The organism is Methylomonas sp. ZR1 (assembly GCF_013141865.1).
In the GTDB taxonomy this organism is placed as follows: Bacteria; Pseudomonadota; Gammaproteobacteria; order Methylococcales; family Methylomonadaceae; genus Methylomonas.
The window spans coordinates 1,552,654-1,610,324 of record NZ_RCST01000001.1 but is presented as its reverse complement, the minus strand read 5'-3'; the positions used below and the strand labels follow the sequence as shown (position 1 = coordinate 1,610,324).

Sequence of the window (57,671 nt, the reverse complement as noted above, 5' to 3'; positions counted from 1 at the left end):
GGCCAATCAGCTGCTGGCCGGTGTAGCGGAAGCGGACGCCGGTGGTGGCATTCGGTTCGCCGTAAGGGCCGTAGCTCAAGGTGGCGGTACTGGTGCCGGCACTGTTGGCGGTGGCGACAATGCTGCCTTGGTGGTCGCTGTATAGCCAGGTTTTGTTGGTGGTGACGGCGCCTTCGTACCAGACTAAGGGTTGGTCAACGCCAGGGCCGTGTACGTAACGTCTCAGCAGGGTGCCGGTGCTGTTGTATTCAGCCACCAGGTCGCTGCCGTCGTAGCTCAGGTTGGTGACGACGCCCGCCAGGGTGGTTTGACTCAAGCGGCCGGCGCCATCATAAGCCAGGCTGTTGGCCGAGCCGGTTTTGTTGGCGCTGGTCAGTTGGTTGTCGAGGTTACCTTTGCCGTAGTATGGCTTTAAGCCACTACAAAGGTTCTGGCTGTATTGGGATTTGGGCTTTTTAACAAGGAATATGCGTCTAACATGTGATAATCAACCATTATCGCATATCATAAAGCATAAATTATTCGCGTAGACTTTCGTTAAAATAGCATGTAACATCGTATTACGTAATACGGTATGAAATACTCGGAGTGACTATTATGGCGAGAGGCGGTATTTATAAAACCGAGGTAGTGAGGGCAAGAAACAATTTGCTGGCACTAGGCCGAAATCCTTCTATTGACGCGATTCGTAGCGAGCTTGGCAATACAGGCTCAAAGACTACGATTCATCGCTATCTCAAGGAAATCGAGGAAGAGGAAGGGATTCATAACGGCAAGAAGGTTGCGGCGAGTGACGCCATTTTGGATTTATCGTCCAGACTGGCGGAACGCCTGCACCAAGAAGCTGATGAACGAATTGCCACCTTAACGGATAAGCATAAAGAGGACTTGGCCAAACTGAACGATATTATTGCGGCGTTGAGAAACGAAGTGGATTCATTTCGGGGACAATCAGAGCGGTTGACCCTTGAGCTTACTGCTGAAAAAAAAGCCCACGCAGATACACGGACTAAGCTCCAAGAAGAGAAACTTGCGAATGCTCAGTTGATTCAGCACCTCCGTGATTTGGAATCACAACAAACTAAGGCAGAGGAACATCGCCAGTCATTGGAAGAAAAACACCGGCATGCCCGCGAAGCCCTGGAGCATTTCCGCACAGCGGCGAAGGAACAACGTGAACAGGATTGCCGCCAATACGAACAACAAATTCAATTTTTGCAAGGCGAATTGCGCATCGCTAAAGATTCGATAACGAGCAAACAGCAAGAACTTATGGTCAGTCACGAAAATAACGCCAGATTATCCAGTGAACTGATTCATGTAAGAAATGATTTCAATAACCTGGATCAAGAGGTTCGAATGCTGCGTCATTCAAAAGAACGGCTTGGAGTGGCTGAGCTCAAAAACGAGCAACTCATGTTGCAATTGGCGAAAGCCAGTGAGCGGGAAACAGTGCTGATCGCAGAAAATAAAAATAGCGCTGAAAGACTTCAGGAAAGGATAGCGGTAGGTCAACAGCTTGAAACGGAATTACTGACTGCCAGAGCTGTTATCGCCACGCATGAGCGAATTTTGCAAACACTAGCTCCACCGCAGACTGTTACTGAAAAATAACTCTTGACAACCTGAATTAGTATTTTAATTCAAATAGATAAGCAATCTTTTTGGCAGTTTTACATGAATCCCGGCCGTCCCTCATCATTAGCCAGGTTGAAGGTACCAGGCCGGCCATCGACAAAATGGCCGAGGACGAGGCCTTGCGCGCCGCGTTTGTCGATAGCCACATTCAAAGCTTGCTGGAGGATGAACGTTATCGCTCGCGGCTGCTGACCTATTTTTTGCGCTTTGCCTATCCCTATAAAAGCCAATTCAATTTCAAGAGTTTGGGTGACTACAACGCCTACATCCTCGAAAACGATATTCGTACGCTACAGGGCGAGCTGGTCAAAAGCTACGAGGAGTGCGAGATTGCCAATTTCTTGTATCGCCAAGGGATAGCCTATCAATACGAGGCCAATTACCAGGTCAATACCTCCGGCCCGGACTACCGCGTCTACCAACCGGACTTCTTTCTGCCGGCTTACGGCATTTACATCGAACACTTTGCGGTCAACGAGCTGAAGCAAACGCCGCCGTTTATCAATCAAGAAAACTACTTGGCCGGCATGGCCTGGAAGCGGGCGTTACATGCAAAATATCAAACCCCGCTAATCGAAACCTATAGCTACCTGAAACAACAAGGGCGATTGACCGAAGTACTCAGCGAAAAATTACTGGCTGCCGGTGTTCAGTTCCAACCCTTGCCACAAAATGAATTACTCAACCAACTCAATCAGCTAGGCCGGGTATCGGAATTCAGCAAACTGATGGCGCAAATCCTCAGCTTGTTCAAAGCCGCTTACCTCAGCATCAAACAACTGGTCGAAAAGGCCGACAAGCATGAAGACCAGGAACGCATGCGCGCCGCCGCGCATTTATTCGAACCGATCTACCAAGCTTACCAACAACAGTTGCGCGACAACGCCACCATCGACTTTGATGACATGATCGGCAGAGCCATCGAGTACGTCGAATCCGGACGCTTTATGTCTCCGTACCAATACTTATTGGTGGACGAGTTTCAGGATATTTCGGCTAGCCGGGCGCGCTTACTGAAAGCCTTGATGTCCCAGCAACCGGAAGCCAGCTTATTTGGTGTTGGCGACGACTGGCAATCCATCTACCGTTTTACCGGCAGCGACGTTGCGCTGACCAAGGAGTTTCAAACCCACTTTGGCGATACGGCGACCAGCGTGCTGGATCAAACCTTTCGCTTCAATAACAAAATCGGTGAAGTAGCGTCGCGCTTCGTCATCCAAAACCCCAGCCAGATCAACAAACAGATTCGTAGCCTGCGACTTGTCGAGCAGGCCGCCGTGTCGCTAATCAAAACCGATCAGGATTTGACCGGCATACAGGCGGCACTCGACGCTATCGCCGGGAAAGCTAAGCCATCCGCCAGTGTACTGCTGTTAGCGCGCTTCAACTTCAAACGCCCCGATGTCGCCGTCTTAAAGCGTCGTTATCCGCAGCTGTCACTGCAATTCATGACGGTACATGCCTCCAAGGGTAAAGAAGCCGATTATGTCGTCGTGTTCGGCTTGGACAAAGGCGAACATGGCTTTCCGTCGGAAAAAGCCACCCATCCTTTGCTGGAGTTGTTGTTGCCTCAGGCCGAGGCCTTCGCACATGCCGAAGAACGTCGCCTGTTCTACGTGGCACTGACGCGGGCAAGGCATCACGTCTATTTGGTCACCAACGGCCTTAACCCGTCGCCGTTTGTCAGAGAATTAATTGACGGCGACTATGCCGTTACGGTCGACGAATTTACCGGTCCCGGCTTTCAAGAGCAGATGGCCGATATTCCCTGTCCAGCCTGCAAAACCGGCTGGATGGTACCCCGAGATAGCCAGTACGGCAGCTTTTTTGGCTGCAATCAATATCCACTCTGCAATCACACCCAACGGGCTTGTCAATGGTGCGGCGGCGGCTTGAAAACCCAAGGCCGCTTTCGTGTGTGTAAAAACCGCCGTTGCGACTTTGTCGAACCCATTTGCCCGCGTTGCCAAGGCGCCATGGTGTTGCGCAAAGGACCGCATGGCCAATTTTGGGGCTGCTCGCATTACCGAAAAAACGCAGCGTTTTCCTGTTCGCATACAGAGCAATTTATCGATCTACAGGCAGCCAAGAGTAAATCAACAGTGAACGCAGGCTGAGGGCAGCCAGCATAATCTAAACTATGTCGGTCTAACTAGAGAACTACAGCAATGAGTGAAGATAAACGCCTATCCACCACCCAACTGGCCAAATTGCGCGGGGTGTCCCAAGAGCAAATGTTCGGGCAGTTGACTGCACTGGGCCTAATCGAAAAGCAAGACGACAAATGGCAGTTAACCGACGCAGGCAGTGCCGCCGGCGGTGTCTATCTAACCGGTAAATACGGCCAATACGTCGCCTGGCCCGAGGATTTTCAAGTGCCAACCGCGGCTGCCAAACCGGAAGCAGCTAAGTTGCTGACCGCCACCGTGTTGGGGCAACACTTTGAGCTGTCCGCCAACAAAATGAACTATATCCTTTCAGAACTCGGCTGGATCAAAAAGGGCTTGAAAGGCTGGTTGGTCACCGAGCAGGGATTGGCGATGGGTGCCGAGCAAGGCGAAGACAGCCGTTCCGGCATTCCTTACGTGCGCTGGCCGGAAAAAATCACCCGCAATCGGGCATTGAAAGACAACGTCGATAACATCAAGGGCGTCGATAAGCCCAAGACCGATACCGACAAGATGGACAGCTTCCGTCACAAATTCGAAGCCACCCACCGAACCACCGATGGTCATTTCGTCCGCTCCAAGGCGGAAATGCTGATCGACAACTGGCTGTACATGGCGGAAATCGTTCACGCCTACGAGCGCAAACTGCCGATTGAGGAAGAAATGTACTGCGACTTTTACATCCCCACCGGCAAGGTGTATATCGAGTTCTGGGGCTACGAAAACGACGCCAAATATCTAGCCCGCAAACAGGAAAAACTCGCTATCTACCAGAAATATAATTTCAATCTGATTGAATTGACCGATAAGGACGTGCTGAATCTGGACGATATTTTGCCGAGGTTGTTGTTGAAGTTTGGGGTGCAGGCTTATTGATTAATCGACTGAGCCATGAGGTCGAAAATGACTTGCTTCGCGCCAATGACCAATATTAGGATTTATAAATTTATTTTTGGTTTAGCTTTCCTGGTTGGATGCACTACTTTACCCGCAAAGGATAACATTATATCAATTGATAGGGATGGTGAGTTAGAGATACCTGGCCACACGATTTTTGGAACTCAAAAAGTTAAAGAAATTGAAAACCATCAGTCAAATAAAGATCCTGAATTGGAGTATATCGAAAAAAGAATAGATGAAGCGTTAAAAGAAAATAATAAAATTGCTATATATATACATGGAGGCCTCAATTATCCAAGTGAGTCAGTAGATAAGGCAAATAAAATATCCAAGCAGATTCAAGAGACTGGATATACTCCGATTTTTATTGATTGGCGGTCTGGGTTCTGGACAACATACAAAGAGCATTTGCTACATAGTCGACAAGGTGAGTACTTAGAAGTCTGGGGGCCACTGACAGCCCCATTTACCTTTTTAGAGGATATTGGTAGAGGAGTTACCAGAGCTCCCATGAGGTTTTTTCAAGTAATGAATAATTATGGAAAATCAATTCTCTTTGGTGAGTACGGTGGTGAGAATAATGCTTCTGAACTAAGCAAACATTATCTTTCTGGTGACTTTGTCAACAATCAGTGCAAAACAAATACTCCTAGTATTGTTAACAATAAATACAATTTTGGAGAGTTGCCAAAACTTTGTGATGAGCGTTCCTTAACTAAAAAAGTTGGAGATGGCTTACTAAACTTTGGTCAAGCAACACTAGCGCTAACTACTGCCCCTATATTTGATACGTTGGCTACAAGTGCCTGGTCAACAATGAAAAGACGAACAGAAATAATGTTCTCAAAAAGAATCTGTTACGATGAAGATGATGGCTGTGATTACAGAAAAGATAGCATTGAAAATTATCAGGCAAGTAAAGAGGGGGCTGCGAGTAAATTTTTTAGAATACTGAAGGAAAAGCAAGACAAAAACAAAAACGTAAAGGTGTTACTGCTCTTAAAATAAGTTAAGCCATATTCATGCGATAATACGCGCATGAAATGTAAACGAGATTCCGATGGTCGAGAAATTGATCACCATACCCTGCAAGTAATGCGTCAGCAGGCGGTCAAAGCAGTGAAAAACGGGCAGACCGCTGCCAGCGTAGCGGCAGTCATGGGCGTCAACATCCGCACCGTGTTTCGCTGGCTATCAGACTTTGCGACCGGGGGGCAAAACGCCCTGCTGGCCAAGAAGATCACGGGGCGTCCACCGCTGGTGACGCCTGAAGAAATGCGCTGGATTGCCGAGATGGTGCGAGATAAAACGCCCTGGCAGATGAAACTGGAGTGTGGCTTGTGGACCTTGTCGTTGATCGGCGAAATCATTCACCGCCAGTTTGGTAAGCGCCTGACCGCACCGAGTGTGGGGCGGATCATGCGGATTCTCGGCTTTACCCCGCAAAAGCCCTTATATCGGGCTTGGCAGCAAGACCCGGTGCTGGTGGAAAAGTGGCAGGCTGACGAGTTTCCTGCCTTGAAGGCCGAAGCGAAACGCACCGGCGCGGTGATTTATTTTGCTGACGAAGCGGGCGTCCGTTCTGACTTTCATGCCGGCACTACCTGGGCGCCGGTCGGACGCACACCCATCGTGAAGGCAACCGGGCGCCGATATGGTTTGAATCTGATCTCGGCGGTCAGTGCGCGGGGCGATTTTCGCTTCATGGTGCAGGAAGGCAACGTCACCGCCGAGGTATTTGTTGAATTCTTGAAGCGCCTGCTGCGCGGTGCCGAACAGCCGATCATTCTGGTCGTCGACGGCCATCCGATTCACAAGACCAAGATCGTAAAAACCTTTGTGGACCAGCAGCAAGGCCGGTTGAAATTGGCCTTTTTGCCACCGTATGCGCCGCAATTGAATCCCGATGAACAGGTCTGGGGCTATATCAAGCCGCGTGTCGCCAAGCAAATGCCGGAAAATAAAATCGAATTAAAGAAACTCGTTCAATCGGCCATGCACCGATTACAGAAACTCCCGGATGTCGTGAAATCTTTCTTTAGGCATCCGGAATGTCGATATGCTGGCGAGTGACAATACTTTCTTTATGAGCAGTACTTGTAGGGCATAGTATGGGAACAATAATAGCCAATAATGTATTGACATACTTTCCGGACATCGAATTTGAAAAAATCGTTTATTTAGCATCTGCTGCTTCCTTCAAAGACTTTGAGGAATCTGTGGTGCCTTATATTAGAAAACATACTTTGACAAAGTTTTTCAATATAACACTTCATCCCATTGCCGAAAATGTCGAGTCTCAATATTTTGGTTTTGGGCAAACAGGAACTCTATTAACTCAAATAGACAACTTCTACGAGTCCCCTATATCTGAAAATAAACGAACTTTAGGTCGATGGGTGAACGTCGTAAATAACTTAACCTATATAGACGGATTAAATGGAATGAAGGATATTAAAAAGAATTTATATTTTAGGACTTTACCGTACGAGCATCATGGGGAATATCCTCAAACGCATGGGGAACTGGATGATAAGGAGTTTATAAAATCCGGAGCGTTTTGGTTGGGCGACCTAGGCCAAAACCGTTAATTTTTTATCGTTCCCACGCTCCGCGTGGGAACGCATCCTCGGACGCTCCAGCGTCCATTACCAGTTGGTAGCGTGCGATGAGGTCACGAACCGCACGGAACAAATGTAAAGCAATTCGCGGTCGGCGAAGCCTGATAGGCAATACCAAAGTGATCGGCCAGTTTCGCCAGCCACTTGTCCAACGTCCACAGCTTTGGCGCCGGGCATGATCAAAACCGAGGCCAGCAACTCAATCGTGTTTTTCATCGTCGTTTGGAGCCAAGCTTTCACTGCACTTATCTGGCTCCGGCTTCAAGCGAATGATCGATATTTTTAATGTTTGAACGGCGGACAATTTTGTTTATCGGCCGATAAGTGAAAAATCGACTGCGAATGGCAAGCTGGCAGCCCGTTGATTCGGCAAGGACCCAATGTGCAACTCTGGTATCATGGCCTCCCGCATGTCGGCAAGCGCGCCGCATCATATCGATTAGAGCCTTTGTGAATACACCCGAATTTTCGTCCCTGCCGTTAAAACCCGCCCTGCTGGAAAACATCGAATCGCTGGGTTACACCCACCTGACACCAATCCAGGCCGAAAGTCTGCCGCATATTCTGGAAGGCAAGGATGTGATCGCCCAAGCTAAGACCGGCAGCGGCAAGACGGCGGCGTTTGGCATTGGCTTGTTGTCGCGGCTGGATTTGAGCAGCTTTAAAGTGCAAGCCATGGTGATTTGCCCTACCCGCGAATTGGCCGATCAGGTCTGCAAAGAAATCCGCCAATTAGCCCGCTTCACGCAAAATATTAAAGTGCTGGCCTTGTGCGGCGGCACACCGTTCGCGCCGCAGCGCAGTTCGCTGGAACACGGCGTGCATGTGGTGGTGGGTACTCCGGGCCGATTGCAGGAACATCTGCAAAAAGCCAGCTTGCGCCTGGATCATTTAAAAGTATTGGTGCTGGACGAGGCCGACCGCATGCTGGACATGGGCTTTGCGGACATCATCTCCGACGTAATTGCCTACGCGCCGACACATCGGCAAACGCTGCTATTCTCCGCGACTTACGCCGAGCCGATTCGCGCCTTGAGCCAGAAATTTCAATTCAAACCGATCTCGGTCAGCGTCGAAACCAGCCATCTGGACAACCCTATCGAACAACGTTTTCATCAGCTAGACAAAGCCAAACGCCTGAATGCGCTCGGTTATTTGCTGGCTTATCATCGCCCGGAATCGACGGTGGTGTTTTGCAATACCAAGCGCGAATGCCAGGACGTGGCAGATACATTGACCAATTGCGGCTTTTCCGTGCAGGCCTTGCATGGCGATTTGGAACAAAAAGACCGCGATCAAGTGTTGGTGCGTTTTGCCAATAAAAGCTGTTCGATTCTGGTCGCTACCGATGTTGCCGCGCGCGGCCTGGACATCAAAGACATGCAAGCGGTGATCAATTACGAACTACCTTGGGACCCGGAAGTGTACGTGCACCGAATTGGCCGTACCGGCCGTGCCGGCGCGAAAGGCCTGGCACTGAGTTTAGTCAGCGAAGCGGAGTTAAACCGCGTGAAAGCCATCGAAGACTATATGGCAGGTTCCGTGAAATGGGACGAAATCGCGCCGTTTAAACTGAGCAGCGAACACCGCTTCGAGCCGCCGATGGTCACGCTATGGATAGACGGCGGCCGCAAGGACAAGATGCGGCCGGGCGATATTTTGGGCGCACTCACCGGCGCTAACGGCATAGCCGGCGGCGAAGTGGGCAAAATCGACATCTTCGATAAACACGCCTATGTAGCGGTGAAACGCGGCAGTGCGGATAAGGCTTTGACCTGCTTGCGGGCCGGCAAAATCAAGGGCCGCAATTTCAACGTGCGCAAATCGCAATGGAATTAGTTTAAAGCCTTGAGCAGCGGTTTTGCTTGGTTTTTCTGACGGCATTCCCGCATCCCTGCCGACGCGGGGATGACGACTGAAGACGGATGATCAGCAACTTAACAGCGTCTGCTTTCGCAACCCAGCAAATATAACAGCGCTCGATAGCCGAATCGCCAAAGCCTGCTATACCTATGCCAGCCGACACTGACTACTCCAAAATAAGATTCGCCTGTGGCACCTAAAACACATATCAGTTACCTGGACACCATTCGCGGCCTGGCGGCCTTGGCCGTTATCAGCGAACATTTCGTCATCGCCTATGGCCTACCCTGCGAAACGCCACTTTGCCAGCAATGGTTGGATTTCTCGCCGCTACACATTTGGTGGGACGGCTCGGCGGCAGTATCGATGTTTTTCGTGCTCAGTGGCGTGGTGCTGTCTTTGCGCTATTTTCGCACGGGACACATACCCGATCTGAGCGAGTTTCATTTGGCGCGTTTCTTGATCAATCGGATGTTTCGGATCTGGTTGCCGTACTTGTTGGTTTTGCTGATTAGCGCCTGCCTGTTTCTGAACACCTTCGACAGCGCGATACTAAAGACCAGTCTGCCGGCAACTGACTGGATAACCGGCATGTGGCATAAATTTCCGTTAACACCCTCTGACATGCTACGTGAGAGCTTTTTGTTGAAATTGCCCGCCTTGATCGTACTACTGCCGCAAGCTTGGACTTTAAGTATCGAATTGGTATTGTCTTTGCTGTTGCCAGTAGGCTTATTGCTGGCCGGACGCGGCAGTTCTTGGCTGGTATTTTTTGGCTTGCTGGCGACCAGCCTATTGGGTGTGTCGATTTTCTTGCTGCATTTTCTATTGGGCATGACCATTGCCAGACACTACACCGATCTTACCCATTACCTGTCCGGCCGACGCTGGCAACGGCGTTTGTTGCTATTGACCGGCTTAGCGTTTTATACCTGCGGCACTTTTGTGCCGTCCGACATTTTTGGCGATACCGCAGTCTGGCTGGGTTCCGGTTTGGGAGCCGGCTTGATTTTGATGTTCGTGCTAGGTTCTAAAGATGCACAGCAGGTGCTATCGCAACCGATGTTACGGCAAATCGGCAAAGTGTCTTACAGCGCCTATCTCAGCCACATGGCGATTCTGATTTGTCTAACGCCGCTGGTTTTAAAATTTTTGGAAGGGTTTACCGAAAATCGGCTGGCACTTTGGTTTGGCGGCTGGCTTATCACCATAGTCTGTGTACAAGGGGTTTCTTTGTTGTTTTATCATTGGCTGGAAATCCCCAGCATGAGTTTGGGGCGGAGGGTGACCGATGCCATAGCAAGCATCGGCAAGCCGACGCTATAATCCCAATAATCACTCCATTTTTAGCTACTTAATCATGCGATTTGCTGCCCTTTCGACAATATTATTAAGCGTTGCCGCGTTTAGCACCAGCTACGAGGTCAAGGCTGGTTCAACGGCTCAAGACTGGGCCAAGGTCACCACGCCGACCCAGGAACCCAGCGAAAGCATCGGCACTTATACCAGTGGCTGCATCAGCGGCGCGGCCGCCCTGCCCCTGGACGGCCAAGGTTATCAAGTGATGCGCTTATCGCGCCACCGCTATTATGGGCATCCTAACTTAATCGGTTTTATCCAGCATCTGGGCCAGTTCAGCGCCGAGCATAAATTGGGCTCGTTGTTGATCGGCGATTTAGGCCAACCACGCGGTGGCCCCACTTTAAGCGGACATCGCAGCCATCAGTCAGGCTTGGATGTGGATATATGGTTTTTATTATCGGAACCAGCCAGTAACCGGCAGCTAACGGCCAATGAACGCGAAACCTGGAGCGCACCGTCGGTCGTGAACATGCAAAACGATACTATGGATTACCGGCATTGGTCGCCGGATCTGGCAAAGGTACTGGAAGCAGCCGCACGCCAACCGGAGGTCGACAGGATTTTTGTGAACCCCAGCATCAAACAAGAATTGTGCACCACCAAAAGTCCCGGAGCCGGCGAGTGGTTGAGGAAGATTCGCCCATGGTGGAAACACGACGATCATTTTCATGTGCGCTTGAAATGCCCCGCGCATAGTCCGCATTGCGACTCGCAAGAGCCGTTACCTGCCGGCGACGGTTGCGACGCCAGTTTGGCGTGGTGGTTTTCCGCGGAAGCCAAAGCCCCGTCGAAAAGCGTGCCGTTGCCGCCACCGCCGTTACCGGCATTGTGCGAGCAGCTGTTGCATCGTCCCTGATGATATTGGCGTATCGGCCTTTACAGCATCAGTCGGCTAAATATTTTATTCTTCATTTGAGAGCACCATGCCCGATTTCGTACTTCATCAACAACTGGCGCAAGATTGTTTTAACGTAGGGAGCTTTGCGCTAACGGAATTGTTAATGATGAACGACAGCCAATACCCGTGGTTCATCCTGGTGCCCAGGCGCCACAATATCAGAGAAATTTATCAGCTTGGACAGGCGGATAGACAGGCTCTGCAAAGCGAGTCCTGCCTGCTTGCCGAGGCACTGGCGAGTATTTATCGCCCCGACAAACTGAATATTGCCGCAATCGGCAATCTCGTCCCGCAATTGCATCTGCACCATGTGGTGCGCTATCAAACCGATAAAGCCTGGCCGGCGCCGGTATGGGGAAAGTTCGCCAGCCTGCCCTATGCAGGCGACCAGGCCGAACAAAGGATCACCCAACTCCGTTCCGCTTTGCAGATGCATTTAATCAATTGAAAATTGAGTGAATCTTTAGCTAGGGATAGCAAACGAGAATAGGCAATAACTGAAATAACCCAATTATTGTGTGATTGACGCTCGGTGCAAAAGCACGTCACAATCAAAAAGGTCGCAACGTAAGGACAGGCGCTTGCAAATGTCGTGACTCCAGTTTGAGCCCGCATCAGAAGCTCAGGAAATTTCGAGCCAGGTAAGCCGCTTATATCGATTGCTCAAATCCGTCGAGCTTATGGCAGACTGTGTAAAACTTAAAAAAGCCATTGTTACTACCATGCCTATTTTCATCGTCTGCTGTCTAATCTTAACTCCCCTAACCTTAACCCAAAATGCATTTTTACCCTTACTCAATATAGAGGCCGTATGGGGTGCGGGAGCGTGCCTTGCGGTGCTTTTTCTATTGAGTGGTTGTTTGAAATTAGTACCCAGCAAAATATGGCACGATGGTTTTGCCTCCGCAGGCTTATGGACTTGGTACGGTTACTGGAGCCCGCAATTCAGCGACGGCTCGCCGCAATTCAGCGTGTTTCCAGTTTATTTTGCTTTGCTTAGCAGTTGGATGCTACTGGCTTTAATCAACAAAAGTCCGCAGTTTGATTGGGAATCCCAAGAATCCTTGCGCTATATGCAAAAATATTTGGCCCGCTTCGATTCCTGCGCCGTTGCGGTATTGGTGCTGATTTGTCTGGCACTACCTGAGCACTATCTATCCTACCCGCTTGCAATGACCTTTTTCATCGTCCGTAGTGCTTTTCAGCGCTGCCTGGAGATTATTGATAGCCTGTAATTTTTTTTCATTGCTTACCACTTCCGCGCCATATCTTCCCACCTGATGCGGCGCGGTAGCCCAACTAAAACCGGGTTACCGCGCCTGCTACGGCACGATGCCTAAAATACGCCGGGCTAAGCGACTTCCTTGGCCTTATCCTGATAACTATCAATTTGATCGAAGTTAAGATAACGATAGGTATCCGCGCTGGTTTGTTCGATGCTGGCGGCATATTGCATATACTCGGCAACCGTCGGAATCTTGCCCAATAGCGAGCACACCGCTGCCAATTCCGCTGAGGACAGATAGACGTTCGCACCATTGCCCAAACGGTTGGGGAAGTTGCGGGTCGATGTCGATACCACGGTCGAACCTTCCGCCACTCGCGCCTGGTTGCCCATGCACAAGGAGCAGCCCGGCATTTCGGTGCGCGCTCCGACCTTGCCGAAGGTGCCGTAATAGCCTTCTTCCACCAACTGGTTTTGATCCATTTTGGTCGGTGGTGCTACCCACAAGCGTGTGGGCAAGGCCCCGGCTTTTTCCAGCAACTTGCCGGCGGCGCGGAAGTGGCCGATGTTGGTCATGCAGGAACCGATGAACACCTCGTCGATCTTGGTGCCCGCCACTTCCGACAAAGGCTTGATGTCATCCGGGTCGTTCGGGCAAGCTAAAAGCGGCTCGGTGATTTCGTTCAAATCGATTTCTATAATTTCCGCATACTCGGCATCCTTATCCGCTTCCATCAAAACCGGATTCGCCAACCAATCTTGCATGGCTTTAATCCGGCGCTGGATGGTTCTGGCATCGCCGTAGCCTTCGGCGATCATCCATTTCAGCAAGGTGATGTTGGAGTTCAGATACTCGCGAATCGGCGCTTCGTTGAGTTTGATTGTGCAGCCGCCGGCGGATCGCTCTGCCGAGGCATCTGACAACTCGAACGCTTGCTCGACTTTTAAATCCGGCAAACCTTCGATTTCCAAAATCCGGCCGGAAAACACGTTCTTCTTACCTTGCTTGGCGACGGTCAATGAGCCGCTTTTCAATGCCGCATAAGGAATAGCGTTGACTAAATCGCGCAAGGTAATGCCAGGTTGCATCTGGCCCTTGAAGCGCACCAATACCGATTCCGGCATATCCAGGGGCATCACGCCGGTCGCCGCAGCGAAGGCCACCAGGCCGGAACCGGCCGGGAAGGAAATACCGATCGGGAAACGGGTATGTGAGTCGCCGCCGGTGCCGACGGTATCCGGCAATAGCATACGGTTCAACCAGGAGTGGATCACGCCGTCGCCAGGACGCAACGAGACGCCGCCGCGAGTCATGATGAAGTCCGGCAAGGTGTGCTGCATTTGCACGTCCACCGGCTTGGGATAAGCGGCGGTGTGGCAGAAGGACTGCATCACGAGATCGGCGGAAAAACCCAGGCAGGCCAGGTCTTTGAGTTCGTCGCGGGTCATCGGCCCGGTGGTGTCTTGCGAACCTACGGTGGTCATTTTCGGTTCGCAATAGCTGCCAGGCCGCACGCCGGCCACGCCGCAAGCCTTGCCGACGATTTTTTGCGCCAGGGTAAAACCTTTGCCGGTATCGGCGGCTTCGCCCAAACGGCGAAATACCGTAGAAGCTGGCAAGCCCAAGAATTGGCGGGCACGGTCGGTCAAGCCGCGGCCGATGATTAACGGAATCCGGCCACCGGCGCGGACTTCGTCGAAGATCACTTCGGTTTTTAGTGCAAATTCGCAAATCACTTCATCCGTACCGTGGCGTTTGACGAAGCCTTGATACGGATAAATGTCGATCACATCGCCCATCGCCATACCGGTGACGTCACACTCGATTGGCAGCGCGCCGGAGTCTTCCATGGTGTTGAAGAAAATCGGCGCGATCTTGCCGCCGATACAAACACCACCGCCGCGTTTATTGGGGATAAACGGAATGTCGTCGCCCATGAACCACAGCACCGAGTTGGTGGCGGATTTGCGCGAGGAACCGGTACCCACCACGTCGCCGACATAGGCCACCGGGAAGCCCTTGGCTTTCAGTTCGGTGATTTGTTGCTCTGCATTGGTGATGCCGTCGCGCGGCATTTTCAGCATAGCCTTGGCGTGCAACGGAATATCGGGTCTGGACCAGGCATCCGGTGCCGGTGACAGATCGTCGGTATTGGTTTCGCCTGTGACTTTAAACACCGTCACGGTGAGCTTTTCCGAAACTTCCGGCTTGGCGGTAAACCATTCGGCATCAGCCCAGGATTGCAGTACCTGTTTGGCATAAGCGTTGCCTGCTTCGGCTTTTTCCTGCACATCGTGGAAGGCGTCGAAGATCAGCAAAATTTGCGACAGTGCTTTCGCGGCAATGGGTGCCAACGTGGCGTTGTCCAGCAATTCGATCAACGGTGCGACGTTGTAACCACCCAGCATCGTGCCGAGCAATTCGGTGGCTTTTTCAGCTGTTAATAGTGGCGATGTCGCCTCGCCTTTGGCAACGGCGGTAAAGAAACCGGCTTTGACATATGCGGCTTCGTCTACCCCAGCTGGAATACGGTTTTCCAGCAAATCCAGCAGAAACGCTTCTTCGCCGGCAGGCGGCTGTTTCAATAATTCAACCAGCGCGGCAACTTGTTCGGCGTCCAGTGGTTTGGGAACGATGCCTTCGGCAGCGCGTTCGGCGACATGTTTTCGGTATTGTTCTAGCATGATGATTTCCGGTAAAAATTATTGACCTTGGGATGCGTTGGCTGCGGCGGCCTGTTCGGCTATAAAAGTGCGCATGTCGTCGTTATCAACCCGCTGATAAATCTCGGCAACGTCCAGCGTTAAATCCACTGACTCGAAGCGGGCTTGATCGCCGAGAAAGTAATGGTTGGACACCCAGCCTTCGCTACGCCGACAGACTTCGACATCGACGATGTCCTGCTCGATCAGCACATATTCCAGCAAGCTGGGAATGGTTTGGTATAAGCGGCGCTTGATGGTTTCGTCGCGGCGGCGAGTGGATTTGGACAGCACTTCGACAATCAAGACTGGCGCTTCGGCATAATAGTCGTGGGTCGAGGTATCCTCGCAAACCACCATCGCATCGGGGTAGAACAGATACTGGCCGATCTTGACTTTGACATCGGAACTGAAGGGTTCACAAGGCTTGCCTTGTAAATGATTACCCAACAGTCGAACCAAACTCATCTTGATGCGCTCATGATTCTTGCTGGCACCCGACATGGCCACCAGCTCGCCGGCGTCATACTCATGCTTTATGTCGCTGAGCAATTCCGCTGCCAGATAATCCTCAACAGACATCCAGGGCTTATCGAATTTAGGTTGCGCACTCATAACCGCCTCCGCCGCAGGTTAATCACTCCATCGCATCGACGATGGCTTGACCCATTTCCTGGGTGCCGTATTTGGTGTCCGGGTTCAAATCCGGGGTGACATAGACACCGCCGTTCACGACTTTTTCAATCGCGTTCAGCATCCGGGTAGCCGCTTCGTGTTCGCCCAAATGGTTCAGCATCATCACGCCCCCCATCATCACAGCCGTAGGGTTGGCGATATTTTTGCCGACGATGTCCGGCGCACTGCCGTGTACCGCTTCGAATAGCGCTGCATCGGCACCTATGTTCGCACCAGGGATCAAGCCCAAGCCACCTACCAAACCGGCAGTCAAATCCGACAAAATGTCACCAAACATATTGGTGGTGACCACCACGTCAAATTGTTCCGGTTTCATGACCATGTGCATGCAGGCCGCGTCGACGATTTTTTCGTCGAATTCGATGCCCGGATATTTGGCCGCCACTTCCCGTGCCGCTCTCAGGAACAAGCCCTGGGTGTATTTCAAAATATTGGCTTTATGACAAACCGTCACTTTCTTACGATTGTTATCGATAGCATATTTAAATGCATATTCCACGATGCGCTCGGAACCGGCCTTGGTGACCACGGCCAAGCTTTCGGCAATGTCTTTAGCCGGTGTCAGATAATGTTCCAAACCGACATAGAGGCCTTCGGTATTTTCGCGCACAATGACAATATCGACGTCGTCGTAACGGGTTTTTACGCCTTTCCAGCTTTTCGCCGGCCGTACGTTGGCGTAGAGATCGTATTGTTTACGCAGTTCCACGTTGATGCTTCTAAACCCTTCGCCCACCATCGTGGTCAATGGTCCTTTAAACGCCACCCGAGTCTGGGCGATAGATTCCATCGTCGCATCCGGCAGCGGCGTGCCGGTTCTTTCATAAGCCGACATGCCGGCGTCCGCCTCATGCCAATGAATTTTCGCACCCGAAGCGTTGATCACCGCCACGGCGGCGTCCATGATCGAAGGGCCAATACCATCACCTTTAATCAACGTGACGTTATGCATTCATTTCTCCTACTTGATGTTTAAAAATAACCAGTCTTTGCGTGCACTCATCTGTATCGCGATTGAGTCGTTACTCATTCGCCTGATAAAGCACCGTTATTGCGAGTAATAATACACAGTTTCGCGCCCCGCCGCATGGTCAAGCGGGATTGGTGTAGGCCTTAATTTCGGGCGTACTCGGAGTTTATCAGCCAAACTCACCCCAGAAATGCAGCAAAATTCATACCCAAGCAGCCTAAGCCGATAATCGGCGTCCGGCAAACCAAAAAGCGGTATCATCGAACCCGCATCATTTTTTACCCAAGCCTTCATCAAAGCTAAACATGATCTCCGTCGATAAACTGATTTTCGAATACCCTGGCCTGCGCGCATTGGACAATGTGTCGTTCGACATCGCTGCCGGCAGCATCACCGCGCTGGTCGGCCCCAACGGCGCAGGCAAAACCACGCTGCTGCGCTGCATGGCGGCGCTGGATCAACCGGTCAGCGGTGCGATCAATATCGCCGGCATCGATGTATTGGAACAACCGCGCGAGTGCCATCGCATCATCGGCTACTTATCGGATTTTTTTGGGCTTTATCAACGCTTGACGGTGCGGCAATGCCTGCATTTCGTGGCCCGCGCCCAGGGCATTTTTGCAACTGATTGCCCCGCCGCCATCGAAGCTGTCAGCCGGCGTTTGCATATTCAAGATAGATTGGAAAACAGCCCGGCCGAGCTATCGCGCGGCCTACGTCAACGGGTAGCCATCGCCCAAGCCATCATCCACAAACCGCCGGTAGTGTTGCTGGACGAACCGGCATCCGGCTTGGACCCGGAAGCCCGCCACGAACTGGCCGAGCTATTTTTAGACCTGCAAGCCCAAGGCATGACACTGCTGGTGTCCTCGCATATCCTCGCCGAACTGGAGGCTTATTGCACCGATATGCTGGTGCTGCGTCACGGCAAAATCGTCGAACAGGTTGCGGTGAAAGCGCCGTCCTTACTAAAACCGTTTAAATTACTGCTGGCACATCCAGTAGAAAACCTGCTGCAACGCCTGCAATCGCTACCCGATGTTAAGGTGTTGAATAGCGACGATAAACAACAAGCCTTACTGCAACTTAATGGCGAGGCGGCTCTACAACACCAAGTATTGAAAGCCCTCATCGCACTGGATTTACCGGTCTGCGAATTCGCCCCAGTTTCTAGCAATCTGCAAGACGCTTACCTACAAACCATCCGCCACAGCTCATGAATCTGAATCCCGAATTTGAACGCCAGCTGATTTTGGAATGCTCGCCAGCTCGGCTGGTAGGTGCGCCAATCGTGCTGGGTGCAGTGTTTACTTTAAGCTATTTTCTGGACGACTACCGGCTGGGCAGCATCACCGCGCAAGCCGCTTTGACGCTATTCATGCTGATTACCCTTTTATGGGGCACCCGGCAAAGCCTGGACAGCATTGTTGAAGAATACCGCGACCGCACCTGGGATACCCAACGCCTGTCGGCGCTCGGGCCTTGGCAAATGACCTGGGGCAAACTGCTGGGCAGTACCAGCATGGCCTGGTACTGCGCCGGCATTTGTTTACTGGTCCATGCGCTGGCGACCGACAATCCGGCCGCCCTACCCTTATTGTTTTTTTACGCCATTGGCACCGCATTATTGGTACAAAGCGCCGGGCTTTTGTTGGGTTTGCTGGCAGTGCAACGCGGCCAACTAAAAACCGGTTCGATACTCATTTTGGTATTGGTGGGTTTCCTCGTTTTCATGCCGTCTTTGACTGATTTAACCGAAACGGCCAATTATTTGCCCGGTCATTTTCAAAGCAACACCTGGTATAACCTGACCGTTAACCCACAGACTTTGCACCAAATAAGCCTGCTTTGCGCCTTATTCTGGTGCGTCATGGGCAATTATCGCTTGCTGGCGCAAGACTTGGGTTTGCGAAATTTGCCCTGGGCATGGTTGAGTTTTACGCTGTTTTTGATTGTCTATTTGGGCGGCTTTATTCCCAATACCCACTATTCCTTTTCCCTGGCTGCTTTAGCCGTTTGCAGCGCTTTAACTTACATTGGCGTCATCGTCGAACGGCACGAGCCAATGCGCATCAAACGCTTACTGGATTATCGGCGACAAGCGAATTGGCGCCGAGTGGGTGAGGAACTACCCTTGAGCGCATTGAGTTTTGCGCTAAGCCTGCCGTTTGCGATATTTCTGAGCTTCCAAGAGCAACGCTTTGCCTGGCTGGACATCTCCCTGAATGCCTACCCACTGGCTGTCGTACTATTAGTACTACGCGATTACGCCGTTTACCTGTTTTTTTGCTACGGCAAAAATCCGCAACGCGCGTTTAGCCTGAGTTTACTGTCCGCGGCGCTGCTTTACGGCATTCTCCCCGGCTTGTTCGGCGCGGTCGGCATGACCGGCGTTTCAGCCTTATTCTTTCCACTATGGGCGGATTCTGCATTCTCGGCGTTAGCTTTTGCCGCGCTGCAATGTGCGCTGATTTTAAGCCTACTTTATCAACGCTGGCGGCAAAGTGTTTAAGGCCGATAGAATTTGTTGGTGCGTTAGCTAACTTTTCTTGCTTAGGCCTACCGGAATAGAGAAAATAAAGCCCAGCTACAAAAACAACAATAACTTGGCTATCGGAAACACTGATGCGCTCTTTGCGCCGCATCGAGTACGATGGTTGCGACCAAGACCGGCGGCATGCGCATACCAAATCCATTCATCGAACATCTTGCCGGCAAGGCTTTTTTTCGCGCCCCCACCCACCGTCCGCTCGGACTTTTTCTCGATACCAAACTTTCGCTCAGCCTCACCAAACTGTTTGCCATCCCGCAGTTCGATGAAGATAGCGAACGGCAGTTTTGGGAAGAACGTTACCTAGTATTACTAAGCCCCCTCAAATGGGCGTTAGGCTTGGGAGCCGTCGCATTCCTGGTCTATATCCTGCTGGATCTGCATACTGGTAATACCTCAACCGCAGAAGCCATCTTAAGACTTCCCATAGTCCTGGTACTTTTGGGCTTATTCAGATACCTAAATGTCTGCGTAGAAGCGGCGGCAAAAATCAACACCATCGCCAAACTCAGCGCCGGACTGTCCGCAGCCAATTTAATCGCCATCTTGCTGTACGACGGTAATCCCCGCTATTACGCCGAAACCTGGCCGGCCCTATTGCCCATGTATTTTTTCAGTTACGGGCAAATGTTCATGTCGTTGCGGGCGACAATAAGTTTTGGCTGGAGTACTGCGCTGACCATGCCGCTGGCCGGCTATTGGCTTGGCCTGACCGTGATTGACTTGATCCAGTCTGTCCTTAATCTTTGCATCGTCAATATCTTCGGCGTCTGCACCCGCTGCCAACTAGAAGCTTACGCCCGCAAATCCTTCCGCGAGAAACGCAAAGCTCAACTCAGCGCCGACGACAAAACCCGCTTTTTGCAGCAAATGGGCCACAATCTGCGCCAACCCTTGCAAGCCTTAGCCTGCTATGCCGCAGTGTTAGACACCGCCCTAACAAACCCACCTAACAATGGCGCGGCGTTTATGCTCAATCGCATGGGCATGGTGATAGACGAATTGAACGCCGCCTTTAACCATGTCTTAGACATCGCCAACCTGGAAACCGGCCGGCAAATTCCACAACCGGCCAGTATCGATATTAATGCATTGCTGACCGGCTTGGAAAATCAATATGCCCCGCAAGCCGCCAAGCGCGGCATCCGGCTTAAAGTAGTGTTGCGCCGCCAAGAGCCTTATAACATATGCAGCGACAGCAACATCCTGCGGCAAATTCTCGGCAATGTGCTCGATAACGCCATCAAATATACCGAGAGCGGCTGGATATTGGTGTCGGCAGTCAAAACCGGCAAGCAGCATCTGACTTTACATGTCTGCGACAGTGGCCCAGGGATCGCGGAAGAGATGCGCGAAGAGGTATTCAAGGAATTTGTCCGTAACCAGCGTCGCGAGAACGACAACAACATACCCGGCTTGGGAATAGGTTTGGCTTACGTGGCCGCCGCCGTCAAATGTTTACCCGACCACAGTCTGAACTTGGTATGCGGTTCGCGTTTTGGCTGCGACTTTAAACTCCAAGTACCGGTTGCCGAGCCGATGCTGGCTGTATACAGCGGATTAGATCAAGACGGCGACTTCTCCGGCTACTTTGTGATGGTGGTTGATGACGATGCCGAGGTATTGCAAGCCATCGCCAAACAACTCAGAGCTTGGGGTTGCCTGGTACAGGAAGCAGCATCGCTCACGGAAACCGCGGCACTACTAGCCGAAAACGATAGAGATCCGGATTTATTAATCACCGACTTTTACCTGGGCAACCGCGAAACCGCCCATGACATCATCGCCGCAGTCCACACCGCTTGCGGGCCGGTACCGACCATGATTCTGTCCGCCCGCGCCATCTCGGATCACGAAAAAGCCCTGTTACCGGCACACACCGCCATTCTGCGCAAACCCGCCGGCGCCAAAGCGCTGATGGAAGCCATGGCTAAAACCATACAAATCGGCCATTCATTGAAAGACAGCCGTGAAGGAAAACCGTTTACTATTTAAGCGGAGCCCTAAATATCGTCGCTCCCGCGCAGGCGGGAGCCGCGTTGCCTCAATCGGTTTGCCGCGAGATCTAAAAGCTTCATTCCCACGTGTTCTCTGCACGCTGTCATCAATTCCCCACTCCCGGCCTCCCAAACACAATCCCCCGCTCAAAAATCTTCACCAACAACTCGGTACGTTTAGCAACACCGAATTTTTGGTAAATCGGCCGCAGATGATTGCGCACCGTTTGTTCTTCTATACCCAACTGCCGAGCAATCTGCTTATTGCCTATCCCCTGTGCTAACCAAGTCAGCACTTCGAACTCGCGCGCTGTCAGGCCTAAACTGGCCGAATCGGATACCTTAGGTATTTCTGTAACATGGCCGGCATATGAATCGACAGTTCGTTGCGGGCCCACCGCGGATGCCGGCAAATAAACCTTACCGGCCAACACGTCCCGCAACGCATCGACAAACGCCTGCCGAGATACAGTTTTGACGATAAATCCCATAGCTCCCGCCCTTAGCGCCTTAAATACCAACTCCCTATCGTCCAGCCCGGAAAACATCACCACGCACAAATCCGGAAATGCCGCCTTCAATTCCACCAGCCCTGCCAACCCATCCTTGCCGGGCAACTGCACATCCAACATAACCAGATTCAACGGCGTTTGCTGAGCCAAGGTCAACCCCTCGTCGAAGCTCTCCGCTTCAAACACCTGTAATTCCGGAATGATTTGTTTCAACAAACAAGCCACACCCTCGCGGGCGCAGAAATGGTCGTCGATCAGGAGAATATTCATGGATAGAGCCGTCCAAATGTAATTTCATCCGATTGTAAATGTTGGTTAGCTTTAATGTCGCGCAGTACATTTGTACTAGTACAAATACACCGTAGACAATATCTAAAAAAAAACAGATTATTACTGAAAATATCACAGGCCAATAAAATGAAAATAAAAATATTCCTATTTAGCCTTATATTCATAACAAATGGGTGCGCTTTTATTGATAAACACATATTCGATCCAGCAGCATCTCATGCGAGAGTAGCACCGCTATTTCGCAGTCCGGAATGTAAAAACTATAGTGCGCCAGATGGCAAACATTGGTTAAGCACTTTAAGCGAAGACACGTCAACAAAAAATTTTGGTAGCTTTATTGTTAAAGATGAATGTGAATATCAGACAATTTCTATAAACGACTCAAACAGTAAAAATACAAATGCAGATAGATTATATTTTGAGCAATGCGAAAATAAAAATCCTAATGAAAACGCATTGAAATACAAAGAAAATATTATAGAAGATAAAAAAATAATTGAAACATTAAAGAAAGATTTAGAGAAATCAAACAAAATTGCACAAGAGCATGAGAAGGAAGCTTTAAGTATTGAAAAACAGGCTAAAAAACAGATAAGTCTAGTGCCTATAGCTAACGAAAGTAGGATTTTAGCCAATGAATGGAAAGAAACAGCCGAAAACAAAAAATCCGAACTCGATTTGGCTATTGAAAAGTTAAAAATTAGCGAAGCACAACTCGCAAGCATTAATGCCTATTCATTGGGATGTCTTACTTATTTAATAAGTAGATCAGATGAAATTTGTGAAATACACAAATCACATATATACGGTAATAGAACCGCAATGAATACCATATTTCAAGTCATGGCAACTGGCGCAGGTATTGCTGGTAGTATGTCTGGCGTCGGCGCGGCACAAGCTCTTGCGGGTTCTGCTAGTTTCCTGACCGGCAGTCAGGCCATAATGAATGAAGAGGTTTTTCAAAATGTTGTTACACCAGCAATACTAATGGAAATCAATACTAACCGACAAAATTTTTTGAACGATAAACTAACAAGTTATAAAAACGCATCCCAAGCAATAGGACTCGGAGAAATACGTTTCGACGCAATGAATTATCACAATAAGTGCTCATTTTACGATGGACTCAGTTCACTTTTGGATAAAGCTGGAAAAAATCAGATAAAGCTAGAGACCTCCAATAAAGCAATAGAAAACCTGTTAAACCAGAAGAAGGCATTGGAAAATAAAATTAGCACACTACGCGAAACCTTAGATAACGAAAGAAAGGCATCAAATCGCGATGAGTCAAAAATTAAAGATATTGAAAAAGAACTGAAATATTTAGAAGCAAAACTAAATTCCACAGACGCGGCCATACTACAAATCAGTGTCGCAACTATTCCAGAAGAAAATTCAAAAGATAAGAAATAGCAACATATAAATATTAACTCGGAAGTTAATGATCGCCATGGACCATAATTCAAATTATTTATTCAATCTTATACGAAATAAGCATTTCTACGATAATAATCTTAACCCTTAACCTAACTAAATCGGTTTAACGCCACATAAATTCAAATCACTAAATTAACACATATAATGTATAACGATGATGAAAACCCTATAAAACTTAACGGGAATACTTACCCAATAAATTCCGACTCAATAAAAAAATGACACGGGAGTGCTAACATGCTGTCTTTGGCAAGCATCAAAAACCAAATTACAATTAGTTTGAATAATGACGAGCACAATCTTAAATATACAATTAATTGAATTTATTCAATAGAGGTTGTCATGGCAATAAACTTCAACGAAATATACAGTGTAATTGAACTGACAGTGACATTTATTCCATTTCATCAAGGTATCATCGAGTTGTGGAAGCTATTTGGATCCAGAACCAGAAGATATTGGGAAGCATTAAACTATATAGTGTATGGCACAGAAAACGGATTAGACGATAAAGAAGAACTGAAACGCTCTGCATCAGATATTCTTAAAGGATTTGTGGTTGGAATACCGACAACTTTCCCTAAAAGAATTCGTGATCATTATAAGAAATCTGGCAAGCAAGTGCGACTAATTCAGAGCTTTTTATTACGCTCAGTTGGAGACAGCCCAATTACAGAGGTGTCAGATGCCGATATTCGCAATGTTTCGGATATATCAAAATTAATGGCACCCTTGGGAGTCCAACAGACAGCTACGGCATTAGATGAACTGATTCGTTTGAATATACGCAATCCTAATGATGCACAAAATATATTAGATGCAGTTGTAACCAACTTAGACGACCATAAGGATCAAATCTTAAAAAATACCTTACGGAACTGGATTAATATCTTAAGTACTGAAGGACAAGATGTAAGCCCTGCTCTATTTTATGTATGGAGGGTTCAGTTTATCGAATCTTTCCTACCTGGAGTAATCCGCGCCGAACGTGAACTCGCAAATGCGCTGAAGTCGGCTGAATTCCGCTATCACAGGCAGCTTCGTTCTGTTTCGGCGTTTATTGCATTTGTCGAAGCTATTGCAATTAATTTTATTTTCATCACGTCAAATTCATTTGATACAAAAATTGTTGGTTTTCTATTCGGATTTGGCGCTCTCATGCTTGGATCTGAAGCAGGTAAAAGTCTACTTCAAACTATAGTAGGAATTGGCGCCAGATTTAGGAGATAAATATGGCAGATCTCAGGTTGTATCCAGGGGCGATTAACACTGAAGGCAATACATACTCGCTACGATTGCGAATTGATGGTTGGCCTTCCCACTTACCATGCAAAGCAAGTAATCACCTAGAAGTCACTCCAAATAGCAATAATGAAAATATAATTGGTCTTGACCCAATACCTGGTGCGTTAGGATTGGATAGCCACATCGCTCTAATCACCGGTCTTAAGCCAAATCAGAATTACGAGATAAAGCCAAAATTCCAAGCGAATAGAGATGAAGAAATTATCCGAATAAGAACCCCACCTATCTCTTTAAATCATCCGGAAGACGAGTTAGTTATCGCGCTATCATCATGCTATTTTCCTTCTGACCAATTTGTTGAATACCCCAGAAGAATGGAAAATTTAATTAAAAAAAACATCCCTCATCTGAAAATATTTTGTGGTGACCAGATATATGCGGATGTTCCAGCAGCATTCGCTTCAGTTACACCCAAAATGTTGTACCAAGAACGCTACCATAAGGCTTTTCAAGCGTCCAGACTTGGAAGCCTTCTAAAAAATGGAGCGAATGTGTTTACATGCGATGATCATGAATATTGGAACGGATATCCCGAAGCAATGCCCTATTTAACCAGGAGTTGGAGTGATAATAAATCAAATTGGGCAAAATGTGGACAAGAAGCGTTTTGGAGAAATCAAGGTGTAATGAATATGATAGGAGAGTCTCCGCTTGAATTTGAGCGTTGCTGGGCTTCCTACAAATTAGCAGGTATAGACTTATTTATTTCAGATACCCGCACTGACCGTACAAATAGAGATGCCAACAAACCTCACACATTATCTGCGCCGCAAAAGTCTGCATTAATATCATGGATTTATAATGTTGAACGAGTTGGCTTGTTGGTAATTGGTCAACCATTGATGCTAACGTCAACTAAATTTGATAATGCACTGGAAGACTATATTACAGAATATAATGAATTGCTTGCTATTCTCGTAGAAAACATTAATGAACGAGGGGTAAGCTTTATTATCCTCACAGGAGACATTCATTGGGGTCGTTTAGTTTACTGGGTCCCGCCAAAAAACAGCCAAGCCAAATTGATTGAATTTATATCATCTCCGCTTGCGAGAGTAGGTGGAATCAAAAGCTTGCTAAGCACCGAATATAATGTTGGGGTACCAGAAGATGTATCATTGAACTCTAGCGAATTCTATAAATTCACAAAGAAACTACCTGGCTTCATGGGCGTAAAAGCATTTTCTACAAACGCCAATAATTTTGGAATTTTGAAACTAAGAAAGCCTTATACAGATTTTATAACAGCTGGATTTGATTTGTTTAGCCTTGCCTTTCCCGAGCCCGAAACCGCAATTGACAATTGGTGTATATCTAAAAATCAAAATAGATGCAAAATTGAAGACCTGCCAATTTAAGAATCACATAAAAATAGCTTAATTTTGCTGATTTTACCAGGGAATGCCTCATATGAAAATAACATTCCAATGTATTGCAACAGCTTTAAATATTAGATCAACTCCACATGGAAACATTATTGGTGAGCTGAGGCTAGGAGATCAGTTTGAAATAGATACTCAGAAATCGGATTTAACATGGGTTTCTGGAAACGTTTTGAGCGGGATTAACACTGGAAAAGCCGGAGTAGTTAGGCGCAAATGGTTGATACAATATTTTCAAAACTCTCCTGTCCTTTCCTCAGTTAATAGAGAAAAAGCAGCCCAGATAATCGCAGATCGTACTCTTGAGTTCGATACCATTAAATATTCATTAGGGGACAAAGCAAAAACATGGAAAGATTTACAGCAAAAAGAATATGTTGACTGTTCTGGTTGGATTTACCTTTTATCTAAAGAAATATTAAATGCCTATAGCCTTACTACCAAGCCTAGTCAATTATATACTTATTCAGACGAGCAGATTACTAACGTAGGCAAGATCACTAGTCAAATAATTTCGGGAAATTGGTTGGCCGAGGATATGTTTAAACCGGGCTGTCTGGTAGGAATCGATTTTGCTGAATATTCATGGGATCGTGATCGTGCGCTGGACATTGATCATATTGTAATTGTTGGTGAAGATGCCAATGAACGGTTCATATCTCAAAGCTCGAGCAGCGGTGGCGGCGTAAATCGTGTTGCGCTTTCAAAATGGCTCGCTAGCAATAATGGATTGATAGCGCTTGGGCGAATGCACTTAGTTGACCTCCTGGCACTGCCCTAGCTTGCCTTTACTCGCCATAGCTATTGTGGATTTTCCACAATAGCTGCCTTTTACTTTCCGCCGCCAATCAACGCCACCATCTCCTCGCGCTGAATCACCTCCTTCTCTTGCAACAAGTCCGCCAACTTATCCAAATAACCGCGTTTCTCGCTTAATATCTTTTGCGCGCGGCGTTCTGCGTCTTCGATTAATGCCTTGATCTCGGCATCGACGACGCGAGCGGTTTCTTCGCTGTAGTTGCGTTGCTCTTTGACGTCGCCGGACAGGAATTGCAATTGCTGGCGTTGGCCGTAAATTTGTGGCCCCAGCTTTTTGCTCATACCCAGATAGCAAACCATGTTGCGGGCAATTTCGCTGGCCTTTTCCAGGTCGTTCTGGGCGCCGGTGGAGACGCTCTGCAGCGCCAATTGTTCGGCCACCCGGCCGCCGAGCAGGATGGCTAATTGGTCTTTCAGTTCGTTTTCAGTGGAAAGATATTTTTCCTCGACCGGCAACTGCAACGTAAAACCCAGCGCTGAGACACCGCGCGGGATGATGGAAATTTTATGTACCGGCTGGCCGGTGGGCACGTTTTCTGCGACGAGCGCGTGACCGGCTTCGTGATAAGCCACTCGGCGCTTTTCATCCGGGCCGAGAATGCGGTTTTTCTTTTCCGGGCCGGCCATCACTCTATCGATGGCGGCTTCGAAATCGGCCATGTTGACGGTGTCGCGGCCGCCGCGCGCAGCCAATATCGCCGCTTCGTTGGCGATGTTGGACAGATCGGCGCCGACGAAACCGGGTGTGCGTTTAGCAACCGTGTTTAAGTCGATATCTTTGTCCAATTGCATGGCTTTGCTGTGCAATTTCAGGATAGCCACCCGGTCGATCAGGTCGGGTTTATCCACCACAATTTGCCTGTCGAAGCGGCCGGCACGCAGCAAAGCTCTATCCAGGATTTCCGGCCTGTTGGTGGCAGCCATCACCACGACGCCGGAGGTGGCGTCGAAGCCGTCCATCTCAGTTAGCAATTGATTCAAGGTTTGTTCGCGTTCGTCATTGCCGCCCAGCATTGCCGGACCACCGCGTGAGCGGCCAATCGCATCCAGTTCGTCGATAAAGATGATGCACGGGGCTTTTTGCCGGGCCTGTTCGAATAAGTCCCGCACCCGCGCCGCGCCGATACCGACAAACATTTCGATAAACTCGGAGGCGCTGATGTTAAAAAACGGCACCCCGGCTTCACCGGACACCGCGCGGGCCAACAGGGTTTTGCCGGTACCCGGCGAGCCGACCAACAACACGCCTTTCGGCATGCGCCCACCCAGCTTTTGCAGTTTTTCCGGGGATTTTAAAAACTCAATGGTTTCTTTTAATTCCTGCTTCGCGCTTTCCGCGCCGGCCACGTCGTCGAACGTAGTTTTAGAGGTTTCCTGCTGGATACGGATTTTATTGCCCAAGTTCAAAAAGCCGCGCCCTGCTCCGCCGGTCATTTTCGGCAATAGCCACATCCAGATTCCGGCAAAAATCGCCAGTGGAATCACCCAGTTAAACAGCAAATTGCTCAACCAGTTGTCACCGCTTCTGACCACATATTCCACTTTATGCTCTTGCAGATTTTTAACCAGTGACTCGTCCCATAGCGGCACGGTGAAGAAATGCTTGCCGATTTTCTTATCTTCTTCTTTTAACGTGCCGTTGATGAAACGCTGGGTAACCACGGCATTTTCGACTTTATTGTCATTAACCAAAGTTAAGAACTGGCTATAGGGAATTTCCTGGCCCTGGATGCGTTCGCCGCCGGCGAATAGCGACATTACAAAAATCCCCAACAGCACGTATAACCATATCGGCGAACGCTTAGGCTCACTGCCGTCGGGCTGGTCGGTACCCGGTTTAGGTTTGGATAGGCTTTGCCACGTCGATTTGAGCCAAGCCCAAAACACGCATAACCATTTAACAAAAGTCTGATAAAGCTCGGTTAGTTTTTGCTGGTCTATCATGACGCACTCCCCTCTTGTAGTTATCGAGGCCATTGCAGGGTCCCTAATCCGCCATTCCAGCCAAAATGGGGAACCTGTTTTAGGCCTCTTTGTTCGTTCACTGTACGCCAGTTTTACCGGTTTTTAACGAGTAAGCAAATGTACTGAGCCGGAAATATTTTCTTGAATATACGGAAATCCGGTTATTAACTACCGATAGCCCCCAGCTTCAAGCGAACGCCGGCATTTACGCGCGGGTTAATGATTTAAGGTCCGATGCACTATTTTTTGCCGTTAGCAAAGTAAAAAATGCATCCAAAGCTTGGGTATTTACGTACATCCTCATACAAGCCAATGTCGGCATAATGGGTTCATCAATTGAGTTGCTGTTTCGCCGCGTTTGCTATCTAATGACCAACGGTCAAAGCAACCGGGCGCAGCGCGTCCCGCAACTCATTTTTCCCAACTTAGAAGGAGGGACAAAATGTCAAACCCGCTCAATACGCTGATCGGCAAACTTTTCACAGACCCGGTCGAACAAGTCGGCATCGCTTTGCCGTCCGCTACGTTGGTAGCAGTATTCTTTAACTACCGCGAACAAATTCACCCTGCATTGCAGCGTTTGCCTGACCCATTCGCCGCCAGCACGGCGGGCGCGTTGATTTTTCTGCTGTTGACACTGGCGGTCTCCCTTGTCGTCAAGCGCTTGTCGCACGACATACTCAATACCACTTACGATTATTTATATCGAAACCGCAAACGCCAGAAAACGGATAGTTGGTATCGGCGCGCGCAAAATCTGGCTTTAACCACCAACGACCCGTTGTTGAGTCAATATCACGAAGCCTTGGATAGACTTAGGGACAACGATAACCCCGTGGTGGCCAAGGTGGAGGCGTTGCAATTGCAATCCAAATTAGCGCGCAGCCTGACTTTGATATTGGCCATTTTTACTGTGGTCTTGTTTATTGAGAAGTTGCTATTACTGGGATGGGTATGCGCCGCCGTTTCAGGATTAATGCTTTCCAGTTTTTGCAAGGAACGTTGGGCCGCGTCCGAAATGGTTTATCAAGCACTTTACGAAACCTATTACCGTCAGGAGCGCCGTCATCCCATATGGACTTCCCCGGTCACTCGTATCAAAAAACCGGCGCAGCAATTACCCGAGACCGAGTCTATAGAATAAAAAATCGTCATTGACACATCAAAAAACGGCAAGAGGCGCATAGAACGAATCCTAGACCGGCGGATAGAGCGGGTATATCATCCGAGCGGCAAGCCTAATTAGAGACCTTAATCGATCAAGGAGATCGTTACCCAAAAGGCGGACTTATGCATAAACCGACATTTCGACACAAAGCCCTGGCTTACGCCGCGCTAAGCCTGCTCCCGCTCGCCGTTGCCGCGCAAACTGCGGCCGTTAACAGTGAGGAAAGACCCATCGCACTATCGATTCATTTTTTGATTACGCTGGGCATCTTGGCGGTGGTTGTGCTCGCTTTTTTACTGTATTTGCGGCATCTGCAAAAAACCTTTCTGGAAACCTGCACCCGCGAAAAACAACTGGCGCTGTTTTTTCAAAGTCCGGCCGGCCTGCCGGAGGGCACGATACGCGGTGTGATCGCGATGCTGATCGTCACGGCCTCAATGTTGTTTTTGGCCTTGCCGAACAATCAGTTTCCGGACGTATTGGGCGGCATCCTCGGCACCATCATCGGCTTTTACTTCGGCGCACGCGGCCAGAATCGCGATTCGGAAAGCGCCGCATTGCAGCAAGCCCATGAAGCAACCACGCAACGCGACGCAGCGGTCAGCCAACAACAGCAATCCAAAACCGGCTCCATGCTGGAAACCGTCAGCAGCGGCATCGACATGGCGCGCACCGTGGCCGGTTTGCTGCCCAAGGAAATTGGCGGCAAATACGTCGATCTGGCGAACAAAGTCGAAAAAGGCGTAAATGTCGCCAAGGGCCTGATGGGCGAAGGTAAAATCGAAGATGCTCTGCACGCGGTCACCGACACGCAAAACACGCTGGATCAGGACGGCCCGTTGACAGACATACTCGGTAGCGCGGTGAATACCTTCGGCGCTACGCTGGGTACCTTCATGCCGCCGGCTGCGTTGATCGCGGCCGTGGTGGCCGGCACCGTCAAACTGACCGGCATTTATTACCAAAAATGGAAAGCCCGGATTTTACACATGCCCTTCTCACCGGCGGCCGGTTTGACGCTGGAGCCGGTCGATGACAACACCGGCTTTATGTTGCTGCGACAAAGCCCGTTATTTCGTGCCGCGTTTCAGGCGCAGATGGAAAATCCCAAGTTTATGAAAGACGCGGTCAACGACTTTATCGGCAATGCTGATTCGGCGGCATTATTCGAAAAATATGCCGAACTGGGCGGCTTTACGACGTTGCAGCAATTTGAAGAAGGCCTGGACGAATTCCATCGCACCGCTGCCGACCGGGAATTGAAGTCTTTGATCCTAGCCCGCGACCCGGCGATGTTCGGCAGCACCGGCGGTTACGAATCGGTGTTGCAAGCCGTGGACAAACTGCACCAAAACCCCGATGCATTAAAGGACCTGGATAGCTTGATTGTGGTGACCGAGAAGCTGCAAGCGGAGGACAAACCGGTCTCCGGCATGATTAACAAAATCCTCGAGGGCCAAGCGTCATGAGGCCGAATCTGAAAATAGTCATACCGCTATTAGCAACGGTTTTGTTAGCCTCCGGCTGCGCGACCCGGCAATTGAAAAACTTCAAAGAAGCCGCTGATGAAAATAATTGGCACGAAATAGCGGGGGCGGAAGTCGATTGCAAAGCCGACGACGAGACCTGTAACCAATTGCATCTACTGAAAGGCGACGCCTGTTACCGGCTAGCTAAACAAAACACCGACAGCATCAAAAATTATCAATGCGCAGCAGAGCAACTCGAACAAGGCATACATTTGACAACGGATTGGGCTGCGGCCGAGGCTATCGTCGGGCAACGCGCCCAGTATTTCGAAAACTGGTGCGAGTCGTTGCGCTCACTGCGTAGCGAACAGACCAGCACAGCCGCTGCTAAGCCTTACAACCAAAAGTTACACGCTTGTGCCCGCGAATTTCTGCAAGCGCCCGGCGACTTAAAACCCGCCGCCACTTTTTTTCTGCATAACGCCGAGTTGGCAGCGATTCGTTTTCAAATCGACGATACCGGCAGTTGCCAAGCGCTGAAACAATTACAACAAAACGAGAACCAAGCTGCCGCGCAGGCTGGCCAAAGCCGCTACGCCGATTATCACCGGCGCTTGTTAAACGACATCGCCGGAATCAAAGCTTCGATTCCCGGCTGCCCATAAGCCTTTAGCGGATAGGAGCCGGTCATGGCATTCAGTCGCCCACTTAAATTTCAACTGCCTATGCTGCGCGGCCGCGATGTGTTGGAAGTACAGACGCGCTTAAAAAGCCTGCAAATAAACGGTGTCGGCCAGCCCGACGGATTATTCGGTGCCAAAACCTCCGCAGCCGTGGTGGCGTATCAAAGCAGCCACGGCTTGGACAGCGACGGCATCGTCGGCCCGCTAACCTGGAGCAGTTTGTTCCAGGACGATAGTTCTCCGAATATGCAACGTCCCGCCGCTAACGATGCCGGCAGCACGGTTATCGGCCAAGATTTACTCGACGAGTTAAAAACCCGGCATGCTTATCAGGACAGCGTGTCCTGGCAATTGACCGATCAAGGGTTATTGGTAGGCAGCGACGATACCCCAATAGGCACCGGCGGCGAGCCGAAAACGGTAGGCAAAGTGTGGAGCCAGTACGGTAGTGCGTTGACGCATTGGTCTACCGAGTTGAAAGTGCCGGTGGAGCTGATCATCGCCACCATTTGCACCGAGTCGTCCGGCAATCAAAACGCAGTGCGCGAAGAACCCGGCTTTATCGACGAAGTGCGTACGCCGCATAAAATCTCGCCCGGCTTGATGCAGACTTTAATCTCCACCGCCCGCGCGGCTTTAAACAAAGATGACATCGACAAAGCCTGGCTATTAGTACCCAGCAATTCGATTCAGGCCGGCACCGCTTATATCGCCGGACAGTGGAAGCAAACCCATTTTGATCCACCCAAAGTGGCATGTGCTTACAACGCTGGCGGCATCTACCGTAACGACTCGGCGCGCAATCGCTGGAAAATGCGCCAATATCCGATCGGGAGCGCCGAACACGCCGACCGTTTTGTGAAATGGTTTAACGATTGTTTTGTGTTTTTCGAGAGTAACGGCGGCGCGCCCGAGTGTAGTTTTTTTAATGCCTTGCGCAAATAAGCTACGCAGCTTTCTCCGCAAAAGTTGGGGCCGTTAGGCCGCTGAGCGAATCCATTGCAAGCACTGAGCTCCCGCCTGCGCGGGAGCGGCGATTTTTAAGTTTAGATCAATCACTAGACAGTCTATGCGATTCCGAGACGCCCCTCCCACCGCAGTTTGACAATTACCTACCCCGAGGAATCTTAGCGGTATGAAGATGTCGATTGGCATAAGGTATTGCCGCATCGCCACCATCCATGGCATAACGTCGGCTGACCTGCTTGCCGACATTGAGGCCCAACATGCTGCAAAAACGCCTGATTGCCCTGCTGTTGCTGTTGATCCTGTTACCTACATTATCGGTCGGTTACATGGCCTATCGGTTTGCCACCGACAATATCCGCACGGATCGCTTTAATATTGTCAGCCGCGTGGCGGAAAGCCGCCATGAACAACTCAAACTGGTACTGGAACGTGCCGACACCCGCGCCCACGCCTTTCTGGCCGAAGTGCTCATGAAATGCGTAGCAACAGAGCAATTAAACCGTGCCTGCGCCACTGATTTCTTAAACGACTATCTAATGACCGAAGGCGCCGCCGGCGCGGTATTTTTCCGGCTCGAAACCGAATCCGGCACGGTCAGCGTCGGCGAACAGCCGGTGGCACTTGCCGATTTAAAAGATTTTCAACCCGGACAACTGGCCGACTTCAGTAAACCGGTTCCGGGCCGACCACGTTTTTATTATGTGATTGCCAAAGATGCCAAACTGCCTTGGCAACTGTTGGTCAGCTATCCGGTTAGCCTGATTCAAAGTCTTTTTGCGGCTCACCCCGACCTGGGTAAATCCGGCGAATCTTTCCTGGCCGACAGCGACGGCTTTTTCGTTACCCAGCCGCGCTATGCCAATAGCCCCCCTATCGCTGCGCAACCCATGCAAAGCTGCCTGGCTCGGCAAAACGCGGAAATGATGGCCAGCGATTACCGGGAGCGTGCCGTCATTCATGGTTTCCGCACGATTCCGGAAATCGGCGGCGGCTGCATTATGGCGCATATCGAACAGGCCGAGGCGCTGGCCCCCATTCAGCGCCTGGAAAAACAAATGCTGCTCACCGTGCTGGTTTTTGTCGGCTTGACGACGATAATCGCCAACGCCCTGGCCCGGCGTATCGTCCGGCCCATCTCGCGCCTGACCTGTACCGCCAGACGCATTCGCGACGGCGATTTATCGGTGCGCGCCGCAGTCAGCGGTCTGGGTGAAATCGCCGAACTGGCCAGTTCCTTCAATCACATGACCGATGCGCTGGCCGATGCCCAACATAACCTGGAAGCGAAAATCGCCGAACGCACGCAGGCTTTGCGTACCAGCCAGGAGCGTTATATGCTTGCCGAGCGGGCCGTCAACGACGGCATCTGGGACTGGGATATTGTTCATCACGAATACTACTTATCGCCGCGCTGGAACAAGATTCTAGGTTATGCCGACGGTGAATTACCGAACGTAGAATCGATTTTCTTCGAATTAATCCACCCCGACGACAAAGCCCGCGCCAGCGAAGCGTTTCGCAAACACTTGGAACATAACGAGCGTTACACCACCGAACTGCGTCTGCGGCACAAAGACGGCAGCTACCGCTGGGTGCTGGATCGCGGCGACGCCTTGCGTGATGCCGAAGGTCGGCCGGTGCGAATGGTAGGCTCCATCACCGACATTACCGAACGCAAGGCCGCAGAAGCCGAGTTGCTGAAGTACCGCGAGCATCTGGAAGAGCTGGTGGCGATGGCCACCACCGAGGTCAAAGCCATCGTGCAAACCGCGGTGAACGGCGTGATTTCCATCGACAGCAGCGGTCTGATTCGAATGTTCAATCCCGCCGCCGAAAAACTGTTCGGCTGGAGCAGCGCCGAAATTGTCGGTAAAAATGTCTCGCTACTGATGCCGGAACCGGATGCCTCCGCGCACGACAGTTACATCCAGCATTTCTTGGCCACCCATCAGGCCAAGATTCTCGGTATAGAACGGGAAGTTATTGCCCAACGCAAAGACGGCAGCCGCTTTCCGGCCAATTTGGCGGTTGGCCACGGCATCATTTCCGAAGGTCGGCATATGTTTGTTGGCTTTATTTCCGACATTAGCCTGCAAAAACAAGCCGAACAGGAACTGCGACTAGCCAAGGAAGCAGCGGAAGCGGCCGCCAAAGCCAAAGCCAACTTCCTGGCCAACATGAGCCACGAAATTCGCACACCGATGAATACCGTCATCGGCTTTGCCGAAGTAGCTTTGCAAGATCAAAACCTGGCCGGTGACACCCGTGGCCACATCAAAACCATCCTCAGTTCCGGTCGGCATCTGCTGAGCGTGATTAACGACATTCTGGACTTTTCCAAAATCGAAGCCGGCAAGGTCGAACTGGAATCGGTCTGTTTCAACCTGCCGTTTGCGGTGCAAGAGGCGCTGCAGATTATGGGGCTGCGCGCCGCCGAAAAAGGCTTGCGCATTGATCTGGCGATAGAAGCCGGTTTGCCCACCCACTTCGTCGGCGACCCGAATCGCTTGCGGCAAGTGATTTTGAATCTGGTCGGTAACTCGGTAAAGTTTACCGATTCCGGCAACATAGGCGTCACCATCACCCGCGGCGAAGGCATAGAGATGTTGCATTTTGCCATCAGCGACACCGGCATCGGCATGACCCAGGAACAAACCGAGCACATCTTCGAATCGTTCTCGCAAGCCGATACCACCACCAGCCGCCGCTTTGGTGGCACCGGCCTGGGCACCACCATCAGCAAACAAATTGTTGAGTTGATGGGCGGTCGTATTTGGGTGGAAAGCCAGGCCGGAGTTGGCTCTGTGTTTCATTTTACTGTGCATATGCCGGAATCGGCCAGCGCGGAAAACTGTCTGTACGATGTCAGCTCGGTGCATAGCGTGGCTTATTTTTCGCCGCGCCGCTTCAGGGTATTACTGGCGGAAGACATAGAAGCCAACGCTACCCTGGCGCGCTTACGCTTAGAACAACAAGGCCATCAAGTCAGTTGGGTTAAAAACGGCCAGGAAGCGGTGGACGCCTTTCAAAGCGGTGACTACGACTTGATCCTGATGGACCTGCAAATGCCGGTGCTGGACGGTATCGCCGCCACCCGGCAAATCCGCGAACTGGAACAAGCCGGCGGCAGCCATATCCCAATTCTGGCCCTGACCGCCAGCGTATTGAGCCATGAACGCCGCGAGTCGCTGGATGCCGGTATAGACACCATCGTCGGCAAACCCATCGATGTCGACGATTTATTAACGCAGATGGAACGGCTGGTGCCCAAGGGGCACGGCATTGCCAACACCGGCGTAAACATTGCCGAGCCGGCGAAAATCGCCGTCGACTTTACGCCTTTGGCCGGCGTCGCCGATTACGAAAAAGGTTTGGCAACCTGGCTGGACCCGTTGATTTACGCCGATGCCTTACTAAATTTTGCCGAACAACACGGCGCGGACGGCAGAAAATTACTACGTAATTTACAGGAGCACCCGGAGAATCCGGAAGCAGTCCGGCGCATCGCCCATGCTTTAAAAGGTGTGGCCGGCAATCTGGCCTTAACCGTTATCGCCGGTCTGGCTACTGAGGTTGACGCGCAATTCAAAAGTGGCGACCTGCAAAATATCCAGGAATTGATCAAGACGCTTGAGACCGCGCTAAGCGCCGCTGTTGCAGCCATACACCAACTAAAATTACCGAGCAAACCGGTAGCCGTCGCCGCAACAGCCTTCGATGCCGAACAGGTCGGCAGTCTTCTACAGCAATTAAACACAGCACTGGACAATTTGAATCCTGACCACGTCGAACCGGTTTTACAAAGGCTTGGCGCGTTTCTCGGCGAAACCGAGCTGAAAGCCATCCGCTTTGAAGTGGATAGTTTCGATTTCGACGCCGCGAAAATCCAAGTTAAACGCTTGGCGGATAAATTAGCGATCACGTTTAAGGAATAAGCCATGAAAGACAGCTACAAAGTATTGCTGGTCGACGACGAACCGAACAATTTGAAAGTGTTACAGCAAATACTCAAGGACCACTTTCAACTGCTGTTTGCCATCAACGGCGAAAAAGCCCTGGCGGCCGCCCGGGAACATCAACCTGACATCATTCTGCTGGACATCATGATGCCGAATATGGACGGCTACCAAGTGTGTACGCAGTTAAAAGCCGATCCGCTGACTGCGAAAATCCCGGTGATTTTCGTCACGGCGATGGGCGAAATGGAAAACGAAGCGCGCGGCTTCGATGTCGGCGCGGTCGATTACATTCAAAAACCGGTCTCCGGCCCCATCGTGCTGCGCCGGGTGCAAACCCATTTATCGCTGGTGCGAGTAGATGAATTGGACCAACTCGCCCGCGCCGCCATCGAAATGCTCGGTGACGCCGGCCACTATAACGATCCGTACACCGGCGACCACATCTGGCGCATGGCGGCTTATTCTGCGGCACTGGCCCGCGCCGCCGGCTGGACGCCATCGCAAGTGGCGATGATGGAATTGGCCGCCCCCACCCATGACACCGGCAAAATCGGCATTCCGCACGGCATTTTAAAAGCCGCACGGGCGCTTAATGAAGAGGAATGGCCGATCATGCAATCGCATTCGCAAATCGGCTACGACATTCTGAACAAAAGCGACAATCCGGTCTTCAAAATGGCTGCGGAAATCGCCCGCCATCACCACGAAAAATGGGACGGCAGCGGCTACCCGTTGGGCTTGGCCGGTGAGGCAATTCCGGAATCCGCCAGAATCGTGGCGATAGCCGACGTGTTCGATGCCTTGACCACTAAACGTCCTTACAAAGAACCGTGGCCGCTGGAAGAGACTTTAAAATCGATGCAAAGCATGGCCGGCAGCCATTTCGATCCGCGCCTGCTGGCCTTGTTTATGGAAATAATGCCGGAAATCTTACGCCTGAAAGCGGCATGGGGCCAATAAGCTACTAAATATCGTATCGGTGACGATTTTCCGTAACGATTGCTGGCGGAAACGGGCTTTTATATTTCTGGCCTTATCAAGCTCTTCGCACTCAGGCCACAGCCGGCAAGGCTCGGCCACCCACTACCCCAACCCCCGTTTAATTCGATAGTTTTGGCATTTTTTATGCTGCGTACTGCTTGTCATTAAATACCCAGGGGCGCGTCATGAAAACCTACGAAAAAATACAAATCGGCGATGTCATCCACAGTAACTGGTATGGCGACGGCACCGTCGCCGATCTGAATGAAGCCGGGACAGGCAAAATCAAATTCGGCAGATTCTTCGTGCTGTTCCGGGAGTTTGAGATTTTTTATGCAAACGGCTGGATGTTGTCGGTGTAAAGGCAGAGCATACTAGCCAAACACAACACTCGAACCGGTGAGGACAAGTCCACGCACAGTCAACGGATTGGCTGTTCCTCTCTGGTTTGATGGGGGTATTGGGTACTGCAAAGTGCAAAGCACTTGCTTAAACACGTTTCAATGGTAGCATTAACCCTGCTGCGGATCCCTCTCTAATCAAGGCATCCGCAGTGAGCTTGTCTGGCGTTTTCAAAATACCGTTTTGGTCTTGTCAGCCGGAAATTGGCTTAGCAGTGTGATATGGCAGCTAAGCGCTGCCCCGTGAATGTCGGACTGCGCGGGAGCGACGATATTTACGGGCCGGGCTTAGGATTTAGCCGCACTCTTACTGCCCAGTAAAATCGTATGGCGTTGATAGCCTTCGTCTGCCGCCGCAGCCGCAGCCTCGGCTTTCCGCAATTGCTCGGCTCGGTCGTGTTCTTTCGCTTCTCTGAGTACCTCACGGTAAGACCGATTGATGCTGCTGGCATATTGCGTGTCTTTTTTCTCTTGGGTTTCGGCGATGGTCTTCGTGGGTTCCGGGTCGTAACGCTCTTCAAGTTCCTCAGCCAGTTTTTTTAGCTGTTGGCTGATTGCCAGGGCTGATTGAGATGAATGGGTTTTGTTGTCGTCCAAACTAAAAATTCGGATCATTTCATCCCGCAAATTAAACCCATAGACCACAGGGTCGCCGTGCTTTTGCTGAAAATCGTAGGCAATAAAAAAATCCAGCGGATTGGTGGGATTTTTATCGAAAAAGATCGTAGCGCTTTCCATGGTGTAATTCAGCGCCTCGACAAACTGTTTCCTGGCCTGCTCCATTTCTTCAAAGATAAAGTCATCGGCAATTTGTTTTACGATGTATTTCATAATCCGCCCCAGCTTAAATTCGATTGACTCGTCTACCTAAAACTCGCTGCATCCTATTCTGTTTCATAGACGGCGAGCATCATTGCTGCGAATTGTATCAATTTGCTTCGCTCGTGCGCCTAAATGAAATATTGCCATTATCAGGCAGGTTTACACCTGGCAAAATGCCTATCCAGCCACCGGGAAGCTCATATCGGCCCAGCCAATCCTGCATCGCGGACCCGCGACCTTAGCAATACCGCTAATTCTTCCGCATGTCTCGGCGAGCCTCCCCATTCCGGTGCGCACCACGCATGTGCAAAAAAAGCACTTCCGAATCAATAGAGTGCATGATTTTTCTGCATGCCAAGATGCGCCCGCAAATTTCTCTAAAAACAGACTCACCAAAAATAGGTGTAACACACTGTTTATAATGGTTTTTTACATATAGTTATCACAAGAGTCATTAAACTGGCATCAGCATTGCTTAGTAAGCAGCAATACTCCAGTGTAGGAGTGGTAAACCCAAACCCCGCTCACTGTTGAGCACTAAAGACAAAGGCGTCTACTGTCAGGCTTGCAAACAAGTCGGGCATAGACGCCTTTTTTTTGGCCCGTTTTTCTCAATTGACAGGAACCGACATGAAACAGAACCGCATTTTCACCCCGAAGACACTTGCCGCCGCTTTCAGCTCGGTGGTTGCGCTGGGCATATTAGGCTTTTCCAACCACAGCTTCGCCGCCGGGAAACTGGAAAAAGAAGATTTGAAGTTCGGTTTTATCAAATTGACCGACATGGCCCCGCTGGCGGTGGCTGCGGAAAAAGGTTTTTTTGAAGAGGAAGGCCTGTTTGTGCAACTGGAAGCACAAGCCAATTGGAAAGTGGTGATGGACCGGGTTGTGAACGGCGAGCTGGACGGTTCGCACATGCTGGCGCCGGCACCGTTAGCGGCCAGCATCGGCTTCGGCACCAAGGCCGACATCGTGACTGCCTTCAGCATGGGCTTCAACGGCAATGCCATCACCGTATCCAACGACATCTGGAAACAAATGAAAGCCAATGTGCCAATGGAGGGCGGCAAACCGGTGCATCCGATTAAGGCGGATTATCTGAAACCGGTAGTGGACAAATATAAAGCCGAAGGCAAGCCATTCAATATGGCGATGACTTTTCCGGCCGGTTCCCACAACCTGAAACTGCGCTATTGGCTGGCGGCTGGCGGCATTAATCCCGGCTACTATGCGCCACCGCAAGACATTTCCGGCCAGATCAGCGCCGATGCTTTGTTGTCGGTCACGCCGCCGCCGCAAATGCCGGCCACGCTGGAGTCCGGCACCATCTTCGGCTATTGCGTCGGCGAGCCGTGGAACCAGCAAGCGGTATTTAAAGGCATCGGTGTACCGGTGATCACCGACGAGGAATTGTGGAAAGACACTCCGGAAAAAGTGTTCGGCGTGACCAGCTCTTGGGCCGAGAAATATCCCAACACCTATCTGGCAGTCACTAAAGCCTTGATCCGCGCTTCGATCTGGCTGGATGCCGAAAGCAACAAAAACCGTAAGGAAGCGATTGAAATGTTGTCGCAAAAACAATATGTGGGCGCCGACGTTGAAGTACTGGCGGCCAGCATGAACGGCACCTTTGAATACGAAAAAGGCGACAAACGCTCCCTGCCCGACTTCAACACCTTCTTTCGCCACGGCGCCAGCTATCCCTCTTACAGCAGTGCGGTTTGGTACCTGACGCAATTACGGCGCTGGGGCATGATCGCCGAGCAAAAACCGGATAACTGGTATCTCGACACCGCGAAAAAAGTTTATCGCCCCGATATATATTTGGCTGCGGCGAAAGAATTGGTGGCCGAGGGTAAAGCCAAAGCGGAAGATTTTCCGGCCGACACCGGCATCAAGCCTTCACAAAACTTTTTCATCGACAAAATTCCGTTCGATGCCAACAAACCTAACGATTATCTAGCCAAATTTCCGATTGGCTTGAAAGGCAAACAAACCGTCTCCGGCGGCAAGATTGTCGACTAAGAAACTCTGGTGGGTGCTCTACACAAGGATCGTATGTTGATGCAAGGACGCATCCTTTTTACCGACACCGTTAAGACTAGCGAGCAAAGACATGACTAATACATTGATCAAATTCTTTAACATCACCGGCCTGACCTGGTTCGTACCCTTAGTCAAAATCGCCGCCGGTGAAAATCCTGCCCAGCAAATGCGCCAGTTATGGTTGGTCATGGGCGTGCCCATCATCGCTTTCATCTTGTTTTTAGGATTTTGGAGCGTCACTGCCGCACGCATCAACACCAGTTTGGGCGCCATTCCCGGCCCGGTCGCAGTCTGGTCGGAAGTCAGCGGTTTGGTGACTGAACACTATGCGGAAAAAACCAAAATGGCCGAGTTTTACGAACGCCAGGAATTGCGGAATAAAGAAAAGTTGGCCGAAGACCCCAAAGCGGAAATCAAGCCCCGCCCCTACACCGGCAAACCGACTTATCTGGACCAAATATTTACCAGCCTGCGCACCGTATTCGCCGGCTTTATCATCGCCACGCTGATTGCCGTGCCTCTAGGTATCATCTGCGGCATGAGTCCGGTGTTGAATACTGCGTTTAACCCGTTGATTCAAATCTTCAAACCGGTATCGCCGCTGGCCTGGTTGCCCATCGTCACCTTGGTGGTGAGCGCCATCTATGTCACTGACGACGATTCCTGGTTCGCCAAATCGTTCGTCACCTCGGCCATCACCGTGACTTTATGCTCTTTATGGCCAACGCTGATCAACACCGCCGTGGGTGTGTCATCGATAGACCGCGACTTGGTCAACGTCGGTAAAGTGTTAAGACTGGATTGGGCCACACAAATCAAACGCATCATTCTGCCTTCGGCTTTACCTTATATCTTTACCGGGATGCGCCTATCCTTGGGCGTGGGTTGGATGGTGTTGATCGCTGCCGAGATGCTGGCGCAAAACCCAGGATTGGGCAAATTCGTCTGGGACGAATTCCAAAACGGCAGTTCCAATTCCTTGAGCAGGATCATGGTGGCGGTCTTTACCATCGGTATTATCGGCTTCATTCTCGACCGGGTAATGCACTCGTTACAAAACCTGTTCTCGTTCCAAAAAATCTGAGGATACCGTCATGAGCGCCGCCCAAGCCAAAATCATCGAACTTTCCATGCACAAACAATCCGCCATGTCTTCCGTTCCCGCCAACGATGCGTATAAGCCGTTAGTAGAGTTAAAAAATGTCTGTAAATCCTATGGAGAAGGCAAAGACAAAACCTCCATCCTCAGAGACATTAATCTGGATATTCGCGAAGGCGAGTTTATCGCCATTGTCGGTTTTTCCGGCAGCGGCAAAACCACCTTGGTATCGATGATTGCGGGTTTAATCCATGCCGACAGCGGCGAACTATTGAAACAAGGCCAGCCCATCACCGAACCCGGCCCGGATCGCGGCGTGGTGTTTCAAAACTATTCCTTGATGCCCTGGCTAACCGTTTACGAAAACGTGGCGCTGGCGGTAGATGCGATCTTCAAGGACTGGACGCCGGAACAACGCCGCGCGCATACCGAGAAGTACGTCAAAATGGTGAACCTCGGCCGGGCGATGGACAAAAAACCCGCCGAGTTATCAGGCGGCATGCGTCAGCGTGTTAACGTGGCCCGGGCGCTGGCCGCCAACCCGGATATTTTGCTGCTGGACGAACCGCTCAGCGCCCTGGATGCGCTGACCCGCGGCAACTTGCAAGACGAAATTCTGCAAATTTGGGAACAGGATAAAAAGACTGTCATCTTGATTACCAACGACGTCGATGAAGCCATTTACATGGCCGACCGGGTCATTCCACTCAATCCCGGCCCGGATGCCAGCTTTGGCCCGTCCTTTACGGTCAACCTGGAGCGGCCGCGCGACCGCACCGCTTTAAACCATAACGATGAATTCAAACGCCTGCGCGCGGAAATCACCCGCTATTTGATGAATATCGGCATGGAAAAAGCCCAAGCCGACGCTGGCGACAAGCTCAAACTGCCGGATGTCCGCCCCAATACCAGTAACGACTGGAAGCTGGATACCTCGGCGCTGAAACCCAGCGCCCGCGATCTGGGCAAGGCCCGCTATCTGGAATTCTCGAATCTGTCCAAAATCTACCCTACCCCGGACGGCAACAGTACCGTGAAAGTGGTGGACGGCTTCGATCTAAAAATGAAGAAAGGCGAATTCATTTCCATTATCGGCCACTCCGGTTGCGGTAAATCCACGGTTTTGTCGATGACCGCCGGCCTGAACGAAATTTCCGAAGGCGGCATTATTTTGGATAACCGGGAAATCAGCGGCGCAGGTCCGGATCGCGGCGTGGTGTTTCAGGCTCCTAGCCTGTTTCCCTGGCTGACCGCCTTCGAAAACGTGATGCTGGGCGTGGATAAAGTGTACCCACATGCCTCGCAAGACGAACGCGAGGACATCGTCGAATACTACCTGACCCGGGTCGGTCTGGCCGATGCGATGTTTAAAAAAGCCGGGGACATGTCCAACGGCATGCGCCAGCGCGTCGGTATTGCCCGCGCCTTTGCCTTGTCGCCAAAATTACTGCTACTGGACGAACCGTTCGGTATGCTGGATTCGTTGACCCGTTGGGAATTGCAGGAAGTATTGATGGAAGTCTGGGAACGCACCCACGTCACCGCGATCGTCGTGACCCACGACGTCGACGAAGCCATTCTATTGGCTGACAGAGTGGTGATGATGACCAACGGCCCGCACGCCAAAATCGGCAAAATTCAAGAAATCGACCTGCCTCGGCCGCGTACTCGCAAGGCCCTGCTGGAGCATCCGGATTACTACAAGTACCGGGAGAGCTTGCTGACCTTCCTGTCCGAATGCGATCACACCCATTAATTTATAACCGCTTGTTTTCCTAGGGGGCCTTATGCCGCAAACACTCAAACGTCCAACCGGCACGTTACCGGCGACACTATTATCACTCACCTTCTTCAGCCTACCGGCCGCCGCCGACATTACCAAAGAGGTGGAAGACGCCTTGAATTTCTACCATTACGGCAGCAACGGCGCGGTAAAAATGGATTTGAATTACCGCTGGGAGAATGTCGATAAAGACAACTCTGTTCGTAAACCCGCCAATATGGGCGGCCAGCCGGTGGAAACCGCCAACGCCAATACGGTGCGCCTGCGGCTGGGTTTCCTGACGCCGGTTTTTCACGATTTCCAAGGTTACGCGGAATACGAAGGCCTCTACGCGGCTCAAGCCGACTACGACCGCGGCGGTACTACCTCGAACCGTGACCGCAACTATGCCGTCATTGCCGATCCGGCCCGTAACGAGCTGAATCAATTCTGGATCAGCTACAAAGGCATCGCCGACACCCTGATCAAAGTCGGCCGGCAACGCATCAAATTGGACGACGACCGCTTCATCGGTAACGTCGGCTGGCGGCAGATGGAGATGACCTATGACTCGATTCTGATCACCCACAATAATCAGACCTTGTTCGGGCTGACAGCAAACGTCGGCTATATAGACCACATCCAAAACATATTCGGCGAAACGCATTCGATAAACGCGCCGTTTTTAAACCTGAATTACAAGATTAATGACTGGGGCAACCTGATCGGTTACGGATACTGGCTGGATTACCGCGAACGCGCTAACTACGCTAACTCCTCACAAACCTACGGCTTGCGCTTCGATGGCAAATCGCCGCAGTTTTTTGACACTGTCAATGCCATCTACACGGCCGAATGGAGCAAACAATCGGACTACGGCGACAACCCCAACCACTATCAGGCCGACCGCTTCAATCTGATGGCGGGGGCCAGTGCTTACAATCTGACCGTGTCAGGTGCCGTGGAGCAGCTAAATGGCTACGGAGCCGGCAAATCTTTCCAAACCCCGCTGGGCACCAATCACGCTTTCCAGGGGTGGGCGGATTTATTTTTGACTACACCGGCTAATGGTATCCGCGACGTCTTCGCCACCGCCAGCTACAAAGCGATGAACGACAGCTTGATCATTACCGGCGTCTATCACGACTTTAAAGACGATACCGGCAAAATTGAATACGGTAAGGAATGGGATTTTCAGGCCCTGAAAAAGTTTGGCAAACATTACTCGCTGTTAGCCAAGTACGCGAACTTTAACAGCGATAACCCGGCGTTCCCGGACACCCAAGTGATTTGGATGCAAGGCAACGTCAGCTTCTAGGCAGCAGCGGCGCAAACTGTTTTGCACAGTTTGCGTCCAATTTCCCACCGATCTTCGCAAATAGTACCGACAACATCATGAAACTCAAATTGGTAGTGATAGGCAATGGCATGGCCGGCATGCGCACCGTTGACGAATTGATTCAAACCGTACCGGATCGCTACGACATTACCGTGTTCGGCGCCGAGCCGCACGGCAACTACAATCGCATCATGCTGACACCTGTGTTGTTCGGCGCCAAAAGCGTTGCCGACATCATGATTCACGATTTCGATTGGTATCTAAAAAACCGCGTGACCTTGTATTGCGGACCGGACAAAGCGGTTGTCGATGTTGATCGCGAACGCCGCTGTGTCATCGCCCACGACGGCACCTGCGCGTTTTACGACAAACTGTTGATCGCCACCGGTTCCTTGCCGCTGATGCTGGACATACCGGGCCGCGACGTCGAAGGCGTATTGGGCTTTAGAGACATCGCCGACGTGGAAACCATGATCAAAAAATCCGCCAGCAAACGACATGCGGTCATTCTGGGCGGTGGTTTACTGGGTCTGGAAGCCGCCAACGGCTTATTGCAACGCGGTATGCAAGTCAGCGTCATCAACCGTGCCGGCCATTTGTTGAACCGGCAATTGGATGGTAAAGCTGCGGCGTTTTTACAACGGCAATTGGCGGATAAAGGCATTCAGTTTCATCTGGGTACCACCATCCAACGCATAGACAGTCAGGACGGGCATATCAGCGCGGTGACTTTGAGTAACGGCAGCGTATTACCGGCCGACATGCTGATTATGTCCACCGGCATTAAGCCCAATATCAGTCTGGCTAAACGCATCGGTCTGGCGTGTCAGCACGGCATCGTAGTCGACGACGGCATGCAGACTAGCGACCCGGCGATATTCTCGGTCGGCGAATGCGTGCAGTATCGGGGCGAACTGTTCGGTTTGGTCGCGCCGGTCTACGAACAGGCCAAAGTCTGCGCGCAACAACTGGCGGGTAAAGTCGACAGCCAATTTAAAACCTTATCGTCCGCGACGATGTTGAAAGTCACCGGCATCGATTTATTCTCGGTGGGCGATTTCGAAGGCGACAGCGAATGCCAGATTTTGCAGTTGATTGACCACGGCCTGGGCATCTATAAAAAAATTGTCCTGCGCGGCGACGTCGTCGTCGGCGTTATTTTGTACGGCGACACCAGCGACAGTGCCTGGTATCTGAATTTGGTTAAAGAAAGCACACCGATTGCCGCGATCCGCGACCGCTTGATGTTCGGCAGAATCCCGCTCGCGCGCGCGGCTTAAATTCCTTTACCCATGAACACCATCAAAACCACTTGTCCTTATTGCGGCGTCGGCTGCGGCATCGAAGCCACGATAGAAGACCACGCGACACACCGGGTCAGCATCAAAGGCGACAGTAAGCACCCAGCCAATTTCGGCAGACTTTGCTCCAAAGGCGCGACGCTGGGCGATACCGTGTCGCTGGAAAACCGCCTGCTTTATCCCAGCATTCAAGGGAAACAAGTCGATTGGGCGTCAGCTTTAGATCATGTCGCAGAACGCTTTAACACCATTATTGCGCAGCACGGCCCCGAAGCGGTGGCGTTTTATGTCTCAGGCCAATTGCTGACCGAGGATTACTACGTCGCCAACAAATTGATGAAAGGCTTCATCGGCACCGCCAATATCGATACCAACTCCCGTTTGTGCATGTCTTCGGCGGTAGTGGGCTACAAACGCGCGTTTGGCGCCGATACCGTGCCTTGCAATTACGAAGACCTGGAACTGGCCGAGTTGATTTTACTGATGGGCTCCAATGCCGCCTGGTGCCACCCGATTGCCTTTCAACGCATTCGCAAGGCTAAGGAAAACAACCCAAATTTAAAGATTGTGGTGATCGATCCGCGCAGCACGGCCAGTTGCGACATCGCCGATTTGCATCTGCCCGTTAAACCGGGCATGGATGCGCTATTGTTCAACGGCATTTTGGCTTATTTAGCGCAAAACGGCCGGATCGATCAGACTTATATCGATAGACATACCGAAGGTTTCGACGCCGCATTGCAAGAAGCTGTGAAAACCGCCGGCAGTATCGAGCAGGTCGCCGCAGGCTGTGGCTTGCCTAGCGAAGCAGTCGCCACACTGTTCGACTGGTTTGCCGGCACCGAGAAAACCGTCACGGTTTATTCGCAGGGCATCAACCAGTCCAGCTCCGGTTCGGATAAATGCAATGCCATCATCAACTGCCACCTCGCCACTGGCCGCATCGGCAAGCCAGGCATGGGGCCGTTTTCCTTCACTGGTCAACCTAACGCGATGGGCGGCCGCGAAGTGGGCGGCTTGGCAAACACCTTGGCTGCGCATATGGACCTGGAAAACCCGGAACACGTCGATAGAGTCGGCCGCTTTTGGGGCAGTGACAAAGTCGCCGACAAACAAGGTTTGAAGGCCGTAGCGATGTTCGACGCCATTGCCGCTGGTCAAATCAAGGCCGTATGGATTATGGCGACCAATCCGGTGGTGTCGATGCCGGACGCCGACAAAGTGAAACGTGCCTTGCAACAATGCGAATTGGTGGTGGTATCCGATTGCATCGCCAACACCGATACCGCCGAGTTGGCTCATGTGCTGCTGCCGGCCACCGGCTGGAGCGAGAAAGACGGCACCGTCACCAATCTGGAGCGGCGCATCTCTCGGCAACGGCCCTTGTTTCCGGCCTCCGGCGAAGCCAAACACGACTGGTGGATCATCAGCCAAGTCGCTCAGCGCATGGGGTTTAGCGATGCGTTTAATTACCAATCCAGCGCCGACATTTTTCGTGAACACGCCGCGCTGTCGGCCTTCGAAAACGATGACGAGCATCAGTTACGCGATTTTAATTTATCGGCCTTTGTCCACTTGGACGGGCAAGGTTATGACGCGCTGCAACCGGTGCAATGGCCGGTCACCCACCAGCAAAGCGCAGGCGCAGCCAGAATGTTTACTGACGGCCAGTACTACACAAGCAATCGTAAAGCCCGCTTCATCCCGATTACCCCGCGTCCGCCTGTTAACGCGCCGGATAACGATTATCCGTTTACGCTGAATACCGGCCGCCTGCGCGACCAATGGCACACGATGACCCGCACCAGTCTGGCCGCCAAATTAAACGCGCACCGCCCGGAACCTTTCGTCGAGATAAACCCCGCCGACGCTGAACGCCTCGGCTTAAGCGCGCGCAGTCTGGCGCAGATCCAAAGCCGGTGGGGCAGTATGCTGGCCCGCGTCGATCTCAATCCGGGGCAACAAATCGGCAGTCTGTTCGTACCTATGCACTGGACCGAACAACTCAGCAGCCACGGCCGCATGGGCGCCGTGGTCAATCCGGTGGTCGATCCCTATTCCGGGCAACCGGAAAGCAAGCAAACACCGGCCACAATCCATGCCTGGCCGTCACGTTGGTATGCCACTATTTTGTCGCGCCGTCCCTTACAAATTGGCGGGGCCGAGTATCAAGTCAGTGTGCGCGGCGACCGCTATTTTCGTTACGAGTTAGCGTCTACCGAACCCGGCAAGGACTGGCGGGCCTGGAGCCGCGCGCTGCTCGCTGACACAAGACATATTGATGATGATAACTGCTGGCTGGAATACAGCGACCAACAAGCCGGCTATTACCGTACCGCTTATTTACCGGATCGCGAATTACAAGCCTGTTTGTGCGTCGGACCGGATTGCGAGCTGCCCGAGCCTGGCTGGCTGGGCAGTTTATTCGCTAAAAATGAGTTGAGCCGAGCCGAGCGCCTGAGCTTGCTGAGCGGACTGCCGCCAAAAGGTGAAGCCGATATTGGCCGAATCGTCTGTTCGTGTTTCAATGTGGGCGAAAAAACCATCCGACACGCGGTGCAAACCCAGCAACTGCAAAGCGTCGCCGACATCAGCGCCTGTTTGAGCGCCGGTAGCGGTTGCGGTTCCTGCGTCGCGGAGTTGAAGGAGTTTTTACCCAAACCCAGTTAAATTGATAGCCCAAGGGACGATGCAAGCTAAAACACAGTTATTCCCGTATTTCCAACCCATTATTTCGGTGGCCAGCGGCAAAATCGTCGGCTACGAAGCCCTGGCCCGCCAATACGACGACAAAGGCAAAGTGGTTTCCGCCGGCGCCCTCTTCTCTTCCGCCGAGGTTGATGCCAAAACCCGTATCGAACTGGACAGGCAGGTACGCTGGCAGGCCCTGGAAAAATTCTCGGAATTGGCCGATACGCAAAGCTATCTGGCGCTGAATATTTCCGCGGCCTGGATAGAAAATCTGCGCCAATTAAACACGCTACCCACGCTACGGATGTTGGACGAGTTGAATATCGACCGGCGACGCATCATCGTGGAAATTTCCAATGCGCATGTCGATCCGCAAAAGTTAAAACAAATCGTACAGCGCTACCGCAAACACGGCTTGAGTGTGGCTATCGGCGATTTCGGCGCCGGCGCCTCGCAACTGGAACGGGTGATCGCCATTCAACCCGACATCATCAAAATCGATATGCGGCTGTTCAAGCTGGCCACCAAGGGCGGCATCGCCGGCGACATTATTCATATGATCTCGCGGCTGGGTAAACGCACCGGCTGCCGGATTATTTGTGAAGGCGTGGAATCGGACGAAGCGTTTTTATTTAGTTTGAACTGCGGCGCGCAATTCATGCAGGGGTTTTTGTTTGCCAAAGCCGAAGCCGATTTTCAGCATGCCGAGCTTTACGAACAACATATCGCTTCATTGCGCACTAAATTTTTGAAAAACACACTGGTTAAGGTGCAAAAGAAAGTCAGCGCCATTAACACCACCAAAACCTTGATTTACAAGCTGGCCGAAACCTTGCAGGACGACTTTAACTTGAATGAACTGGTCAGCTGGAATTTTACCGATAGCGGCGTGATTCGTTTTTATTTGTGCAACAACCACGGCGACCAGATTTCGCCGGATTTTAATTTCAAAGAAAACCAATGGTTTACCGATCCGCGCAAAATAGGCTTTAACTGGTCCTGGCGCCCTTATTTCTTTCAATTGCTGGCATTGGAAAACTGCGGCGACCGCAATCGGGTCGTCACTTCCGAGCGCTACATGGATTTTGAAACCAGCTTGCTGTGCAAAACCCTGTCTTTGCGCCTGGATAGTGAACGAATATTGCTCGTCGATACAGTGTCCGGCGATTGAGCTACTTTAGATACACCATCACCAGAAACAACAAAGCCAGACCGGCATAGCGCCAGCTGCTATCGACGGTGTGCGTGCCAGGCTTGGCAAACTCGGCTTGTTGCAGCGCTTGATCCAGACTGTCGGTATCGCTCAGGCGCCGGTATTGCAAGCCGCTCTCGGCAGCCAGCTGGCGTAGATAGCTGTCGTGTAGCCGGCTCATATGCTCGTCGCCGCTGGCCGCCTCGCTGCCAAACGGTGCGTTGCGGGCGTTGTAGCCCTGGATCTTCTCGGGATTTAGATCCGATTCGCCGAAAGACGAGCGGTGCGGCACGTCTTCGGGTTTATAAAACCCCTGGCGTTGGCCTTTGGCGTCGAACTTAGGGATGGGTGCAAGTTGATCGCCGCCGACGCCGACGATCACACCTTTTACCTTATCTTTAACTACCGACAGATCGGGTTTGTAACGCGGATTGGGCGGCGGTGCTTCCTGGCCGTCGCTGAAAAACACCAAGGTTTGGTCCTTACCTTGCAACATCTCAAGCGTACTTAATAAGCCACTAGCGATGCGGCTGTCGGCGGCCCAAGCCATACGCCAATCCAGCGCCGCAATCGCTGCGTCCAGCTCGGCAAAACCCGAACAGACTTCGATCGGTTCGAATAGCAGAGTCGAGCGGCGTTCGGTGAACACCCCCAAACCGACTTGCGAACCGCAAGGCAGTTTTAACAATTCCTTGCGCAACGCCTGTTTAACAAACTGCAAGCGGCTGACCGGCTGTTTATCCAGCTGATAATCTTCGGTATTCATGCTGCGGGTAATATCGACAACAAATACCAGCCGGTAGAGCGGCACTTGCGCGCTGGTTTGCGGATGGAAAAACACTACCGACAAGGACAGCAAGGCCGCGGTCAGCAGCCAGAAACGGTAATCCCTAAGATTGGGGACGATAGTCATATAGCGAAATTATCGGTCGGGAAGATAAGCGCCAAGTTAGGGCAAGCCACGCGGAAAGCCCGGCAAGGTGGTCCATAGTTGGGTCTGTTGATTAAGATCATCCTGCTCGTCGCCGCTGCTGATTCTGTCCATCTCCGGCAACAGCCGCATCGCCACTTCCAGATTGTACTTGGCATCCCAAAAGCCGCTGTCCAACGTTAATGCTTCGCGATAAGCTTGCTTGGCCAAACCCAGCAAGGGCATCGCCTCGTTGACATTGCCGGCCTGGGCTTTCTCCATGGCTTGGCGCAGATACAGATTGCCCAGGTTATAACGGGTTTGCGCTTGCGCTTCAGCGCCGGCTTGCTGCAATAACAGGTTCAGCGTCGCCAGGGCTTCGTCGTAGCGTTGGTGCCGGCTGAGATACACCGCTCTGGTCATGCGTACTTCCGGCGCCGAGGTTGCCAACTCGTCTGCGCCGACATCCTGATCGGCCAGTAATTGGCCGATCAGCCGATTTTGGCCGGCTAGGCCATACAGTTGCAGCAATTGCGTCAGAGTCACTAATAAAGCTGCTGCCAATATGGCCCACAGCGCCCAGTGTTTTAACTTACGGATCACAGTCTGGCCTCGCAGAGTTTCACGCCCAGCAATAACAACATCAGCGCCGCCGCAAAGGCATAACAGCGCGTGGATAAATCCAGCTTCGGAATCCGCTCGAAATAATGCAAAGGCCGATTCTCCAAGCGGTTGATGTCGTCAATGGCCTGCTGCAATGCACCGGGCGTTTCGGCTTCGTAGGCTTGATAGGGAATATGCAGACTGTTAAAGAACAGATGCAGATACCGTTCCGGCATGGCCTGAGCATTATCGTCGCGCGGGTCGTCGGGCACTTCAAACAAGCCAGGGCTGTTGGCGGTGCGCAGAAACACCCAATACAAACTGACTTGGCGTTGTTTGAACAACTCTCGCAAGGCCGCTTCGCTGTCCGGATCGATTACCGCCGCGCCGTCCGACACCAGCAACACGATGCGCGAACCGGTCACCGGCCGGCTATCGAAGAACTCCAAAGCCATGCTCAAGCCCTTGCTGACGTTGGTATAAGCCAAGGCCGGCAACGCGGTGGCGTCTATCGCAGCATGAATCGCGGCTTTGTTTTCAGTGAGCGGTAGCACGAATAGCGGCGAAGTACTGTATTCCGCGATGCCGATCAAATCGTGCGCTCGGTGATCGACAAACTGATTCAACAAGCGGCGGGCGGCGTTGGCTTTGGACTCCTCGCCCTGGGTTTCCGGCGTCTTGCCGGCGAAGGTGTTGTCCATGCTGTTACTGCGATCCAACAGCATGACGATGTGTGCACCGTGGCCGATGCGCTCCATTTGCTGTTCTTGCAGATAGGCACCGGCCAAGCCCAGAATCAACCCGCTTATCGCCAGCACGCCCAGCAAGCGGATCAAGGCGCTGATAGCCAGCGATAGTGGGTCGACAGGCAATATCGCCAGCCAGGGATAGGGGTTGGCGACCACTCCCATTCTCAACATTGGCAACAGGCATAAGCCCAAACCGAGCAAGACCCAAGGATACTCAAAGCCCAAATTCATCGACTGCCTCGCTCGATTTCCCGGCAATGCAGGCACAGGGTTTTGAGTTTTTGCAGATCGTATTCTTGCGGCATTATCGAAGCGTCACCGAAAAAGTAACGATTGGAATAATCGAAAAACCAAGTCAATTCGTCGGCGATGCTGCGATATTCCGGGTGGCCCTGATAAAACTCGGCCAGTTTGTGCAAAAACACCGGCTTGCCGTGAAGACCGTTAAATGCCGCATGTACAGCGCCCAGCCCTTGCGGCAACTGTGACAAGCCAAGGGTTTGCAGTTGCCGCTGCGCGCGCTTGAATACGCTGCGTTTCGGTAGTCCCGGTAAATAACCGTAAAGCCAAGCCAAACGTAATGCGATGCCCAGAGCCACCGCCAGCGCCACGCATAAGCGCCGGACAATTGCCGCGTCATCCAACAAGCTCGGCGCTTGGTCCGGGCGCATGTATTCGCCGTGCTGGTCCTGCCTGACCACCAACTCCCGCAATGGCGCGATCGTAAAGGTCCAGGCTGCGACCGGCTGTTCCAGAGTTTGCCCGTGCTGCTGAAAGCGCAAGGTGAAACCGGGTATGCTCAAGGCTTTCACTTCCAGCGGTGCGTAAAATTGCTGATATTGCAGGTCGATTTGATAGCGCTTGCCGTCATTGCCGGCCGTTTCCAGCACAGTCACCGCGTTCAGTTGTAACCAGCGATTCAAGCGACCCGGCGCCGGCAGACTGTTGCGCTCCAAGAGCATGCCGGCGCGCGTTTCCAGCACAATCCGCTGCGGGATGGTATCGCCGATCACATACCCAAACGGCCGCGGCGTTTGCAGTTGAAAGTCGCGGAGTGCTTGGTTAGACGTGCCGGAGCACGCCGCCAGCAGCGTGACGCATACCCATACCCAAGCACAACCAAGCCGCTTTGCCGCCAACGTCACCCTGCTCTCCTTAAAAAATAGTGCCCCAGCTGCTCGGCGCGGTAGCCGTTGTCGATAAACAGCGGCTCACAGCCCGAGGCCCGAAACTGCTGTTGCAATTGCGCACGGCGCTGGGCAAATGCCTGTTCTATGTTGCGCTTCAAACCGGGACGCAACCACAGCGTGCGGCGCTTACCGGTTTCCAGGTCCTGAACTTGAAACAGCCCCCAATCCGGTAAGCGGCTGTATTCGGCTGGGTCCCACAGCACCAGCGGTATCAGGTCGTGGCGACGCAAGTTTTGCAAAATGGCTTGCAACTGCGGTAACGGAAAATGAAAATCCGACGCCAGAAACACCAAGGCCCTATGTTTGGGTAGATAGCGTTGGGCTTGCTGCAAACCTGCCGAGCCGGGTTGCAGGTCGAGTGTTTCCAGGCGTTTTGCCATGGCTTGAATCCGGCCTAAATGTTTACCGGCCGGCAAATAACAGTCGGTGAGCACCTGCTGGTTAGCCGCAATAAACCCGATGTTGTCGCCGTATTCCAGGGCCGATGCGGCAATCGATAACAGCATATCGGCCATTACACGGCGCTTGTCGTTGCCACCGCCGAAACCCATGGAAGCGGATAAATCGGCCAGCAAATACACATCAATAGCACTGTGTTGCTGCTGTACCCTCACTTGGTAATGGCCGAACGGATCGAGCAGGCTGGCCCGTAAATCGATGCGCCTGGGGTCAGGTCGGGCAATCAGGGTGTCATGGCGCTTGAACAGTTGGCCGTTGCCGACCATTTGTCCGGGGTGCGCGCCGGGAAATACACCGACTGCCGGGCGTGGCAGGCGGTATTGGAAAGGCTTTATCGTGGCCGACATCGCTTTAGCGAGTAACTTATTGGCTGACAACCAAATTCGCCAGCACGGCCGTCACAACCAAGTAGCCGGGAATGGAAAATTTGAGCGGCACCTTCATCAATAAGGCCACCACGCCAGAGTACGTTTGCGGATTGCGACTGTGGATGGCTTCGCCGAACAGCCATAGCAAGGAGTTCAACAGGCATAAGGCCAGGATAGTGAAAAAACCGACATCGCTGAACAAGAACGATTTGTTCGCCAACAGCGAGATGCGCTCACTGGTATCGATAAAATTGGCGGTCAAAATCCCGATCATCAATCCGCCCTCGTCGAAGGCGACCAAAAAAAACGTGTAGGTAAACCGCCGCAAGCGCCGGCTGAAATCACTTAGCGCCGGAAAATGTAGCGATAGATATAACACCGGCAGGCTTAGGCAAAACAGTAAAGTGCCGACCACCGCCAATAAAATCCAGAACTTAAAGCCCACCGCGTCGTTCAAGGCGCTGGTGTAATACGCGGCGTAAGGGACGTCGGCATGTTTATCCAAGCTACTGGCAATAAACGAGCAAATAAAGCCGACGCCGGACCAAGTTAAATAGGTGTCCAATAAGTGGCCGAGGCCGGCATGCGGCAGCATGGCGTGCAGAATCGATTTAATGTTCATGACTGTTACGGTGCGGCGATTTGGTTGAGTATGCTGTCTATCAAGGTGGGAATAATGTCGTCTTGGCGATAGCTGTACATCGGATTCAGGAATATCCGGTGCGACATGGTGACGGCGAAAACCGCCTGCAAATCTTCCGGCAACAGGCTGTCGCGATTTTCCAGCCAAGCCCGGACTTTGGCGGCGCGTATCATGTAGCTGACGCCGCGCGGACTGGCGCCGGCCTGCAGCAGGTTGTGCATTTCCACATCGGCTAAAGCGATGCCGAATGCGCCGGGATCGGCGGTGGCTTTCCATAAATCCAAGGCGTATTGGCGCAAAGCGGCGCTGGGCTGGATGCTGTCTTGAATCGCCGCCGCCCAGTCGTTGAGCTGGTAATAAGGTATTTGGCTGGCGGCCATTTCCCCGATCAAGGCATCGACATCGTGGTAACGCGGATTGAACAGCAAATCGTCCAACACCTTGTCGTCACTGGGTGCGGTGATGTTGATTTCCATGAAAAACCGGTCGCGAGCGGCCGCCGGCAACTCAAAGGTTTCTTCTTTTTCTACCCGATTGCGGTCGGCAAATACCTGAATGTGCGGCATCCGGTATTCGCGATTGAACGCGCCGATACTGCGCTCGGCCATCACCCGCAACAGCAGCGAATGCACTTGCGGCCGGGCCCGATTGATCTCGTTAAAGAAGAACACCGACAACTGTTCGCCCTGCTTCAGCAAAGGGCCGGGATCGACGCAGGGTCGGCCTTCTTGATTTAAATAGGTGTAATAGATCAAGTCGGCCGGCATCAGGTCGATGGTGCCTTCGATACGCTGGTAGTGTCCGCCCAGACCTTGGGCGATGGCCCGCAATAAGGTGGTTTTACCCACGCCGACCTGGCCTTCCAGCAACACATGGCCGCGGGCGAATACAGCTATCAAAAGATTACGTACCGCCGCCTGCTGACCGACGACGACATGGTTGATTTGTTGTTCCAACTGCAACGCACTGGCGCGCCAGTCGCTGAGGGTTTGCTTGCTTGTCATAGCTAATTGAGCGCTGTTGATTAAAGCCAATACCGCAAAAAGAACTCCGGTGCTGGGTTGCCATGCCGCCGATTGCTGACATACGCGCCGCTGAAAACGGGCCGTCGTGATCTAAGCGGCATAGCAACGGCCCGGAGCCGTGAGGTTTCGTTTAGAAGCTGTTTAAAGGCTACTGCACTCGCGAAGTTCTTAAACAGCTTGCATGGGTTGAGCGCGCCGTTGCCTTGGGCATTCCCTGGTCTTCGCTTCGGCAGAATAATCTTCGATTCCCTCCGCATCATTAGTTACCGCCGTCCCTGGCGGCGTCCTAAGGGTTCTATTTTCCTAGTGACTGCCAGTAAGCGCGATGCGCACCCTGACCTACCCGGTGTTTATTGGCCTTCGACGTCGTAAACAAACTTGCCGGTTTTCGCCAGCAATTCAGTACGTTTGGCGTTGCGGGCTTCCATTTCTTTGATCGACTGGGCTTGTTTGTTCAGCTCGTTGGGATCGTGTTTCGGGTCGTATTTGCTGCCCGCCACTTGTGCCGGATACCCCGGTTTCGGTTCCCAGCAGTTGCC

The 57,671-nt window shown here is 51.6% G+C and carries 48 protein-coding genes (2 of these 48 only partly in view); 32 read left to right on the top strand and 16 right to left on the bottom strand.

Translation table 11 applies throughout. From position 1 onward, the window contains the following. Positions 1–316 carry the 5' end (the start) of an RHS repeat-associated core domain-containing protein gene (locus DDY07_RS24025; RefSeq protein ID WP_253734427.1) on the bottom strand. 665 nt of this gene lie to the left of the window's left edge, so the window shows 316 of its 981 coding nt (coding positions 1–316); its start codon is at positions 314–316; the stop codon falls past the left edge of the window. 281 nt (positions 317–597) lie between these two features. Between DDY07_RS24025 and DDY07_RS07335 the strand changes: the two genes are divergently transcribed. The 6 genes from DDY07_RS07335 to DDY07_RS07310 are packed head-to-tail and all read left to right on the top strand — an operon-like array spanning position 598 to position 7,297. After that, positions 598–1,614 carry a DNA-binding protein gene (locus DDY07_RS07335; RefSeq protein WP_171695397.1) on the top strand — a complete coding sequence of 339 codons (1,017 nt, stop codon included), beginning with the start codon at positions 598–600 and terminating at the stop codon, positions 1,612–1,614. Between the two features lie 50 nt (positions 1,615–1,664). Further along, positions 1,665–3,755, top strand: coding sequence for a UvrD-helicase domain-containing protein (locus DDY07_RS07330; protein ID WP_253734426.1), 2,091 nt, complete (start codon positions 1,665–1,667; stop codon positions 3,753–3,755). 51 nt (positions 3,756–3,806) lie between these two features. Then, a complete protein-coding gene (locus DDY07_RS07325) occupies positions 3,807–4,682 on the top strand; it encodes a glycerol kinase (protein WP_171695396.1) in 876 nt (291 codons plus the stop codon). Positions 4,683–4,709: 27 nt separating this feature from the next. Next, entirely contained in the window at positions 4,710–5,714 is a 1,005-nt protein-coding gene (locus tag DDY07_RS07320) for a hypothetical protein (RefSeq protein ID WP_171695395.1), read from the top strand. 30 nt (positions 5,715–5,744) lie between these two features. Then, positions 5,745–6,779: an IS630 family transposase gene (locus DDY07_RS07315; RefSeq protein WP_171694791.1), complete on the top strand. Its 1,035-nt coding sequence runs from the start codon at positions 5,745–5,747 to the stop codon at positions 6,777–6,779. A 38-nt stretch (positions 6,780–6,817) separates the two neighbouring features. Continuing rightward, positions 6,818–7,297: a hypothetical protein gene (locus DDY07_RS07310; protein ID WP_171695394.1), complete on the top strand. Its 480-nt coding sequence runs from the start codon at positions 6,818–6,820 to the stop codon at positions 7,295–7,297. A gap of 57 nt (positions 7,298–7,354) precedes the next feature. Here DDY07_RS07310 and DDY07_RS07305 read toward each other — a convergent pair whose 3' ends face one another. Then, positions 7,355–7,543, bottom strand: a complete 189-nt coding sequence (locus tag DDY07_RS07305; protein WP_171695393.1) for a hypothetical protein — start codon at positions 7,541–7,543, stop codon at positions 7,355–7,357. A 234-nt stretch (positions 7,544–7,777) separates the two neighbouring features. On the opposite strand from DDY07_RS07305, the gene dbpA reads away from it, so the two are divergent. The 5 genes from dbpA to DDY07_RS07280 all read left to right on the top strand — a co-directional run bounded on the left by dbpA (position 7,778) and on the right by DDY07_RS07280 (position 12,685). After that, complete coding sequence (dbpA, locus tag DDY07_RS07300) at positions 7,778–9,166, top strand: ATP-dependent RNA helicase DbpA (RefSeq protein ID WP_033156232.1); 1,389 nt, start codon at positions 7,778–7,780, stop codon at positions 9,164–9,166. A gap of 213 nt (positions 9,167–9,379) precedes the next feature. Beyond that, a complete protein-coding gene (locus DDY07_RS07295; protein ID WP_171695392.1) occupies positions 9,380–10,516 on the top strand; it encodes an acyltransferase in 1,137 nt (378 codons plus the stop codon). Positions 10,517–10,550: 34 nt separating this feature from the next. Next, positions 10,551–11,408, top strand: a complete 858-nt coding sequence (gene mepA / locus DDY07_RS07290; protein ID WP_171695391.1) for a penicillin-insensitive murein endopeptidase — start codon at positions 10,551–10,553, stop codon at positions 11,406–11,408. 67 nt (positions 11,409–11,475) lie between these two features. Further along, complete coding sequence (locus DDY07_RS07285; protein ID WP_171695390.1) at positions 11,476–11,898, top strand: HIT domain-containing protein; 423 nt, start codon at positions 11,476–11,478, stop codon at positions 11,896–11,898. A gap of 412 nt (positions 11,899–12,310) precedes the next feature. Then, a complete protein-coding gene (locus DDY07_RS07280; RefSeq protein ID WP_253734425.1) occupies positions 12,311–12,685 on the top strand; it encodes a hypothetical protein in 375 nt (124 codons plus the stop codon). A gap of 116 nt (positions 12,686–12,801) precedes the next feature. On the opposite strand, the gene acnB is transcribed toward DDY07_RS07280, so the two are convergent. From acnB to DDY07_RS07265, 3 genes are read right to left on the bottom strand one after another with little or no spacing between them, the layout of a single operon-like run. Continuing rightward, positions 12,802–15,360: a bifunctional aconitate hydratase 2/2-methylisocitrate dehydratase gene (gene acnB / locus DDY07_RS07275; protein ID WP_171695388.1), complete on the bottom strand. Its 2,559-nt coding sequence runs from the start codon at positions 15,358–15,360 to the stop codon at positions 12,802–12,804. Between the two features lie 18 nt (positions 15,361–15,378). After that, entirely contained in the window at positions 15,379–15,993 is a 615-nt protein-coding gene (locus tag DDY07_RS07270) for a Uma2 family endonuclease (RefSeq protein WP_171695387.1), read from the bottom strand. Between the two features lie 22 nt (positions 15,994–16,015). After that, positions 16,016–17,026 carry an isocitrate/isopropylmalate dehydrogenase family protein gene (locus DDY07_RS07265; RefSeq protein ID WP_101052331.1) on the bottom strand — a complete coding sequence of 337 codons (1,011 nt, stop codon included), beginning with the start codon at positions 17,024–17,026 and terminating at the stop codon, positions 16,016–16,018. Positions 17,027–17,349: 323 nt separating this feature from the next. Between DDY07_RS07265 and DDY07_RS07260 the strand changes: the two genes are divergently transcribed. From DDY07_RS07260 to DDY07_RS07250, 3 genes are all read left to right on the top strand, one after another. Further along, positions 17,350–18,264: an ABC transporter ATP-binding protein gene (locus DDY07_RS07260; protein ID WP_171695386.1), complete on the top strand. Its 915-nt coding sequence runs from the start codon at positions 17,350–17,352 to the stop codon at positions 18,262–18,264. Continuing rightward, positions 18,261–19,556, top strand: coding sequence for an ABC transporter permease (locus DDY07_RS07255; protein ID WP_171695385.1), 1,296 nt, complete (start codon positions 18,261–18,263; stop codon positions 19,554–19,556). The genes DDY07_RS07260 and DDY07_RS07255 overlap by 4 nt, the downstream gene beginning before the upstream one ends. A 141-nt stretch (positions 19,557–19,697) precedes the next feature. Next, positions 19,698–21,590: a hybrid sensor histidine kinase/response regulator gene (locus tag DDY07_RS07250; RefSeq protein WP_171695384.1), complete on the top strand. Its 1,893-nt coding sequence runs from the start codon at positions 19,698–19,700 to the stop codon at positions 21,588–21,590. A 109-nt stretch (positions 21,591–21,699) separates the two neighbouring features. On the opposite strand, the gene DDY07_RS07245 is transcribed toward DDY07_RS07250, so the two are convergent. Continuing rightward, a complete protein-coding gene (locus tag DDY07_RS07245) occupies positions 21,700–22,374 on the bottom strand; it encodes a response regulator transcription factor (protein ID WP_171695383.1) in 675 nt (224 codons plus the stop codon). 147 nt (positions 22,375–22,521) lie between these two features. On the opposite strand from DDY07_RS07245, the gene DDY07_RS07240 reads away from it, so the two are divergent. The 4 genes from DDY07_RS07240 to DDY07_RS07225 all read left to right on the top strand — a co-directional run bounded on the left by DDY07_RS07240 (position 22,522) and on the right by DDY07_RS07225 (position 27,300). Beyond that, positions 22,522–23,808 (top strand): hypothetical protein, encoded by a 1,287-nt coding sequence (locus tag DDY07_RS07240; protein ID WP_171695382.1) that lies wholly within the window; start codon positions 22,522–22,524, stop codon positions 23,806–23,808. Between the two features lie 366 nt (positions 23,809–24,174). Then, entirely contained in the window at positions 24,175–25,062 is an 888-nt protein-coding gene (locus DDY07_RS07235; RefSeq protein WP_171695381.1) for a hypothetical protein, read from the top strand. Between the two features lie 2 nt (positions 25,063–25,064). Then, entirely contained in the window at positions 25,065–26,495 is a 1,431-nt protein-coding gene (locus DDY07_RS07230) for an alkaline phosphatase D family protein (RefSeq protein ID WP_171695380.1), read from the top strand. A gap of 52 nt (positions 26,496–26,547) precedes the next feature. Next, a complete protein-coding gene (locus DDY07_RS07225) occupies positions 26,548–27,300 on the top strand; it encodes a hypothetical protein (RefSeq protein ID WP_171695379.1) in 753 nt (250 codons plus the stop codon). A 50-nt stretch (positions 27,301–27,350) separates the two neighbouring features. Here the strand turns inward: DDY07_RS07225 and ftsH are convergent, their stop codons facing one another. After that, positions 27,351–29,282 (bottom strand): ATP-dependent zinc metalloprotease FtsH, encoded by a 1,932-nt coding sequence (gene ftsH / locus DDY07_RS07220; RefSeq protein WP_171695378.1) that lies wholly within the window; start codon positions 29,280–29,282, stop codon positions 27,351–27,353. 463 nt (positions 29,283–29,745) lie between these two features. Here ftsH and DDY07_RS07215 point away from each other — a divergent pair, with 463 nt between their 5' ends. From DDY07_RS07215 to DDY07_RS07185, 7 genes are all read left to right on the top strand, one after another. Further along, positions 29,746–30,447 carry a hypothetical protein gene (locus tag DDY07_RS07215; protein ID WP_171695377.1) on the top strand — a complete coding sequence of 234 codons (702 nt, stop codon included), beginning with the start codon at positions 29,746–29,748 and terminating at the stop codon, positions 30,445–30,447. 146 nt (positions 30,448–30,593) lie between these two features. After that, the gene (locus DDY07_RS07210) at positions 30,594–31,940 is read left to right on the top strand and encodes a hypothetical protein (protein WP_171695376.1); all 1,347 of its coding nucleotides are present in this window, start codon (positions 30,594–30,596) and stop codon (positions 31,938–31,940) included. Further along, complete coding sequence (locus DDY07_RS07205; RefSeq protein WP_171695374.1) at positions 31,937–32,605, top strand: hypothetical protein; 669 nt, start codon at positions 31,937–31,939, stop codon at positions 32,603–32,605. The genes DDY07_RS07210 and DDY07_RS07205 overlap by 4 nt, the downstream gene beginning before the upstream one ends. A 24-nt stretch (positions 32,606–32,629) precedes the next feature. Then, positions 32,630–33,568: a peptidoglycan-binding protein gene (locus DDY07_RS07200; RefSeq protein ID WP_171695373.1), complete on the top strand. Its 939-nt coding sequence runs from the start codon at positions 32,630–32,632 to the stop codon at positions 33,566–33,568. 281 nt (positions 33,569–33,849) lie between these two features. Beyond that, positions 33,850–37,527: a PAS domain S-box protein gene (locus tag DDY07_RS07195; RefSeq protein ID WP_171695367.1), complete on the top strand. Its 3,678-nt coding sequence runs from the start codon at positions 33,850–33,852 to the stop codon at positions 37,525–37,527. Between the two features lie 3 nt (positions 37,528–37,530). Beyond that, a complete protein-coding gene (locus DDY07_RS07190) occupies positions 37,531–38,511 on the top strand; it encodes a two-component system response regulator (RefSeq protein WP_171695366.1) in 981 nt (326 codons plus the stop codon). Between the two features lie 206 nt (positions 38,512–38,717). After that, positions 38,718–38,894: a hypothetical protein gene (locus tag DDY07_RS07185; RefSeq protein WP_171695365.1), complete on the top strand. Its 177-nt coding sequence runs from the start codon at positions 38,718–38,720 to the stop codon at positions 38,892–38,894. Positions 38,895–39,221: 327 nt separating this feature from the next. Here the strand turns inward: DDY07_RS07185 and DDY07_RS07180 are convergent, their stop codons facing one another. Next, entirely contained in the window at positions 39,222–39,764 is a 543-nt protein-coding gene (locus DDY07_RS07180; protein WP_171695364.1) for a hypothetical protein, read from the bottom strand. Between the two features lie 621 nt (positions 39,765–40,385). Here DDY07_RS07180 and DDY07_RS07175 point away from each other — a divergent pair. From DDY07_RS07175 to DDY07_RS07145, 7 genes are all read left to right on the top strand, one after another. Further along, positions 40,386–41,780: a CmpA/NrtA family ABC transporter substrate-binding protein gene (locus DDY07_RS07175; RefSeq protein ID WP_033156211.1), complete on the top strand. Its 1,395-nt coding sequence runs from the start codon at positions 40,386–40,388 to the stop codon at positions 41,778–41,780. A gap of 91 nt (positions 41,781–41,871) precedes the next feature. Next, positions 41,872–42,885 carry an ABC transporter permease gene (locus tag DDY07_RS07170; RefSeq protein WP_033156210.1) on the top strand — a complete coding sequence of 338 codons (1,014 nt, stop codon included), beginning with the start codon at positions 41,872–41,874 and terminating at the stop codon, positions 42,883–42,885. A gap of 46 nt (positions 42,886–42,931) precedes the next feature. Further along, positions 42,932–44,656 (top strand): nitrate ABC transporter ATP-binding protein, encoded by a 1,725-nt coding sequence (locus tag DDY07_RS07165; RefSeq protein WP_084153264.1) that lies wholly within the window; start codon positions 42,932–42,934, stop codon positions 44,654–44,656. Positions 44,657–44,687: 31 nt separating this feature from the next. Then, the gene (locus DDY07_RS07160) at positions 44,688–45,980 is read left to right on the top strand and encodes an alginate export family protein (protein WP_033156208.1); all 1,293 of its coding nucleotides are present in this window, start codon (positions 44,688–44,690) and stop codon (positions 45,978–45,980) included. Positions 45,981–46,057: 77 nt separating this feature from the next. After that, positions 46,058–47,281, top strand: a complete 1,224-nt coding sequence (locus DDY07_RS07155) for an NAD(P)/FAD-dependent oxidoreductase (RefSeq protein ID WP_171695362.1) — start codon at positions 46,058–46,060, stop codon at positions 47,279–47,281. Positions 47,282–47,293: 12 nt separating this feature from the next. Continuing rightward, complete coding sequence (locus DDY07_RS07150; RefSeq protein WP_171695361.1) at positions 47,294–49,972, top strand: nitrate reductase; 2,679 nt, start codon at positions 47,294–47,296, stop codon at positions 49,970–49,972. A 19-nt stretch (positions 49,973–49,991) separates the two neighbouring features. Beyond that, complete coding sequence (locus tag DDY07_RS07145; protein ID WP_171695359.1) at positions 49,992–51,164, top strand: EAL domain-containing protein; 1,173 nt, start codon at positions 49,992–49,994, stop codon at positions 51,162–51,164. A 1-nt stretch (position 51,165) separates the two neighbouring features. On the opposite strand, the gene DDY07_RS07140 is transcribed toward DDY07_RS07145, so the two are convergent. The 8 genes from DDY07_RS07140 to DDY07_RS07105 form a co-directional block, all read right to left on the bottom strand. Then, entirely contained in the window at positions 51,166–52,098 is a 933-nt protein-coding gene (locus DDY07_RS07140) for a vWA domain-containing protein (protein ID WP_171695358.1), read from the bottom strand. A 36-nt stretch (positions 52,099–52,134) separates the two neighbouring features. Then, a complete protein-coding gene (locus DDY07_RS07135) occupies positions 52,135–52,698 on the bottom strand; it encodes an MxaK protein (RefSeq protein ID WP_171695357.1) in 564 nt (187 codons plus the stop codon). Beyond that, positions 52,695–53,678 carry a vWA domain-containing protein gene (locus DDY07_RS07130; protein WP_171695356.1) on the bottom strand — a complete coding sequence of 328 codons (984 nt, stop codon included), beginning with the start codon at positions 53,676–53,678 and terminating at the stop codon, positions 52,695–52,697. Before DDY07_RS07130 ends, DDY07_RS07135 begins: the two co-directional genes overlap by 4 nt. Then, positions 53,675–54,592: a nonribosomal peptide synthetase MxaA gene (locus DDY07_RS07125; protein ID WP_171695355.1), complete on the bottom strand. Its 918-nt coding sequence runs from the start codon at positions 54,590–54,592 to the stop codon at positions 53,675–53,677. Before DDY07_RS07125 ends, DDY07_RS07130 begins: the two co-directional genes overlap by 4 nt. Then, on the bottom strand, positions 54,589–55,473 hold the full coding sequence (locus DDY07_RS07120) for a DUF58 domain-containing protein (protein WP_253734424.1): 885 nt from the start codon (positions 55,471–55,473) through the stop codon (positions 54,589–54,591). The genes DDY07_RS07125 and DDY07_RS07120 overlap by 4 nt, the downstream gene beginning before the upstream one ends. After that, complete coding sequence (locus DDY07_RS07115; protein WP_171695354.1) at positions 55,460–56,086, bottom strand: MxaP protein; 627 nt, start codon at positions 56,084–56,086, stop codon at positions 55,460–55,462. The genes DDY07_RS07120 and DDY07_RS07115 overlap by 14 nt, the downstream gene beginning before the upstream one ends. Positions 56,087–56,091: 5 nt before the next feature. Next, the gene (locus DDY07_RS07110; protein WP_171695353.1) at positions 56,092–57,111 is read right to left on the bottom strand and encodes a MoxR family ATPase; all 1,020 of its coding nucleotides are present in this window, start codon (positions 57,109–57,111) and stop codon (positions 56,092–56,094) included. Positions 57,112–57,482: 371 nt separating this feature from the next. Further along, a protein-coding gene (locus tag DDY07_RS07105) for a methanol dehydrogenase [cytochrome c] subunit (RefSeq protein WP_101052345.1) crosses the window boundary here: on the bottom strand, positions 57,483–57,671 show its 3' portion. Its footprint extends 93 nt past the window's final position; only the last 189 of its 282 coding nucleotides appear in the window; the start codon falls outside the window, past its right edge; it ends in the stop codon at positions 57,483–57,485.

Excerpts from the sequence above, each read along its gene's own strand:
- DDY07_RS07250 (WP_171695384.1), top strand. The coding sequence starts at position 19,698 with ATGGTTGCGACCAAGACCGGCGGCATGCGCATACCAAATCCATTCATC.
- DDY07_RS07185 (WP_171695365.1), top strand. The coding sequence starts at position 38,718 with ATGAAAACCTACGAAAAAATACAAATCGGCGATGTCATCCACAGTAAC.
- DDY07_RS07155 (WP_171695362.1), top strand. The coding sequence starts at position 46,058 with ATGAAACTCAAATTGGTAGTGATAGGCAATGGCATGGCCGGCATGCGC.
- DDY07_RS07165 (WP_084153264.1), top strand. The coding sequence starts at position 42,932 with ATGCACAAACAATCCGCCATGTCTTCCGTTCCCGCCAACGATGCGTAT.
- DDY07_RS07335 (WP_171695397.1), top strand. The coding sequence starts at position 598 with ATGGCGAGAGGCGGTATTTATAAAACCGAGGTAGTGAGGGCAAGAAAC.
- DDY07_RS07245 (WP_171695383.1), bottom strand. The coding sequence starts at position 22,374 with ATGAATATTCTCCTGATCGACGACCATTTCTGCGCCCGCGAGGGTGTG.
- DDY07_RS07190 (WP_171695366.1), top strand. The coding sequence starts at position 37,531 with ATGAAAGACAGCTACAAAGTATTGCTGGTCGACGACGAACCGAACAAT.
- DDY07_RS07260 (WP_171695386.1), top strand. The coding sequence starts at position 17,350 with ATGATCTCCGTCGATAAACTGATTTTCGAATACCCTGGCCTGCGCGCA.
- DDY07_RS07210 (WP_171695376.1), top strand. The coding sequence starts at position 30,594 with ATGCATAAACCGACATTTCGACACAAAGCCCTGGCTTACGCCGCGCTA.
- DDY07_RS07170 (WP_033156210.1), top strand. The coding sequence starts at position 41,872 with ATGACTAATACATTGATCAAATTCTTTAACATCACCGGCCTGACCTGG.
- DDY07_RS07285 (WP_171695390.1), top strand. The coding sequence starts at position 11,476 with ATGCCCGATTTCGTACTTCATCAACAACTGGCGCAAGATTGTTTTAAC.
- DDY07_RS07230 (WP_171695380.1), top strand. The coding sequence starts at position 25,065 with ATGGCAGATCTCAGGTTGTATCCAGGGGCGATTAACACTGAAGGCAAT.
- DDY07_RS07160 (WP_033156208.1), top strand. The coding sequence starts at position 44,688 with ATGCCGCAAACACTCAAACGTCCAACCGGCACGTTACCGGCGACACTA.
- DDY07_RS07310 (WP_171695394.1), top strand. The coding sequence starts at position 6,818 with ATGGGAACAATAATAGCCAATAATGTATTGACATACTTTCCGGACATC.
- DDY07_RS07205 (WP_171695374.1), top strand. The coding sequence starts at position 31,937 with ATGAGGCCGAATCTGAAAATAGTCATACCGCTATTAGCAACGGTTTTG.
- DDY07_RS07225 (WP_171695379.1), top strand. The coding sequence starts at position 26,548 with ATGAAAATAACATTCCAATGTATTGCAACAGCTTTAAATATTAGATCA.
- DDY07_RS07130 (WP_171695356.1), bottom strand. The coding sequence starts at position 53,678 with ATGAATTTGGGCTTTGAGTATCCTTGGGTCTTGCTCGGTTTGGGCTTA.
- DDY07_RS07145 (WP_171695359.1), top strand. The coding sequence starts at position 49,992 with ATGCAAGCTAAAACACAGTTATTCCCGTATTTCCAACCCATTATTTCG.
- DDY07_RS07270 (WP_171695387.1), bottom strand. The coding sequence starts at position 15,993 with ATGAGTGCGCAACCTAAATTCGATAAGCCCTGGATGTCTGTTGAGGAT.
- acnB (WP_171695388.1), bottom strand. The coding sequence starts at position 15,360 with ATGCTAGAACAATACCGAAAACATGTCGCCGAACGCGCTGCCGAAGGC.
- DDY07_RS07115 (WP_171695354.1), bottom strand. The coding sequence starts at position 56,086 with ATGAACATTAAATCGATTCTGCACGCCATGCTGCCGCATGCCGGCCTC.
- DDY07_RS07215 (WP_171695377.1), top strand. The coding sequence starts at position 29,746 with ATGTCAAACCCGCTCAATACGCTGATCGGCAAACTTTTCACAGACCCG.
- DDY07_RS07195 (WP_171695367.1), top strand. The coding sequence starts at position 33,850 with ATGCTGCAAAAACGCCTGATTGCCCTGCTGTTGCTGTTGATCCTGTTA.
- DDY07_RS07200 (WP_171695373.1), top strand. The coding sequence starts at position 32,630 with ATGGCATTCAGTCGCCCACTTAAATTTCAACTGCCTATGCTGCGCGGC.
- DDY07_RS07320 (WP_171695395.1), top strand. The coding sequence starts at position 4,710 with ATGACTTGCTTCGCGCCAATGACCAATATTAGGATTTATAAATTTATT.
- ftsH (WP_171695378.1), bottom strand. The coding sequence starts at position 29,282 with ATGATAGACCAGCAAAAACTAACCGAGCTTTATCAGACTTTTGTTAAA.
- DDY07_RS07175 (WP_033156211.1), top strand. The coding sequence starts at position 40,386 with ATGAAACAGAACCGCATTTTCACCCCGAAGACACTTGCCGCCGCTTTC.
- DDY07_RS07150 (WP_171695361.1), top strand. The coding sequence starts at position 47,294 with ATGAACACCATCAAAACCACTTGTCCTTATTGCGGCGTCGGCTGCGGC.
- DDY07_RS07265 (WP_101052331.1), bottom strand. The coding sequence starts at position 17,026 with ATGCATAACGTCACGTTGATTAAAGGTGATGGTATTGGCCCTTCGATC.
- mepA (WP_171695391.1), top strand. The coding sequence starts at position 10,551 with ATGCGATTTGCTGCCCTTTCGACAATATTATTAAGCGTTGCCGCGTTT.
- DDY07_RS07140 (WP_171695358.1), bottom strand. The coding sequence starts at position 52,098 with ATGACTATCGTCCCCAATCTTAGGGATTACCGTTTCTGGCTGCTGACC.
- DDY07_RS07110 (WP_171695353.1), bottom strand. The coding sequence starts at position 57,111 with ATGACAAGCAAGCAAACCCTCAGCGACTGGCGCGCCAGTGCGTTGCAG.
- DDY07_RS07240 (WP_171695382.1), top strand. The coding sequence starts at position 22,522 with ATGAAAATAAAAATATTCCTATTTAGCCTTATATTCATAACAAATGGG.
- DDY07_RS07325 (WP_171695396.1), top strand. The coding sequence starts at position 3,807 with ATGAGTGAAGATAAACGCCTATCCACCACCCAACTGGCCAAATTGCGC.
- DDY07_RS07305 (WP_171695393.1), bottom strand. The coding sequence starts at position 7,543 with ATGAAAAACACGATTGAGTTGCTGGCCTCGGTTTTGATCATGCCCGGC.
- DDY07_RS07255 (WP_171695385.1), top strand. The coding sequence starts at position 18,261 with ATGAATCTGAATCCCGAATTTGAACGCCAGCTGATTTTGGAATGCTCG.
- DDY07_RS07180 (WP_171695364.1), bottom strand. The coding sequence starts at position 39,764 with ATGAAATACATCGTAAAACAAATTGCCGATGACTTTATCTTTGAAGAA.
- DDY07_RS07235 (WP_171695381.1), top strand. The coding sequence starts at position 24,175 with ATGGCAATAAACTTCAACGAAATATACAGTGTAATTGAACTGACAGTG.
- DDY07_RS07315 (WP_171694791.1), top strand. The coding sequence starts at position 5,745 with ATGAAATGTAAACGAGATTCCGATGGTCGAGAAATTGATCACCATACC.